This window comes from Microbacterium sp., assembly GCF_040394595.1.
In the GTDB taxonomy this organism is placed as follows: Bacteria; Actinomycetota; Actinomycetes; order Actinomycetales; family Microbacteriaceae; genus Microbacterium.
Genome location: NZ_JBEBSA010000009.1, coordinates 1 through 56753, shown reverse-complemented (window position 1 = coordinate 56753; position 56753 = coordinate 1). Strand labels below are relative to the sequence as shown.

General features: G+C 70.8%; 50 protein-coding genes and 1 tRNA gene (1 of these 51 running past the window's edge). 27 read left to right on the top strand and 24 right to left on the bottom strand.

Annotated elements, in window-relative coordinates:
- The 4 genes from ABWO84_RS10640 to ABWO84_RS10625 all read right to left on the bottom strand — a co-directional run.
- Positions 1-6, bottom strand: partial view of an ABC transporter substrate-binding protein gene (locus tag ABWO84_RS10640; RefSeq protein ID WP_353114541.1) — the beginning only. It extends 1587 nt beyond the left edge of the window; only the first 6 of its 1593 coding nucleotides appear in the window; it begins with the start codon at positions 4-6; its stop codon lies beyond the left edge, outside the window.
- 239 nt (positions 7-245) lie between these two features.
- Positions 246-1517 (bottom strand): MFS transporter, encoded by a 1272-nt coding sequence (locus tag ABWO84_RS10635; RefSeq protein WP_353114540.1) that lies wholly within the window; start codon positions 1515-1517, stop codon positions 246-248.
- Positions 1518-1576: 59 nt separating this feature from the next.
- Complete coding sequence (locus ABWO84_RS10630) at positions 1577-2575, bottom strand: alpha/beta hydrolase fold domain-containing protein (RefSeq protein WP_353114539.1); 999 nt, start codon at positions 2573-2575, stop codon at positions 1577-1579.
- Positions 2572-3588, bottom strand: a complete 1017-nt coding sequence (locus ABWO84_RS10625; RefSeq protein ID WP_353114537.1) for an alpha/beta hydrolase — start codon at positions 3586-3588, stop codon at positions 2572-2574. The genes ABWO84_RS10630 and ABWO84_RS10625 overlap by 4 nt, the downstream gene beginning before the upstream one ends.
- Positions 3589-3663: 75 nt before the next feature.
- Here ABWO84_RS10625 and ABWO84_RS10620 point away from each other — a divergent pair, with 75 nt between their 5' ends.
- On the top strand, positions 3664-4668 hold the full coding sequence (locus ABWO84_RS10620) for a LacI family DNA-binding transcriptional regulator (RefSeq protein ID WP_353114535.1): 1005 nt from the start codon (positions 3664-3666) through the stop codon (positions 4666-4668).
- Positions 4669-4729: 61 nt separating this feature from the next.
- Here ABWO84_RS10620 and ABWO84_RS10615 read toward each other — a convergent pair whose 3' ends face one another.
- The 6 genes from ABWO84_RS10615 to ABWO84_RS10590 form a co-directional block, all read right to left on the bottom strand.
- The gene (locus ABWO84_RS10615) at positions 4730-6325 is read right to left on the bottom strand and encodes an ABC transporter substrate-binding protein (RefSeq protein WP_353114534.1); all 1596 of its coding nucleotides are present in this window, start codon (positions 6323-6325) and stop codon (positions 4730-4732) included.
- Positions 6326-6347: 22 nt separating this feature from the next.
- Positions 6348-7244: a serine hydrolase gene (locus ABWO84_RS10610; protein ID WP_353114533.1), complete on the bottom strand. Its 897-nt coding sequence runs from the start codon at positions 7242-7244 to the stop codon at positions 6348-6350.
- The gene (locus ABWO84_RS10605) at positions 7241-8629 is read right to left on the bottom strand and encodes a serine hydrolase domain-containing protein (protein ID WP_353114532.1); all 1389 of its coding nucleotides are present in this window, start codon (positions 8627-8629) and stop codon (positions 7241-7243) included. The genes ABWO84_RS10610 and ABWO84_RS10605 overlap by 4 nt, the downstream gene beginning before the upstream one ends.
- Positions 8630-8782: 153 nt before the next feature.
- On the bottom strand, positions 8783-10102 hold the full coding sequence (locus tag ABWO84_RS10600; RefSeq protein ID WP_353114531.1) for a serine hydrolase domain-containing protein: 1320 nt from the start codon (positions 10100-10102) through the stop codon (positions 8783-8785).
- A 34-nt stretch (positions 10103-10136) separates the two neighbouring features.
- On the bottom strand, positions 10137-11414 hold the full coding sequence (locus ABWO84_RS10595; protein ID WP_353114530.1) for an MFS transporter: 1278 nt from the start codon (positions 11412-11414) through the stop codon (positions 10137-10139).
- Between the two features lie 63 nt (positions 11415-11477).
- Complete coding sequence (locus ABWO84_RS10590; RefSeq protein ID WP_353114529.1) at positions 11478-14810, bottom strand: serine hydrolase; 3333 nt, start codon at positions 14808-14810, stop codon at positions 11478-11480.
- Positions 14811-15045: 235 nt separating this feature from the next.
- On the opposite strand from ABWO84_RS10590, the gene ABWO84_RS10585 reads away from it, so the two are divergent.
- The 5 genes from ABWO84_RS10585 to ABWO84_RS10565 all read left to right on the top strand — a co-directional run bounded on the left by ABWO84_RS10585 (position 15046) and on the right by ABWO84_RS10565 (position 22133).
- On the top strand, positions 15046-16059 hold the full coding sequence (locus ABWO84_RS10585) for a LacI family DNA-binding transcriptional regulator (protein ID WP_353114527.1): 1014 nt from the start codon (positions 15046-15048) through the stop codon (positions 16057-16059).
- A 191-nt stretch (positions 16060-16250) separates the two neighbouring features.
- Complete coding sequence (mmsA, locus tag ABWO84_RS10580) at positions 16251-17771, top strand: multiple monosaccharide ABC transporter ATP-binding protein (RefSeq protein WP_353114585.1); 1521 nt, start codon at positions 16251-16253, stop codon at positions 17769-17771.
- Positions 17768-19075, top strand: coding sequence for a multiple monosaccharide ABC transporter permease (gene mmsB / locus ABWO84_RS10575; RefSeq protein ID WP_353114526.1), 1308 nt, complete (start codon positions 17768-17770; stop codon positions 19073-19075). Before mmsA ends, mmsB begins: the two co-directional genes overlap by 4 nt.
- 40 nt (positions 19076-19115) lie before the next feature.
- Positions 19116-20243, top strand: coding sequence for a substrate-binding domain-containing protein (locus ABWO84_RS10570; protein WP_353114525.1), 1128 nt, complete (start codon positions 19116-19118; stop codon positions 20241-20243).
- Positions 20244-20324: 81 nt separating this feature from the next.
- The gene (locus ABWO84_RS10565; protein ID WP_353114523.1) at positions 20325-22133 is read left to right on the top strand and encodes an ABC-F family ATP-binding cassette domain-containing protein; all 1809 of its coding nucleotides are present in this window, start codon (positions 20325-20327) and stop codon (positions 22131-22133) included.
- 82 nt (positions 22134-22215) lie between these two features.
- On the opposite strand, the gene ABWO84_RS10560 is transcribed toward ABWO84_RS10565, so the two are convergent.
- Complete coding sequence (locus ABWO84_RS10560; RefSeq protein ID WP_353114521.1) at positions 22216-23223, bottom strand: LacI family DNA-binding transcriptional regulator; 1008 nt, start codon at positions 23221-23223, stop codon at positions 22216-22218.
- A 109-nt stretch (positions 23224-23332) separates the two neighbouring features.
- Here ABWO84_RS10560 and ABWO84_RS10555 point away from each other — a divergent pair, with 109 nt between their 5' ends.
- The 6 genes from ABWO84_RS10555 (at position 23333) to ABWO84_RS10530 (ending at position 31274) form a co-directional block, all read left to right on the top strand.
- Positions 23333-25129, top strand: coding sequence for a glycoside hydrolase family 13 protein (locus ABWO84_RS10555; protein ID WP_353114520.1), 1797 nt, complete (start codon positions 23333-23335; stop codon positions 25127-25129).
- Positions 25126-26451 carry an alpha/beta hydrolase-fold protein gene (locus tag ABWO84_RS10550; protein ID WP_353114519.1) on the top strand — a complete coding sequence of 442 codons (1326 nt, stop codon included), beginning with the start codon at positions 25126-25128 and terminating at the stop codon, positions 26449-26451. Before ABWO84_RS10555 ends, ABWO84_RS10550 begins: the two co-directional genes overlap by 4 nt.
- Before the next feature lie 100 nt (positions 26452-26551).
- Positions 26552-27823, top strand: a complete 1272-nt coding sequence (locus tag ABWO84_RS10545; protein WP_353114517.1) for a sugar ABC transporter substrate-binding protein — start codon at positions 26552-26554, stop codon at positions 27821-27823.
- 10 nt (positions 27824-27833) lie between these two features.
- Positions 27834-29399, top strand: a complete 1566-nt coding sequence (locus ABWO84_RS10540; protein WP_353114516.1) for an ABC transporter permease subunit — start codon at positions 27834-27836, stop codon at positions 29397-29399.
- The gene (locus ABWO84_RS10535) at positions 29396-30271 is read left to right on the top strand and encodes a sugar ABC transporter permease (RefSeq protein ID WP_353114515.1); all 876 of its coding nucleotides are present in this window, start codon (positions 29396-29398) and stop codon (positions 30269-30271) included. The genes ABWO84_RS10540 and ABWO84_RS10535 overlap by 4 nt, the downstream gene beginning before the upstream one ends.
- Positions 30272-30491: 220 nt before the next feature.
- Complete coding sequence (locus ABWO84_RS10530; RefSeq protein WP_353114514.1) at positions 30492-31274, top strand: hypothetical protein; 783 nt, start codon at positions 30492-30494, stop codon at positions 31272-31274.
- An 87-nt stretch (positions 31275-31361) separates the two neighbouring features.
- Here the strand turns inward: ABWO84_RS10530 and ABWO84_RS10525 are convergent, their stop codons facing one another.
- Entirely contained in the window at positions 31362-32006 is a 645-nt protein-coding gene (locus ABWO84_RS10525; protein WP_353114513.1) for a hypothetical protein, read from the bottom strand.
- A 212-nt stretch (positions 32007-32218) separates the two neighbouring features.
- On the opposite strand from ABWO84_RS10525, the gene ABWO84_RS10520 reads away from it, so the two are divergent.
- The 5 genes from ABWO84_RS10520 to ABWO84_RS10500 all read left to right on the top strand — a co-directional run bounded on the left by ABWO84_RS10520 (position 32219) and on the right by ABWO84_RS10500 (position 36566).
- Positions 32219-32821, top strand: coding sequence for a TetR/AcrR family transcriptional regulator (locus ABWO84_RS10520; protein ID WP_353114512.1), 603 nt, complete (start codon positions 32219-32221; stop codon positions 32819-32821).
- Positions 32822-32944: 123 nt separating this feature from the next.
- Complete coding sequence (locus ABWO84_RS10515) at positions 32945-33577, top strand: TetR family transcriptional regulator (protein WP_353114511.1); 633 nt, start codon at positions 32945-32947, stop codon at positions 33575-33577.
- Between the two features lie 273 nt (positions 33578-33850).
- Positions 33851-34768, top strand: a complete 918-nt coding sequence (locus ABWO84_RS10510) for a MetQ/NlpA family ABC transporter substrate-binding protein (protein ID WP_353114510.1) — start codon at positions 33851-33853, stop codon at positions 34766-34768.
- A gap of 92 nt (positions 34769-34860) precedes the next feature.
- A complete protein-coding gene (locus tag ABWO84_RS10505; RefSeq protein WP_353114508.1) occupies positions 34861-35907 on the top strand; it encodes a methionine ABC transporter ATP-binding protein in 1047 nt (348 codons plus the stop codon).
- On the top strand, positions 35907-36566 hold the full coding sequence (locus ABWO84_RS10500) for a methionine ABC transporter permease (protein ID WP_353114507.1): 660 nt from the start codon (positions 35907-35909) through the stop codon (positions 36564-36566). The genes ABWO84_RS10505 and ABWO84_RS10500 overlap by 1 nt, the downstream gene beginning before the upstream one ends.
- Here the strand turns inward: ABWO84_RS10500 and ABWO84_RS10495 are convergent.
- Both ABWO84_RS10495 and ABWO84_RS10490 read right to left on the bottom strand, forming a co-directional pair.
- On the bottom strand, positions 36553-37497 hold the full coding sequence (locus tag ABWO84_RS10495) for a pseudouridine synthase (protein WP_353114506.1): 945 nt from the start codon (positions 37495-37497) through the stop codon (positions 36553-36555). The genes ABWO84_RS10500 and ABWO84_RS10495 overlap by 14 nt on opposite strands.
- A 5-nt stretch (positions 37498-37502) precedes the next feature.
- Positions 37503-38012, bottom strand: coding sequence for a MarR family winged helix-turn-helix transcriptional regulator (locus tag ABWO84_RS10490; RefSeq protein ID WP_353114505.1), 510 nt, complete (start codon positions 38010-38012; stop codon positions 37503-37505).
- A gap of 67 nt (positions 38013-38079) precedes the next feature.
- Here ABWO84_RS10490 and ABWO84_RS10485 point away from each other — a divergent pair.
- From ABWO84_RS10485 to ABWO84_RS10460, 6 genes are all read left to right on the top strand, one after another.
- Positions 38080-38151: transfer RNA gene (locus ABWO84_RS10485), tRNA-Gln, on the top strand.
- Between the two features lies 1 nt (position 38152).
- A complete protein-coding gene (glmU, locus tag ABWO84_RS10480) occupies positions 38153-39583 on the top strand; it encodes a bifunctional UDP-N-acetylglucosamine diphosphorylase/glucosamine-1-phosphate N-acetyltransferase GlmU (protein ID WP_353114504.1) in 1431 nt (476 codons plus the stop codon).
- A 9-nt stretch (positions 39584-39592) separates the two neighbouring features.
- A complete protein-coding gene (locus ABWO84_RS10475) occupies positions 39593-40630 on the top strand; it encodes a ribose-phosphate diphosphokinase (RefSeq protein WP_353114503.1) in 1038 nt (345 codons plus the stop codon).
- 62 nt (positions 40631-40692) lie between these two features.
- Entirely contained in the window at positions 40693-41130 is a 438-nt protein-coding gene (locus tag ABWO84_RS10470; RefSeq protein WP_353114501.1) for an FMN-binding protein, read from the top strand.
- Positions 41127-41981 carry an FAD:protein FMN transferase gene (locus tag ABWO84_RS10465; protein WP_353114500.1) on the top strand — a complete coding sequence of 285 codons (855 nt, stop codon included), beginning with the start codon at positions 41127-41129 and terminating at the stop codon, positions 41979-41981. Before ABWO84_RS10470 ends, ABWO84_RS10465 begins: the two co-directional genes overlap by 4 nt.
- A gap of 56 nt (positions 41982-42037) precedes the next feature.
- Complete coding sequence (locus ABWO84_RS10460) at positions 42038-43588, top strand: FAD-dependent oxidoreductase (protein ID WP_353114499.1); 1551 nt, start codon at positions 42038-42040, stop codon at positions 43586-43588.
- A 32-nt stretch (positions 43589-43620) separates the two neighbouring features.
- On the opposite strand, the gene ABWO84_RS10455 is transcribed toward ABWO84_RS10460, so the two are convergent.
- Entirely contained in the window at positions 43621-45069 is a 1449-nt protein-coding gene (locus tag ABWO84_RS10455) for a sensor histidine kinase (RefSeq protein WP_502915410.1), read from the bottom strand.
- An 80-nt stretch (positions 45070-45149) separates the two neighbouring features.
- A complete protein-coding gene (locus ABWO84_RS10450; RefSeq protein WP_353114496.1) occupies positions 45150-45878 on the bottom strand; it encodes a response regulator transcription factor in 729 nt (242 codons plus the stop codon).
- Positions 45879-45998: 120 nt separating this feature from the next.
- Between ABWO84_RS10450 and ABWO84_RS10445 the strand changes: the two genes are divergently transcribed.
- Positions 45999-47243 carry an FAD-binding oxidoreductase gene (locus tag ABWO84_RS10445; protein ID WP_353114495.1) on the top strand — a complete coding sequence of 415 codons (1245 nt, stop codon included), beginning with the start codon at positions 45999-46001 and terminating at the stop codon, positions 47241-47243.
- Between the two features lie 71 nt (positions 47244-47314).
- Here ABWO84_RS10445 and gnd read toward each other — a convergent pair whose 3' ends face one another.
- Entirely contained in the window at positions 47315-48763 is a 1449-nt protein-coding gene (gnd, locus tag ABWO84_RS10440) for an NADP-dependent phosphogluconate dehydrogenase (protein ID WP_353114494.1), read from the bottom strand.
- 121 nt (positions 48764-48884) lie between these two features.
- Here gnd and ABWO84_RS10435 point away from each other — a divergent pair, with 121 nt between their 5' ends.
- A complete protein-coding gene (locus tag ABWO84_RS10435) occupies positions 48885-49397 on the top strand; it encodes a gluconokinase (RefSeq protein WP_353114493.1) in 513 nt (170 codons plus the stop codon).
- On the opposite strand, the gene ABWO84_RS10430 is transcribed toward ABWO84_RS10435, so the two are convergent.
- Positions 49382-49507, bottom strand: coding sequence for a hypothetical protein (locus tag ABWO84_RS10430; protein ID WP_353114491.1), 126 nt, complete (start codon positions 49505-49507; stop codon positions 49382-49384). The two genes, ABWO84_RS10435 and ABWO84_RS10430, sit on opposite strands and share 16 nt — an antisense overlap.
- Positions 49508-49734: 227 nt before the next feature.
- Between ABWO84_RS10430 and ABWO84_RS10425 the strand changes: the two genes are divergently transcribed.
- A complete protein-coding gene (locus ABWO84_RS10425) occupies positions 49735-50343 on the top strand; it encodes a 50S ribosomal protein L25/general stress protein Ctc (RefSeq protein WP_353114489.1) in 609 nt (202 codons plus the stop codon).
- An 87-nt stretch (positions 50344-50430) separates the two neighbouring features.
- The gene (gene pth, locus ABWO84_RS10420; RefSeq protein ID WP_353114488.1) at positions 50431-51012 is read left to right on the top strand and encodes an aminoacyl-tRNA hydrolase; all 582 of its coding nucleotides are present in this window, start codon (positions 50431-50433) and stop codon (positions 51010-51012) included.
- A 33-nt stretch (positions 51013-51045) separates the two neighbouring features.
- Here the strand turns inward: pth and ABWO84_RS10415 are convergent, their stop codons facing one another.
- From ABWO84_RS10415 to ABWO84_RS10390, 6 genes are all read right to left on the bottom strand, one after another.
- Positions 51046-51945 (bottom strand): hypothetical protein, encoded by a 900-nt coding sequence (locus tag ABWO84_RS10415; RefSeq protein WP_353114487.1) that lies wholly within the window; start codon positions 51943-51945, stop codon positions 51046-51048.
- Positions 51946-52007: 62 nt separating this feature from the next.
- Complete coding sequence (gene trpS / locus ABWO84_RS10410; protein WP_353114485.1) at positions 52008-53012, bottom strand: tryptophan--tRNA ligase; 1005 nt, start codon at positions 53010-53012, stop codon at positions 52008-52010.
- Between the two features lie 36 nt (positions 53013-53048).
- Entirely contained in the window at positions 53049-53888 is an 840-nt protein-coding gene (locus ABWO84_RS10405) for an exodeoxyribonuclease III (RefSeq protein ID WP_353114484.1), read from the bottom strand.
- A 9-nt stretch (positions 53889-53897) separates the two neighbouring features.
- Positions 53898-55046 carry a YihY/virulence factor BrkB family protein gene (locus ABWO84_RS10400; protein WP_353114483.1) on the bottom strand — a complete coding sequence of 383 codons (1149 nt, stop codon included), beginning with the start codon at positions 55044-55046 and terminating at the stop codon, positions 53898-53900.
- A gap of 46 nt (positions 55047-55092) precedes the next feature.
- On the bottom strand, positions 55093-55872 hold the full coding sequence (locus ABWO84_RS10395) for a succinate dehydrogenase iron-sulfur subunit (protein WP_353114481.1): 780 nt from the start codon (positions 55870-55872) through the stop codon (positions 55093-55095).
- On the bottom strand, positions 55872-56753 hold an 882-nt coding region (locus ABWO84_RS10390), incomplete at its 5' end, for an FAD-binding protein (protein WP_353114479.1). The genes ABWO84_RS10395 and ABWO84_RS10390, both read right to left, overlap by 1 nt.

Genomic DNA, 56753 nt, shown 5'->3' with positions numbered 1-56753 from the left:
GCGCATCTGCGGGCTCCTTCGTGAGGATCGGTGTCGGGCCGGTCACGGCGTCGGGTGAGGCGCCGGGCCGTCCGACCGGTCGGGGTTCTCCTCTTCGAGTGCGGACGCGGTCGGTGTGACCGAGCGTAGGCGCGACCGGCGGACGGGCATTCGTGGCACAGGTCAAGAGTTCCCCGGTGATTCGTCCCCGCAGACGAAAGCGGCGCCCGCACCTCGGAGGATGCGGGCGCCGCTGACGGAAGCCGCTACTTCACGGAGCGGATGGGGAGCACCGCGAGCCCTCCGATCACCCCGAACGCGATCGCCGCGATGAGGAGGGCCGTGTAGTTCTGCCCGCCGCCGATCGCGAGCAGCGGGATGGCGAGGATCGGCACGAGCAGCTGCGGCACCTGGTACGAGAGCGCCACGATGCCGAGGTCCTTCCCCGCATCGCGGAAGTGCGGCAGCACCTCGGTCATCAGGGCGATGTCGACCGACACGTAGGCGCCCTGGGCGGCGCCGACGAGGGCGAGGGCGACGAGGAAGACGGGGATGCTCGGCGCGAACATCGCGATGGTGAGCCCGACGACCGAGAAGGCGCAGGAGATCCACACGATGGTCTTGCGGCGCCCGGTGCGGTCGGAGATCCAGCCGAAGAGGATGTTGGTGATCAGCCCCCCGATCGTGAAGACCAGGAGGGACGTGGCCTGTACCCCCGATGCGACCTCCTTCGGCACTCCGAGGCGGTCGATGATGAAGAACAGCAGATACGTCGCGACCGAGAAGATCGACATCGTGACGAACATCCGGCACAGGAAGGCCCAGAAGAAGTCCGGATGCCGGCGCGGGCTCAGCCAGTAGGTGCTGAGCACGTCGGCCCAGTTCCAGGGCTCGCGGGGCTCGGTGCGGACGATGTCGCGGAGGCCGAAGAACAGCAGCACGGTGAGCACGGCGCCGAGGCCGCCGGGGATGACGAACCACATCCAGCGGGAGTCGTTCGGCAGTGCGGCGACGATCTGCGCGCCGACGATCAGGGCGACGCTGGCCGACGCGCTCGCGATGCCGGAGACGCGGGCGCGGATGCGCGCCGGGATCTGATCGGCCAGCAGGGCGTGCACCGCGGCGTTCGCGGCGCCGAACCCGGTCTGCACGATCACCCAGCCGAGCACGATCGGCCAGAGGGAGTCGGCGAGGGCCAGTACGGCGACGCCGACGAGCCCGGTCGCCGCTCCCCAGAGGATCCAGGGGCGGCGGATGCCGAGGCGCGACCGCGTACGGTCGCTGAGCCGTCCGAACAGCGGGGTGGTGATGATGACGACGATGCCGCCGATCGCCGTCGCGACCGAGAGGTCGACGGTCTTCGACGCGTCGTCGAGGAAGGCGAACGCCTTCGGCATGGCCGCGCCGCCGATCGTGCTCAGCGCGAGGTTGAGGCCGAACCAGCTCAGCACGAAGAGGACGAGGAATCCCCGGGGCTGGGGGGAGCCGGGGACCTCATCGGATCGCGCGGCGGAGGTGAGCGCAGGAGTGCGGGACATCGTCGTCCTTCGTTGGTCGGGTGCGGAGGGAAGGGACAGGAGGGAGTGGGCCGCCGGCCTCAGGCCGGGAGCTCCGGGGCATCGGCCGGCGCCGTGCCCGCATAGGCCCGGGCGAGCCCGTCGGCGAAGACGTCGCGCCAGTCGCGGGCGCCCTGCCAGCGTGCCGTCAGGCCCGGCGAGCCGTGTACGTGTCCGGGCAGGACGTGCAGCTCGACGGGGACGTCCGCCTCTCGCAGCGCCTGCGCATATGCGACGGCGCCGTCGCGGAGGGGGTCGAACTCGGCGGCGAGGATGAGCGCGGGGGCGAGTCCCCGATGCACCGGGGCGTCCAGCGGTGAGGAGTCCTCGAGCGGCGCACCGGCCCGATAGAGCTCGACGAGGGCGTCCGCGCCTTCGAGCCCCGAGGCGCGGCGGTAGCGGTCGATCGACGCGCCGACGGGACGCAGCGCGGCGGGGAGCACCTCGAGCGCCTGGTGGTGGAGCGGCCGCCCGGCATCCCGCTCCCGCAGGGCCGCGGTGGCCGCCACGGTGGCGCCGGCGGAGTTGCCCCCGATGCCGAGCCGCGCCACGTCGACCCCGAGCTCGTCCGAACGGGTGCGGAGGTCGGCGAGCGCCGCGGTGGCGTCCTCGACCGGCGCCGGGAACGGGTGCTCCGGAGTGAGGCGGTACTCCAGCGACACGATCTGCACCCCCGACCGCAGTGCGCGGTCGGCGCCGGTCCGGTCGTTCAGCGTCTCGTCGATCGTCCCGCCGATCCAGCCGCCGCCGTGCAGCCAGAGCATGGTGGGCAGCGGACCGGTCGCGTCGGAACGGCGGAAGCGCCGCGCGCGGAGCGGGCCGTCGCCGCCCTCGACCTGCAGGTCGTCGATCCGCACGCCGAGCGGCACGGGGTCGGTGAACTCGATGGCGAGCTCGTCGCTCAGCAGCCGGGCGGCTCTGCGGTGCCGGGGCCACTCGTCCGACGCGAGGTCAGGGAGGCCCGCGGAGATCTCCGCCCCGCGCCGCAGCCAGTCGCGCACGGGCGGCGCGATCGGCGGCATCTCCTCTGCGGCGCTCATGCCGGGTACTCGACGGGGTCGCCGTGCAGGGTGCGCAGCTGGGCGATGATCGCGCGGTGCGCGGCATCCGCCGCCGCGACGAAACCGGTCGCGCCCAGGGAGCCGTGGGTCTGGCCGATGAACCGCACGGCGGTCACCGGCACGCCGGCGGCGGAGAGGGCGCGGGCGTAGGCCTCACCGTCGCCCCGCAGCGGATCCAGCTCTGCGGTGCAGATCCAGGCCGGAGGCAGGCCCGCGTGCGAGGCGGCGAGCAGCGGCGAGACGACCGGTTTCCTGGCCGTGCGTGCGCGGCGTCCGACGTACTGCTTCACCAGCTGCCGTCCCACCTTGCGCAGGATCACATCGGGCACGCCCTTCGCGATGCCCGACATGTCGGCGTGGCCCATCGTGAGGTCGAGGGCGGGGTTCTCCAGCAGCTGCAGCCGGATCGGTCTCCGTCCGCGGTCGCGGTTCAGGATCGTCACGGCGGCGGCGAGGTTCCCGCCGGACGAGGCGCCGCCGATCGCGAGGCGCCGCCGCGACCCGCCGAGCTCCTCGGCGTGCGCATGGGCCCACTCCAGCGCCGACCAGCACTGCTCGGGCTGCGTGGGGAAGCGCTGCTCGGGGGCGTGGGAGTAGTCGGCCGCGACGATGATGATCCCGGCATCCCTCGCGCGCTCGCGGAAGCGGGCGTCCCATGAGACCCAGTCGATGCCGGCGATCGTGAAGCCGCCGCCGTAGAAGTAGACCAGCACCGGCAGCTCGGCTCCCCGGGCGGCCCGCTCGCTCTCGGGCCAGTAGACCCGCACCCGCACGTCGGGGTGCCCCTCCACGGCGACCACGTGGTCCTCTGTCGCCGTGTCGATGGGGGCGACGCCCAGGGCCGCGCTCACCCGCGTGTCGTTCTCCTGAGCCACCCGGCGACGTCCGGCGGGGTCGCCGGGTTCGGGGGAGAGCAGGGGCGCGATGCGCTTCTCATGGGCGGCGACGGCGGCGTCGAGCGTCGGATGGCGGAATGAGCGGCGGTGCGGCATCGGGACCTCCTGAAGGACTTCGCCCCAGTCTGTACAATCGAAGAACTTCGATGAAGCGTCGATCCGGAGGGGCAGATGCGCTCGAGACCCGGCAGGGTGACCATCTACGACGTCGCCGAGCGCGCCGAGGTGAGCATCTCGACCGTCTCGCTCGTGGTGAACGCCCCGCACCGCGTGAAGGCGGAGACGCGTGAGCGGGTGATCGCCGCGGCGACCGCCCTCGGCTACCGGATGACGTCCGGGCGGAGGATCGGGGCGGCGCGCATCGCGGTCGCCGCGCCGTTCACCGCCTACCCCTCCTATCTGCGACGGCTCGCCGGCATGCTGCGCCGCGCTCGCGACGCCGCCGTCGACGTGATCCCCTACGACCTCGACTCCGCGGCGGCCGCCGATGAGCCTCTGCTGGAGACCTTCCCCGCCCGCACCGACGTGGCCGGGCTGGTCGTGATGGGCGTCCCCCTCGGCGGTGCCGCCCGTCGCGCCAGCAGGGCGGCGCGCATTCCCGTCGTCTACGTCGACGTCGTCCCCTCCGGCGCGGACATCGGCGGTCCGGCGGTGCTCGTCGACGACCGCGACGGCGGCGTGCAGATCGGACGGCACCTCGCCGGGCTGGGGCACCGACGGGTGCTGTTCGTACACGAGGCGCAGCGGTCGGGGGCGTACGTCTCCGCGGGGATGCTGCGGGTCGAGGGGCTCACGGAGCATCTCGAGCTGGCGAGCTTCCCCGTGCCGTCCACCGGACGCGTCGACGCGCGGGTGCTGCGGGCCGCCGAGGACGCGGGAGCCACGGCGGTGGTCGCCAACCACGACCAGTTCGCGGCGGCCGTGATGGCGGCGCAGCGCGCTCGGGCGGATGCGCCGCGTCTCGCGGTGGTGGGCTACGACGACGGCGAGGTCGCCCGAGCGCTCGACCTCACCACCGTGCGGCAGCCGTTCGAGGAGAGCGGGAGGGTCGCGCTCGAGCGGGTGCTCGGTCTCGTCGCCGACCCCGCGCAGCCGCATGACACCGTGCGGCTCGCGCCCGCGCTCGTGGTGCGGGGGTCGTCGATCCCCGCGGACGCGGCCCCGCCTGCCCGGTGAGGAAGAGGGGCCGCCGCGCGTCCGCGCAGGCGACCCCTCCGGCATCCCGCTGCTCAGCGGGTCATTCGTACATCCGGATCGAGAACGGATCGATCCCGTCGCCGGACGCGACGGTCGCGTTCTTCGAGAAGAACACGCGGGGCTCATCCGCGAACGGGATCACCGAGAAGGAGTCGAAGAGCGCCTGCTCGGCGAGGCCCCAGTCGTCGCACCCCTCGGTTCCCGGCTTGGTGGCGGCCCGGGCGACGGCCTCGTCGTAGGCCGGCACCGAGACCGAGGCGAAGTTCGATCCGTTGGGCGAGGCGGGCCCGGAGTAGAACGGCACGAGCTGGCTCGGCAGGGCCACGTTCAGCGGCACGAGGGAGACGTCCCAGTCGCCGCTGGCGAACAGCGTCTCGCTGATCTGCGGGCCGTCGGCATCGCGCACCTCGACGGCGACGCCGAGCTTCTTCCACGCGGCCTGCACGTACTCGCTCGCGCCGCGGCCGCTCTCGCCGAGCATGCTCGAGCTGAGCAGCTTCAACTGCAGCGGCGTGCCGTCCTTGGAGCGGACGCCGTCGGAGCCGGCTTTCCAGCCGGCCTCGTCGAGCGCCGTCGCGGCGGCCGAGGCATCGAGGGCCGGCAGGTGCCCGGACACCACGTCCGCCCGGCACGGCGCCGGGGCGACCGTCACCATGCTCTGGGGCTGCGTTCCGGCTCCGCCGGAGATGATCTTGCGCAGCTCCTCGAGGTTGAGGGCGCGGGAGAGCGCCTCGCGCACCTTCTCGTCGGCGGTCGCCTTGCCGGCCTTCTGGTTGTAGACGATCTGACCGAGCGATGCGGGGACGGCCGCTTCGTGCAGTCCGGCGCTGCGGAGGCGCGCCTTGTCGGGGCCGAGCACCTGCGCACCGGTCACCTCGCCCGAGAGCACGAGGTTCGCCGCCGTGGTCTCGTTCGGCACCACGCGGAACACGGCCTTGTCGGGGAGGCCCTTCTGCTTCGGGTCCCAGTCGCCCGCGCCCCAGGTGAAGTCCTTGCGGCGGGTGAGCGTGTACTGGCTGTTCGGCACGTTCTCGGTCAGCGTGAACATCCCTGTGGCGCCCTTGCCCGCGGCGCGCGCCTTCGGGTCGTCGAGCACGGTGCTGCACACGATCGAGAGGCCGCCGACGTTCAGCAGCAGGAAGGCGTCCGGTCGCCCGCTCGTCACCGACACGGTGCGGGAGGCGTCGTCGCCGGTGGCCTTCGTCGCCGGCTGCACGTTCAGGCCGAGCATCGGGGAGGCGGTCGCCGGGTCGGCGATCCGGTTGATGTTGTCCGCCACGTCCGTCGCGGTGATGGGCGTGCCGTCCTCGCAGGTCGCTCCGGCGCGCAGGGTGAAGGAGGCCTTCGTCGCATCCGCCTCCCATTTCTCGGCGAGACCGGCGATCACTGTGCCGTCGTTCTGCACCTCGATGAGGCGGGAGTAGAGGAACCGGTCGATGTTGCGCGCCACGGACATCGCAGTGATGAACGGATCGAGGGTGCCGGGATCGGCGGGGATGACGGCGGTGAACGTCTTGCCGTCGACGAGGGTGCCGGTGGCGCCCGGGGTCGGCCCGGCGGCGTTGCCGGTGCAGGCGGTGAGGGTGAGCGCCGCGACGCCGGCCAGGGCGACGAGGGGCAGGGCGGGAGAGCGCATGATGCCTCCAGGGGCGGGTGTCTCAGAGGGTGAGTGAGCGGAGGTGCTCGACGGCGAGGCGACCGGCGGTACCGATCGAGGAGTCGACCGCGACCTGGCGGTCGGCGACGGAGTGGGCGCGCGTGAAGACGGCGACCGCGTACCGGCGTCCGTCCGGATAGGTCACCGCGCCGGCCTCATTGCGCCAGGTGAGCACAGTCCCGGTCTTCGCGGCGACGGCCACTCCGGCGGGGAAGCCGGAGCTCAGGCGGTGCGGCCAGATCTGCTGCGCCATGATCTCTCTGGCCTGCGCGCTCGCGTCGGGAGGGGCGGCCGCGTCGGTCCAGAGCGCGTTCAGCAGCGTGGACACCTCTCTCGGCGTGGAGTGCGAGGTGCGGAGCGGGTCGACCATCCGCAGGGTGAGCAGCGTCTCGGCGGGGGTGCTCGTGAACAGCTCGGCGAGGTCGGCGTCCTGACCGCCCCCGAGGTCGGCGAGCACCGTCGCGAACAGGTCCTCGCAGCATCCGATCAGAGCGGTGCCGGACAGCGCGAGGTCGGAGATCACCCGATCGACGCGTGCGGCGCCGAGGCGGTGGAACAGCACGTCCGTCGCGGCGTTGTCGCTCATCGTCATCATGTTCTGCGCGATGTCGCGCCAGCTCGCCTCGACGTCGTCGGCGAATCCCGCGAAGCCGACGCCGCCGATCCGGTAGCGCGCGGTGACGACCGCGCGTTCCCGCGGGTCGATCTCGCCCGCGGCCACCGCGCGCACGAAGGCGGTCAGCACGAAGATCTTGAAGACGGAAGCCAGCACGATCGGCTCGTCGCCGCCCAGGTCGACGACCGGGCCGTCGTCGACGCCGATCTCCCTCGCGAACAGGTAGCCGTCGGCTCCGGCGTCCCGGAAGACCTGCGCGATGCGCTCCTCGACGGCGCTCATGCCCCGGTCCGGCGGTCGGCCCGGCCGGTGTGCAGGTACAGGGCGCGCCCCTGTCCGTCATCGCCGACGAACGCGTGCACCATGTGCACGCCGTTCGAGGGCTCCTTCGGCAGCAGACGGTCCTCCCGCCAGCCGACGAGCTCGACCGGGTCGGGCGCGGGGCCGAGCGTCGCGAAGACGCCCTTCATCACGCGGTCCAGCCAGATCCGGCCCTCGTCGTCCACGCGGACGGTGCTGTCCGAGACCGACGACGAGTAGGTGCCGAGCACCCGGTCGAGGTCGACCGGGGGAGCGTCGGCGGACGGGACCGGGAGCGCGGGAGCGGTCACCCCGGCGAGATCGTGCAGCAGGCGGGTGAAGAGCTCCGCATACAGGCCGATCGTCCCACCGCCGTTCGTGAGCAGTGCCACCGCGACGCCCGCCTCGGGCACGACCCTCAGGAAGGCGTTCTGCCCGACCGTGCCGCCGTCGTGGCCGATCACCGCTCCGCCGTCCCAGTCGAAGAGCTCCCAGCCGAGACCCCAGCTGTCGCCCATCAGCGCCGGGATCGGCACGTCCACGTGGGGCGTCCGCATCGCCGCGGCGCTCTCTGCGGAGAGCAGCCGTGTCCCGTCGGGAGCCGTGCCGCCGGAGATGTGCAGCTGGGCGAAGCCGAGCAGGTCGCGGGCCGTCATCGCGAGCATCGATCCGGCCGGGGCGTTGGAGCGCGCGAGGTTCCAGATCGGCGCGGGCACGACGCCCTGCCCCTCGGGCGACGGGATGTGGCCGAGCGCGGCGCGGAACAGGATGGCCTCCGCGGCGTTGGTCGCGACGTGCGTCAGCCCGAGGGGAGCGACCAGGTGGTCGCGCAGTGCGGCCTCCCAGGTCTTCCCGCGCAGCACTTCGACGAGGCGCCCGAGGGTGACGTACCCGGCGTTGTTGTACGAGAAGCGCTCCCCGGGGGCGAAGAGCTGGGGCACGTCGGAGAGCACGGCGAGGTATTTCCCCACCGCGTCGTCGCCGAGACCGGTGTCGGTGAAGATGTCGCCCTCGAAGCCTGCGACATGGCTGAGCAGCTGGCGTGCGGTGATCGCGGCGGCCGCGTCGTCATCGGCCAGCACGAAGTCGGGGAGGTAGGTGCGAACCGGCACGTCCAGATCGAGCAGGCCCTCGTCGACGAGCTGCATCACCAGGGTGGCGGTCCACACCTTCGTGATCGAGCCGATCTGGAAGACCGAGTCGTCGTCGGCCTCGACGCCGGTGCCGAGGTTTAGGACGCCGGCCGACGCCGTGACCACCTCGCCTCCGGAGAGGACGCCGACGGAGGCGGCGGGGATGCCGAACTCGGCGATGAGCAGGGGGAGGTTCTCCTGCAGCCAGGTGCGGGTTTCGGACAGCGGGGACATGGCGTGCTCCTCTTCGTCGAGTGCGTGCCGCCGGGTGGGCGGTGATGTCGTACTGCGGTGCCCTGAGCGTATTCAGCGCGGCGGGCGCGGGGCTGGTGCGGTCGGATGAGAGCGGGGACCTTTTTCGTCCTCCCGCACCAGCGGGTGAGGGGATCAGATGCGCGGCGCGGCGCGCATGCCGAGGTGCAGGAACTCCCGGTCGCCGTCGAGACGGAGGAAACGCCCGACCGGCCTGCCCGCGGAACGGAGCACACGGTCCTCGCCGAGCCTCGCCCGGATGATCGGGAACCCGGGCATCCCGGCCTCGACCAGCTCGGGGCTCAGCTCGGCGGAGATGACGAGTTCCGCGCCCTCGCGCGCCACGTGGTATTTCCACTGGTTCAGGTCGTAGCTGCCCAGCACGTCATCGGCATCGGCGGCGTCCGGCACCGGCGAGGCCTCTTCGGGTGCGATCCCGCGCAGGTGCTCCAGAGCCCAGGTCAGCACGCGTGTACCGAGTTCCTTGCCTCCCACGCTGTTGGTCAGCGTGGTCACCGCGAGGTCCTGGTCGGGAGCCAGGGCGAACGCGCTGAGCTGGAGGTTGCCGATGTTCCCGCCGTGCTCGACGATCCGCGCCGCGCCCTGCCGGCGCAGCAGCCAGGGGAGGCCGACCGCGTCGAGGGGAGGCGAGGCGGGGAGCTGGGGGCTCTGCATGAGAAGCCGTGTCTCGTCGGAGAGGGGCGCGGCACCCGCGCTCTCCCCGCGCAGCTGGAAGCGGGCGTAGCGCAGCTGGTCGCGCACGGAGGAGCCGATGCCGCCCTCCGGCGCGATCTGCCGTGTGAGCCCCCAGATCGGGGCGACCCGGGGTCCGTCGTCGGCGACGACATGGCCCACGACGTGCGGCCGGTTGAGGATCTCCCACGGCAGGTAGAGCGAGTCCGACATGCCCAGGGGCGCGAACACCATCTCGGCGATGGCCTTCTCGAAGGGCTTCCCGGTCACCGCCGCGACGATCATGCCGACGAGGCGCAGGCCCGAGTTGCTGTACGAAGCGATCGCTCCGGGGGCGAACACCTGCGGCAGGTCCGCGTAGCCGGCGATGCTCCGGGTCAGCGCGTCGTCGTCCCAGGACTCCTCGTCGTCGGCGTCCCCGACGAAGCCTCCGGAATGGGTGAGCAGATGCCGCACCCGCAGCGCCGCGAGCGCATCGGGGTCGCTGAGTCGCAGGTCGGGGAGCAGATCTCGCACCGGGGTGTCCAGCGTGAACGTCCCGTCCTGCACCAGCCTCATCGCGGCGGTCGCGGTGACGGTCTTCGAGGTCGACCCGATCTGGAACAGGGTGTCGCCGGTGACGGCGGCGCCGGTGGCGACCGAGGCGACGCCGGTCGTGAGCACGTGCTCGGTCGCGCCGTCCACGATGCCGACGGCGGCTCCGGGCACGGACAGCTCACGCGCCCACTCGTCCAGTCGTTCCTGCAGGGCGTCGATGGTCATCGGGTTCTCCTTGTCTTTCGTCTCCGGGACTCGTTCACTTCACGGACCTGACCGGCAGCACGGCGAGGGCGCCGAGCACGCCGCAGACGATCGCGGCGGCGAACAGCGCGGTGTAGTTTCGTCCGCCGCCGATCGAGAGGATCGGCACGGCCAGCGCCGGCACGAGGAACTGCGGCACCTGGTATGAGAGCGCGACGATGCCGAGGTCCTTCCCGGCGTCGTCGTAGTGCGGCAGCACTTCGGTGAGCAGCGCCATGTCGACCGACACGAAGGCGCCCTGCGCCGCGCCGACGAGCGCGAGCGCGACGAGGAAGACCGGGATGCCCGTGGCGAACATCCCGATCACCAGGCCGCCGGCCGAGATCGCGCAGGACGCCCAGATGATCGTCTTCCGCCGGCCGGTGCGGTCGGAGATCCAGGCGAAGAGCACGGTGGTCGTGAGCGCGCCGATCGTGAAGATCGCCATCCCGGTGGCCTGCACCCCGGTCGCCGTCTCCTTCGAGACCCCGAGGCGGTCGATGATGAAGAACAGCAGGTAGGCCGAGACGAAGAACGTCGACATCGACACCAGCAGACGGCAGGTCCACGCCCAGAAGAAGTCGGGTGCGGTCCGGGGGTCGATCCAGTAGGTGCCGAGGACGTCGCGCCAGCTCCAGGGCTCGCGCCGGTCGATGCGCACGATGTCGTTCATGCGGAAGTAGAGCAGCCCGGTGAACACCGCGCCGACGGCGCCGGGCACCACGAACCAGGTCCACTGTGATCCGTTCGGCAGCGCGGTGACGATCAGCGAGCCGAGGATGATCGCGATGCTCGTCGCCGCGCTCGCGATACCGGCCACTCTGGCCCGGATGCGCGTGGGGATCTGATCGGCGAGCAGGGCGTGCACGGCGGCGTTGGCGGAGCCGAGTCCGCACTGGAGCACGACCCACCCGGCCACCATGGACCAGAGGGAGCCGGCGAGCCCCAGCATCACCGCGCCGATGAACCCCACGACGGAACCCCAGAGGATCCACGGACGCCGGATGCCGAGGCGCGAGCGCGTGCGGTCGCTGAGGCGCCCCGCGAGCGGGGTGACCACCATCACGAGCACGCCGCCGACCGCGGTCACGATCGAGAGGTTGACCTCCTTGGTCGCATCGTCCAGGAAGGCGAAGGCCTTGGGGATCGAGACCGCGCCGATCGTGCCGACGGCGAGGTTGAGGCCGAACCAGCTGAGCACGTAGAGCGTGAGGAATCCCCGGGGCTGCGGCGAGCCCGGGACGTCGTCCGCCGGGACGGGCGGCGCGGACGCGGAGGGGGCGGGGGCGGACATCGTCGTCCTTTCGGGTAGCGGTCGGGCCGCTCCCCGGCCTTCGGGCGGCCGGAGAGGAGGCGGTCAGTCGACCTGGGGTGCGGCGCGGACGCCGAAGTGCAGGTAGGGCTCGCCCGTCTCGAGCGCGTAGAAGACGACAGGGATCCAGGCCTGTGTCCCCTCGGGGCGCGCGACGAACTCGTTCTCCCGCACCGGGACGAGCGCGAGCTCCTGCACCGGATCGGCCTGCAGGGCGGCGAGCGGACCCGTGGTCGTGAGACGTGCGCGGAGCCCTTCCTCTCCGGCGAGCACCTCGGTGCGGACACCGGCCCGCTCGTAGGTGCCCAGGAACCGGGAGAAGTCGGCCTCGTAGGGCTCGTCCGGGGGCGTGAGACCCGCAGAGGGACGCACATCGGCGAGCGCCGAGAAGATCTCCGCGAACAGCTCGTCGTAGAGGTCGCGGGTGTTTCCGCCGTTGGCGAGCAGCGTGACCGCAAGGCCTTCCTCCGGGAGGATGCGCAGGAAGGCCGCCTGTCCGATGGTGTTGCCGTCGTGGCCGATGAGCTTCCTGCCGTCCCAGTCGAAGAGGATCCATCCCACGCCCCAGGCGTTCCCGACCGAGTAGGGGTTGGGCACGTCGACCTGGTGCTCCTGCATCCGTGCGACGCTCTCCTCGGAGAGCACCCGGGTGCCGTCCGCCGCCAGACCGCCCATGAGGTGCATCCGCGCGAAGGCCAGCACATCGGCCGTCGAGGAGCTGACGAGCCCTGCCGGGCCCATCGAGCGCGGCAGCATCCATGCCGGCGCGAGCACGGGGCCGTCGTCGTCGGCGCCGATGTGCCCGGTGGCGGCGCGGAAGGTGATCGTCTCCTCCGGGAGCGTCGTCGAGTGGGTGAGGCCGAGCGGCGTGTACAGCAGATCGCGCATCGCCTGGTCCCAGGTGGTGCCGGTGAGCTTCTCGATCACGCGGCCGGCGAGCACGAAGCCCGCATTGCAGTACGACATCGTCGCGCCGAGCGGATGGTTCTGCGTCACGCCGTCGAGCAGGGCGACATACTTCTCGAGACAGTCGTCGCCTCGCCCCGTGTCGGTGAACACGTCACCGTCGATGCCGCTGGTGTGGCTCAGCAGGTGCCGCATCGTGACGGTGCGGGTGACCTCCTCGTCGGAGGAGCGGAACTCCGGCACGTAGGTCACGACGGGCTCATCGAGGTCGAGCAGCCCGTCGTCGACGAGTTTCATGATCACGCTCGTCGTCCACACCTTCGTCATCGACCCGATCTGGAACACGGAGTCGTCGGTGGTCGCCACGCCCGTGCGGGCGTTGAGGATCCCGTGGTGGGCGTAGGCCGGCTCCTCGCCGAGGCGGAGGATGCCGAGGGTCGCGCCCGGCACCTTGTGCGCGGCGGCGAGGATGCGGAGGCGCCGCTGCCAGTGGGCGGCGTCGATCCGCGCCCGCCCGGTCGTCCCTGCGGCGGGCGCGTACTGCGCCACCCAGTCCATCAGCCGCTGCGAGAAGTCCGCCCGGTGGGAGGGCTTGCCGGACAGCGGGAACAGGTGCGAGCCGCCCGGGTAGAGCACGAGCCGGGTCGGCACGTCGCGCTCCCGCAGCGCGGTGAACCACTGCTCGGCCTGCCCCACCGGGCAGCGGTCGTCCGCGGCGCCGTGCAGGATGAGCGTCGGGGTGACCACCCGATCGACCCGGGTGATCGGCGACTGCTCGGCGAGGAGATCCTTGTCGCGCCAGGGGAGGCCGCCGGCCTCCTTCAGCGCGAGGTGGTGACCGAAGTCGGAGGTGCCGCCGACGCTGGACAGGTCGCTCACCACGCCGCCGGCGACGGCCACGGCGAACCGGTCGTCGCGGGACGTCAGGTAGCACGTCATGTAGCCGCCGTAGCTGTAGCCGGTCAGGCCGAGGCGTGCCGGATCGGCGAGGCCCTCGGCCACCAGCTGGTCGACGGGCTCGAGGAGGTCTTTCGCGTCGCGCACCCCCCATCCGCCGGACACCGCGCGGAAGAAGGCGTCGCCGTAGCCGTCGCTGCCGCGGGGGTTGATGGTGAGGATCGACCAGCCCCGGCGGGTGAGCAGCTGATGATACGGGTGGTGCACGTCGACGATGCCGTTCCACGCGTTGTGCGGGCCGCCGTGGACGTCGAGCAGCAGCGGCTGCGGGCCCTCGGCGTCGGGATCGCGACGCAGCCACCCGGTCACGACGGTGCCGTCGGAGATCGTGAAGCGGCGCTCCTCGGCCACCACGAGGTCGAGGCCGGTGGCGCCGTAGGAGGTGAGCACGCGCCGTTCGCCGGTCGAGAGGTCGACGAGGGCGAGGTCGGCGAAGGACGTCGGCGTGGTGACGACGACCGCCGCCGTGCCGCCCGAGACGGAGAGCCCGCTGACGTCCGCGGCGCCGTCGACGACGGGGCGGACGTCCGAGCCGTCCTGTGCCGCGCTGCGGACGTGCGAATAGCCGTTGTCGCGCAGGCAGAAGACGATACGGCCCTCCGCGTCCTGCTGCGGGAGCCCACCGGGATAGCCGGGGCCGCCGAGCATCACGTTCCGGTCGACGGAGGCGACGAGGTCGACCGGGGCCCCGCCCTCGGCGGGGAACAGCAGCAGCCCGGCGTTGCCCACCTCGGTGTCGGTGCGGCCCGCGGCGATGATCGAGGTGCCGTCGGCGGTCCAACCCGCGACGGTCGCCTGCATGTCGGCGTCGCCGATGCGCACCGGCGCGCTGTTCGGATCGGTCGAGGAGACGGTGAACACCTGGATCCGCATGGTGAGGTCGGCGTCGTCGTCGGGCGACGACGAGAAGGCCAGGCGCGTGCCGTCGGGCGACCAGAAGGGATCGGTGGCGTGGGCGCGCCCGCGCGTGAGGACGGTCACGGCGCCGGTTGCGGCGTCCACCACGTGCAGCTGCTGGACGAGCGTGCCGATGCTGCCTACACCGTCGGCCTTGTAGCCGAGGCGGTCGGTCGCCGCAGGGGCGCCGCGACGGGCGAGCACCATCGCCGGATCCTCTCCCGGCACGGCCGCGCTGTCGGCGGGGGCGGTGAACGCGATGCGGGAGCCGTCGGGGCTCCAGCGCGGGGCTCCGGCGCCCAGGGGCAGCGCGGTGAGCTGTCGTCCCTCGCCGCCCGCCGCCGGGAGCAGCCAGATCTGCGCGGGGCCGTCCGCGGCGCGCAGGAACGCGATCCGGCTCCCGTCCGGGCTCCAGGCCGGCGCGGAGTCCGCGGAGCCGCGGGTCAGCTGCGCGGGGGCGCCCTCGTCGACGATCTGCCACAGCGTGCGCACATCCTCGTCGGCCGCGCGGTCGACGGTCTTCAGCGCGTAGACGATGCGGGTGCCGTCGGGGGAGAGGGCCGGCTGCTCCGGCGTCGGGATCGTGAGCAGGTCATCGAGGGTCGGACGGCCGGGCATGGGGGCTCCAATCGGGAGAGTTCCTTCACTGTGACCCCGCTGGCGACCGCGGGCGTTGTGTGCGGCTCCGAAACACGAGGCGCATTTTGGGAGCGGCGGACAGAAGCCATCATGGCGATCGCGGCCGCGGGAGGGAACGCCGCGCTGCCGTCGCCGTGGCCCGCGGATGCGCCGAGCGCAGGCCGGGGTCATAATGGGGTTGTCGATGTGACCGTGCACACGCAGGAGGCCGAGGATGTCCAACGCCTCCGAGCGCGCACGGATGCCGAGCATCCGCGACGTCGCGCGCCTGGCGGGCGTCTCGCATCAGACCGTGTCCCGCGTGCTCAACGATCATCCCAGCATCCGTCCGGAGACCAAGGCGCGCGTGCTGGACGCGATCTCGGTGCTGGACTATCGGCCGAACCTCGCGGCGCGCGCCCTCGTCACCAGTCGGTCGAACACCCTCGGCATCCTGTCCGCGACGATCGGCGAGTTCGGGCCGACCTCCTCGATCGCGTCGATCGAGGACGCCGCGCGCGCCGAGGGGTATTCGGTCTCGACGCTCAACCTCGCCTCCACGGCGCCGGACACCATCGGCGCGGCCGTGCGACAGCTCGTGCGCGAGCACGTCGACGGCATCGTGGTGCTCGCCCCGCAGGTGCGGGTCTTCCACGTGCTGCGGGGGATGGCCGTCTCCGTGCCCTTCGTGACCCTGCAGACCGCCTCGGGGTCCGACGGCGTCAGCCTGTCGGCCGACCAGGTGGCAGGGGCCCGGCTCATCACCGAGCACCTCATCGCGCTCGGGCACACCGACATCCTCCATCTCGCCGGGCCGCAGGACTGGATCGAGGCGGAGTCGCGGATGCGCGGATACCTCGACGCGCTGCTCGACGCCGACCTGCCGACACTCCCGCCGATCCGCGGGGACTGGACGGCGGACTTCGGATACTTCGCGGGGCAGGAGCTCGCCCGCCGGCGCGACTTCACCGCCGTCTTCGCCGCCAACGACGTCATGGCGATCGGTCTCATGCACGGCTTCCGCGATGCCGGACTCGGCGTGCCGCAGGACGTCAGCGTCGTCGGCTTCGACGACGTCCCGGTGGCCGCGCACGTCGCCCCGCCGCTGACCACGGTGCATCAGGACTTCCCCGAGCTCGGTCGTCGCGCGGTGCAGATCCTGCTCGCGCAGATCCGCGGCGAGGGCGCTCCGGAGCTCGGCGCGCTCGCTCCCGAGCTGCGCGTGCGCTCGTCGTCCGCGGCGCGCTGAGCCGCGCCCCTCCTCCCGCCGTTCATCACGGTGAGGTCACGACCGCGCCCGTGACTTGACAGCCTCCGGTGCCGGGTGCACCATGAGACAAGCCAATGTGAACGGTCACATCCGCGTGACCGGCCCTGTCGCGAGGAAGATCCGTGAGCACCACAGCAACGTTGCCGGCCGTGTCGGGACCCATCCTGGAGATGCGCAGCATCACCAAGGAGTTCCCCGGCGTGAAGGCTCTCTCCGACGTCTCCATCACCGTGCGCGCGGGCGAGGTCCACGCGATCTGCGGCGAGAACGGCGCCGGGAAGTCCACGCTGATGAAGGTCCTGTCCGGGGTCTACCCCTTCGGGAGCTACAGCGGTGACATCCTCCTGTACGGCGAGGAGCAGCGCTTCAAGGACATCGCCGCCAGCGAGCACGCCGGCATCGCGATCATCCACCAGGAGCTCGCGCTCATCCCCGAGCTCTCGGTCACCGAGAACATCTTCCTGGGCAACGAGATCCGCCGTGGGGGGCGGATCGACTGGCAGGCGCAGAAGATGCGCGCGATCGAGCTGCTCGCCCGCGTCGGGCTGAAGGAGGACCCCGATGTCGCGATCAAGACGCTCGGCGTCGGCAAGCAGCAGCTCATCGAGATCGCCAAGGCGCTGAACAAGGACGTCAAGCTGCTCATCCTCGACGAGCCGACCGCGGCGCTGAACGAGAACGACTCGCAGCACCTGCTCGACCTCATCCTCGGCCTCAAGGCGAAGGGGATCACGTCGATCATCATCAGCCACAAGCTCAACGAGATCGAGCAGATCGCCGACGAGATCACGATCATCCGCGACGGGCGCACGATCGAGACCCTCGACGTCGGCCGAGGCGAGATCAACGAGGACCGCATCATCCGCGGCATGGTCGGCCGCTCGCTGGAGAGCCGCTACCCCGACCGCACCCCGGAGGTCGGCGAGGTGTTCTTCGAGGTCCGCGACTGGTGGGTGCAGCATCCGAGCGTGCCGGAGCGCATGGTCGTGAAGGGCTCGAGCATCGAGGTGCGCCGGGGTGAGGTCGTCGGCATCGCCGGGCTCATGGGCGCCGGGCGCACCGAGTTCGCGATGAGCGTGTTCGGGCGCTCCTACGGGCTGTTCCAGTCGGGCACGATCGTCAAGGACGGCGAGACGATCGCGCTGCCGGACGTCGCCAGCGCGATCCGCCACGGCCTCGCCTACGTGAGCGAGGACCGCAAGGTGCTGGGGCTCAACCTGCTCGACACGATCAAGCGCTCGATCGTCTCGGCCAAGCTCTCGAAGATCGCCCCGCACGGCGTCGTCGACGACCGGCAGGAGTTCGCGATCGCGGAGCAGTACCGCAAGACGCTGCGCATCAAGACTCCCTCGGTCGAGGAGGGCGTCGGCAAGCTCTCGGGCGGCAACCAGCAGAAGGTCGTCCTCGCCAAGTGGATGTTCACCGACCCCGACCTTCTCATCCTCGACGAACCCACCCGCGGCATCGACGTCGGCGCGAAGTACGAGATCTACTCGATCATCGGCCAGCTCGCGGCCCAGGGGAAGGGCGTCATCGTCATCTCCAGCGAGCTGCCCGAGCTGCTCGGCATCACCGACCGCATCTACACCGTCTTCGAGGGACGCGTCACCGATTGCATCCCCACCCCCGAGGCCACCCCGGAGGCGCTCATGCGCAGCATGACCTCCATGACCCAGAAGGCACAGGCATGAGCACCCAGATCGCACCCGAGAAATCCGGCTTCCGGCTCGGAGACCTCAGGAAGATGTTCGGCGGGGGACAGTCCACCCTGCGGCAGTTCAGCATCCTCGGCAGCCTCATCGTCATCCTCCTCGTCTTCGAGATCTGGACGCAGGGGCTGACGCTTTCCTCCGGCAACCTGATCAACGTCGTCAACCAGTACTCCTACATCCTGATCCTGGCGATCGGGATGGTGATGGTCATCATCATGGGGCACATCGACCTCTCGGTCGGGTCGGTCGCGGCGTTCACGGGCATCATCGTCGCGAAGTCGATGGCCGACTGGCACCTGCCCTGGCCGCTCGCGATCGTGCTCGGCCTGCTCGTCGGCGTCGTCGTCGGCGCCTGGCAGGGCTTCTGGGTCGCCTACATGGGGGTCCCGGCGTTCATCGTCACCCTCGCGGGCATGCTCTTCTTCCGCGGGGCCAACCAGTTCGTCGGCGACTCGCAGTCGGTCCCCGTCCCGGACGGGTTCATCTACATCGGCGCCGGGTACCTCCCCGAGCTGCCGATCGACCTTCCCTTCAACGTGCTGACGATGGTGCTCGCCGTGCTCGGGGCCGCGTGGATCGTGTTCTGGGAGATCCGCACGCGCCGGGTGCAGCTCAAGATGGGCTCCGACCGTGCACCTCTCTGGGTGAGCGTGGTCAAGGTCGTGATCGTCGCGGGGATCGTCCTCGTCGCGGGCTGGCTGTTCGCCACCGGCCGCACCGGCACCAGCTACCCGTTCTCGGGCCTGATCCTGCTCGCGCTCGTCATCCTCTACAGCTTCATCACCCGGAACACCGTGTTCGGGCGTCACATCTACGCGGTGGGCGGCAACCGGCAGGCCGCTCGCCTGTCCGGCGTCAAGGACCGCTGGGTCGACTTCTTCGTGATGATGAACATGTCGGTGCTCGCCGCCCTCGCGGGGATGATCTACGTGGCCCGCGCCACCGCCTCCGGTCCGCAGGACGGCAACGGCTGGGAGCTCGACGCGATCGCCTCGGTGTTCATCGGCGGCGCGGCCGTCTCCGGCGGCATCGGCACCGTGATCGGGTCGATCATCGGTGGCCTCGTGATGGCCTTCCTCAACAACGGCCTCGCGCTGCTGGGCTTCGGCGCCGACGTCGTCTCGATGATCAAGGGCCTCGTGCTGCTCGTCGCCGTCGGCATCGACGTGTGGAACAAGCAGCAGGGCCGGCCCTCGCTCATCGGATTCCTCACCCGACGGTTCTCGCGGCGCGAGCCCGAGCCGTTCCCGACCTCCGACGTCACCTCGACGCGGAACAAGTAGGCGACCGCCGCGGTCACCTGACACCAGAGAAAGAGATCACATGAAGAAGATGCTTCTGACGGCGACAGCGATCGTCGTCGCGGGCGCGTTCGTGCTGACCGGCTGCTCGTCCGACCGTAACGGCGGCGCCGGGGGCAACGGCGGGGAGAAGAGCGGGGAGCCGAAGGCCGGCTTCGCAGCGGATGCCCGCATCGGCGTGGCGCTGCCCGACAAGACCAGCGAGAACTGGGTGCTGGCCGGCCAGCTGTTCACCGATGGGCTGACCAAGGCCGGCTTCAAGCCGGACGTGCAGTACGCGCCCGCGAGCAACACCGTCGCCGAGCAGCAGAACCAGATCCAGGCGATGGTCACCGGCGGCGCCAAGGTCATCATCATCGGCGCGAAGGACGGCAAGCAGCTCTCGACCCAGGTCGAGGCCGCGAAGCAGGCCGGCGCCTACGTGATCGCGTACGACCGCCTCATCGAGAACACCACCGCGGTGGACTACTACGTCGCGTTCGATAACTTCAAGGTCGGCCAGCTGCAGGGCCAGGCTCTGCTCGACGGCCTCGCCAAGAACGCCGGCCACGCGGCGCCGTACAACATCGAGCTGTTCTCCGGCTCGCCCGACGACGCCAACTCTAAGGTCTTCTTCGACGGCGCGATGGACGTCCTCCAGCCGAAGATCGACGACGGCACGCTCAAGGTGCTCTCCGGCCAGACCGAGATCTCGCAGACCGCGACCGACGGGTGGAAGGCCGAGAACGCCCAGCGCCGGATGGACTCGATCCTCACGTCGACCTACGGCTCGGCGAACCTCGACGGGGTGCTGTCCCCGAACGACACCCTCGCCCGCGCGATCATCACGTCGGTGCAGCAGGCGGGCAAGAAGGTCCCGGTCGTCACCGGTCAGGACTCCGAGGTCGAGTCGGTGAAGTCGATCATGCAGGGGGTCCAGTACTCCACGATCAACAAGGACACCGCGCTGCTCGTGGAGCAGGCGATCAAGATGGTCGGCGAGCTGCAGAAGGGCGAGAAGGCCGACGTCAACGACGAGAAGCAGTACAACAACGGCAAGAAGGTCGTTCCGGCGTACCTGCTCGATCCGGTGATCGTCACGAAGGAGAACGCCGCGGAGGCGTACAAGAACGTGCCGAGCCTGCTGAAGATCGTCGAATCGTTCCAGTGAGCCCCGCCGTCGCACGGCGCTGATCACGCGGGCCGCCCCGGATTCTCCGGGGCGGCCCGCTCGCGTAGCCTGGAAGGCGACATGGCACATCTCCTCGGGGCCGAAGGCCTGCATCTCGAGTACCCCACCCGCGTCGTCTTCGACTCCCTCACGCTCGGCGTGGAGGAGGGGGACCGCATCGGCATCGTGGGCCGGAACGGCGACGGCAAGTCCAGCCTGCTGGGCATGCTGGCCGGCCGCCGCGAGCCCGACGCGGGCCGTGTGACGATGCGCGGAGGCACGCGCATCGGCGTGCTCGACCAGGCCGACACGCTCGATGACGACCTCACCGTCGGACAGGCCGTGGTGGGCGACGCCCCGGAGCACGAGTGGGCGGGCGATCCCCGCACCCGCGACGTCATCGCCGGGCTGGTCGCCGATCTGGGGTGGGACACGCCGGTCTCGTCGCTCAGCGGAGGGCAGCGCCGCCGCGTCGCGCTCGCCCGGCTCCTCGCCGGTGACTGGGACGTGCTCTTCCTCGACGAGCCCACCAACCACCTCGACGTCGAGGCGATCACCTGGCTCGCCGGGCATCTGAAGACGCGCTGGGCGAAGAGCGCCGGGGCGCTTCTCGTGGTCACCCACGACCGGTGGTTCCTCGACGAGGTGTGCAACGTCACCTGGGAGGTGCACGACCGCATCGTCGAGCCGTTCGAGGGCGGATACGCGGCGTACATCCTGCAGCGCGTCGAGCGCGACCGGATGGCGGCCGCCACCGAGGCGAAGCGCCAGAACCTCGCGCGCAAGGAGCTCGCCTGGCTGCGGCGCGGAGCCCCCGCGCGCACCAGCAAGCCGAAGTTCCGCATCGACGCCGCGAACGCCCTCATCGCCGACGTGCCGCCGATCCGCGACTCGGTCTCGCTGCAGTCGCTGGCCGTCTCACGGCTCGGCAAGGACGTGGTCGACCTGCTCGACGTCGGCGTCTCCTACGGCGAGAGGGAGATCCTGCGCGACATCGAGTGGCGCGTCGCGCCGGGGGAGCGCACGGGCATCCTCGGCGTGAACGGCGCGGGGAAGTCCACGCTGCTGGGACTCGTCTCCGGGGCGGTCGACCCGACCACCGGCCGCGTCAAGCACGGCAAGACCGTGAAGGTGCGCACGCTCACGCAGCGCCTCGACGAGCTCGAGGAGGTGTGGAACGAACCGGTGCGCACCGTGATCGGCAGGCTGCGCACGTCCTACACGATCGGGGCCGGGTCGAAGGCGCAGGACCTCACGCCCGGGCAGCTGCTCGAACGGATGGGCTTCACCTCGGCGCAGCTCTCCACCCCGGTGCGCGACCTGTCCGGAGGGCAGCAGCGCCGCCTGCAGCTGCTGCTGGTGCTGCTCGACCAGCCGAACGTGCTGATCCTCGACGAGCCGACCAACGACATGGACACGGACATGCTCGCCGCGATCGAGGACCTTCTCGACTCCTGGCCGGGGACGCTGCTCGTCGTCTCGCACGACCGGTATTTCCTGGAGCGCGTCACCGACCAGCAGTACGCGATCCTCCCGGGTCCCGACGGAGCCGGCCGCCTGCGGCACCTGCCCGGCGGCGTGGACGAGTATCTGCGGCTCCGTGCCGCCTCCCCGACCGCCGAGCGAGCGCAGCGGGACGAGGCCCCCGCGCAGTCCGTCCCCGCCCTCTCGGGCGCCGATCTCCGTGCCGCGGAGAAGGAGCTCGCCGCCCTCGAGCGCAAGATGCAGAAGCTCGCCGACGAGATCGATCGCGCACGGCACGCGCTCGCCGAGCACGACCAGTCCGACTACGAGGGGCTCGGCGAGCGGATGAAGAAGATCTCGGCGCAGCAGGCCGAGGTGGAGGAGCTCGAGCTGCGCTGGTTCGAGCTCACTGAGCAGCTCGGCTGAGCCTTCCCGGGGTCGTCGAGCGAGGAGCGCAGCGACGAGACGAACGCAGGGCTCGCCCGTCGCGCCGCGGCCCGTGTGATTCTCAGCGTTCGGGTCCCAGAGCGCCGGTGGAGCGTCGGACCACGAGGCTCGGGCGGAAGAGGTGGTCCACCGCGGGCGTCTCGTAGCCGTTCAGCTGCTCGACGAGCGCGCGGGCCGCGGCGTCCGCCATCTCGTCGATCGGCTGCCGGAGGGTGGTCAGGGACGGCCCGCTGTGGGCAGCCAGGAATGAGTCGTCGTATCCCACCACCGACATGTCCCCGGGGACGTCCCGGCCCTCGTCCCGCGCCGCGGCGATCGCCCCCAGCGCCATGAGATCGCTGCCCGCGACGATCGCGGTGGCACCGGCGGCGAGCAGTCGTCGCGCGGCGGAGTGGCCGCCGGAGATCGTGAAGTCGGTCTCGGCGTAGAGCCTTTCGTCGACGCCGCCCACGTAGCGGTGCATGGCGGCGAGGTACCCGCGGAGACGGTTCTGCGAGGGGAGGAGATACCGCTGACCGCCGGCGAGGCCGATGCGGCTGTGTCCGAGGTCGTGGAGGTGGGCGACCGCCATGGCCGTGCCGGTGGCCTCGTCGCACGAGACCGTGGGGACGGGGAGATCGGGGACGCGTCCGCCGACGAGCACCATGGGCACGCGCTCGCGGTGCAGGTCGCGGTAGAAGCCGTGGTCGGCGGACGGGTTGGCGTGGCGTCCGGAGACGAGCACGAGCCCGCGCACGCCCTGGGCCAGCAGTGCGCCGAGGTAGTCGAGCTCCGTGGGGCCGTGCTTGGTCGAGCTGCCGATCACCGCGATGATCCCGTGCGCCGCGAGCTTGGACTCGACGGCACCGGCGAGCACCGCGAACGCGGGATTCTCCAGCTCCGGGACGATGATGCCGACGAGAGCCCCGCCGGTGGCCGAGCGATTGATGACGCCCATCTCGCGTACGGCGCGCAGCACGCGCTCGCGGGTGTCCGCGGCGACGCCCGGTCTCCCGTTCAGCACCCGGCTGACAGTGGCCGGGCTCAAGTCGATCCGGCGGGCGATCTCGCGCACCGAGGGAGGGGTCATCATCTCTCCTTCTGAAACATGTTGCAGAACGTTGCAGGGCCTGCTTCCCGATCCTAGACTCGGCTCGACGAGTTCGCCAGAACCCAGAAGATCTCGAAGGAACCTCCGGATGAAACAGCCTGCAACACCGCGTTTCGCGCCCGCGCACCACGACGGCTCTCCGCTCTACGTGTCGACGTCGGCGCCGTCGATCGGCGACGGCGTGGAGCTGCGCGTCCGCGTGTCACGCGAACTGGAGGTCGTCGCCGTCCACGCCCGGTCCACCCCCGACGGAGAGCCCCGATTCGACCTCGCGACGCCGGAGACGGCCGAGGCGGTGGCGGACGAGATCTGGTGGCGCGTGCGTGTCCCCGTCGTCAACCCGGAGCTGAGCTACCGATTCGTGCTGCAGACGCCCGGCGGCGCCCTCTGGCTGACGGCGGCGGGGCTGTCCCGCACGGAGGTCACCGACGACACCGACTTCCTCATCAGCACCGCGCCGCCCGCCCCCTCCTGGTCCGACGGGGCCGTCGTCTACGAGATCTTCCTGGACAGGTTCGCCCGCTCCGAGGCCTGGGAACGCCCGGCCCTCCCCGAGTGGGCCGACGAGGCGTCCTGGACGGACCGGGTGCCCTGGGGGACGGAGCGCGCGCTGCAGCAGGTGTACGGCGGAGATCTGCACGGCGTCGTCGAGCGCCTGGACCATCTCGTCGCGCTCGGCGTCGACGTGATCTACCTCACGCCCTTCTTCCCGAGCCGCTCGAACCATCGCTACGACTCCACCACCTTCTCCACGGTCGATCCGCTCCTCGGAGGCGATGACGGGCTGCGGCGCCTGACCGACGCGGCGCACGCCCGAGGGATGCGGGTGATCGGCGACATCACCCTCAATCACTCGGGCGACGGCCACGAGTGGTTCCGCCGCGCCCTCGCCGATCCCGGGAGCGCCGAGCGGGACTTCTACTTCATCGACCCGGACGACGAGTCCTACGCGTCGTTCTGCGGAGTGCCCACGCTTCCGACCTTCGACCACAGGTCCAGCGAGCTGCGGGCGCGGCTCTACGACGGAGAGGAGTCGGTGATCCGCCGTGGTGTGCGCGACTGGGGGCTGGACGGCTGGCGCGTCGACGTGGCGCAGTCGGCCGGCCGACACGGGACGGTGGAGCTGAACGATCTCGTCGCGCGGCGCACCCGCGGGTCGCTCGACCCCGGGCATCTGCTCCTCGCCGAGAACCAGTTCGACGCCTCGCGGGCGCTCCGCGGCGAGGGCTGGCACGGCACGATGTCGTACGCGGGCTTCTCCCGGCCGGTGTGGTCCTGGCTCGCCCGTGAGCGCTCGCACGAGTTCTGGGGTACCCCGGGCCCGATCCCGCAGTACACCGCCGCCGACGTGCGCGCCGTGATGACGATGTACTCCTCCCGGATTCCGTGGCGGTCCTATTCCCACAACCTCACGCTCATCGACTCCCACGACACGGCGCGGTTCCGCAGCATCGCGGGTGCGGACCGTCAGCTCCTCGCCGCAGCGCTGATGTTCGCCCTCCCCGGGATCCCGATGGTGTTCGCGGGGGACGAGGTCGGCGTCGAAGGCGTGCACCTCGAGGACGGCCGCCGCCCCTTCCCCTGGGACCCGGAGGAGTGGGATCCGGACGCGTGGTCCGTGTACCGCGAGCTGATCGCTCTCCGCCGCGGGCACGAGGCGCTGCGGACCGGCGGCCTGCGCTGGCTGCACGCCTCGGACGACGTGCTGATCTTCGAGCGCGCCTCGGAAACGGGGAGCGTGCTCGTCCTCGTCGCCCGCGACGCCCATGAACCGCTCACGTCGCCGGTCGACGGGGCGAGCCTGATCGACGGGGACGACCTCGTCGCGGGCGCTCCGATCCCGGGGGAGGGCGCGCGGTTCGGCATCTGGGAGGTGTCCCGATGAGCGTGGAGATCCTCACCGCCGTGCGCTCCGCCGCGCTGGGCAATGCCAGGGACGTCTTCGTCTATCTCCCGCCCTCCTACGAACCTGCGGCGGGCCCCTATCCGGTCGTCGTCGCCCATGACGGGCAGCACCTCTTCGCCGCCCGCGGCCTCACGCCCAGCTGGCGGCTCGACGAGACCCTGGACCGGCTGATCGGGGAGGGACGGATCCCTCCGCTCGTCGTCGTGGCGCCGGCCAACGCCGGCACGGACCGGGGAGCGGAGTACTCGCACATCCTGCCGTACCCGCGGGATCCGCGGACGAGGCCGCGGGGAGAGCTCTACGAGTCGTTCCTCGTCGGCGAGCTGCTGCCGCTCGCTCGCTCCCGGTACGCGATCACCGACGATCCGGGGCTGACCGCGGTGATGGGCTCCTCGATGGGCGGGCTCGTCAGCTACCATCTGGCCTTCCGTCGCCCCGACGTCTTCGGGCTCGCGGCGATCCTGTCCCCGTTCCTCGCCGCGGTCGACCCGGTGACGTTCGACGAGACGCCGGTGCACGCGACGTTCGCCCACCGCGGTCCCTCGCGGATCTGGCTCGACATCGGCGGCCGGGAGGGGCTCATCATGGTCCGCCCGGTTCGGGAGCTCGCCGAAGCGCTGATCGCGATCGGCTACGCGCCCGACGCCGAGCTGCGCTACCGACATGACCCGGAGGCCATCCATCACGAGGACGCCTGGGCGGAACGGGTCGAGAGCGCCCTGCTGCACCTGTTCGGAGCGGGAGGAGCGTCGGAGCTCCTCGCGGCCCCGACCGGCGCCTTCGCGGTCGGGGAGGTCATCGACGCCGCACCGCTCGCCCGGCGATCCGACGGCTGCGTCTACTCGGCGCTCGCCGCGGAGGTCGAGGGGCGCCCGGGGGAGAGGTTCGAGTCCGCCGGGCACGCCCTGCTGCGTGCGCGGAGCAGTGGGCCGGCGACGGTCGTCGCCTCCCTCGACGGCACGGTCGTTCGCGGCGAGGTCGATGTCGTCGCCGCCGGCTCGGAGGCCGTGCTCGACGTCACGATCCTCGTTCCCGAGGACGACGGCGACGACCCGGCGGAGGCGGTCTACTTCTCTGGGCTCATCGCCGAGCGGCGGGCTCCCGGGGTGTACCGCGGCGTCTGGCGGCTGCCGCGAGGCGTCGGGCTCAACGGCACGGTCAGCCGGGGATGGCGCATCGACGGTCTCGACGGCGAGGGCCGGCTCGTCCGCTCGCCGCTGCGGGTGGACCGCGATCAGACCGTCGAGGTGCGCATCGCCTCGTGGACGGTGCCGGGCGGCGATGATCCGCACCATTCCTGAACACGACAAGACCCCTGAACACGACAAGACCACCGACGGGCCCGCCCCGTCCGGGGCGGCCGCCCGAATCGGCTCCCCGGGAACCATGGAGGAGAATGCAATGACGCAGCAGAGAGGGCGGCGCGTGGCGCTCGCCGCGACCGTGACGCTGGCCGCGGCGCTGACACTGGCCGCATGCTCGGGGACGCCGTCCTCGCCCGCGACCCCGGGCGCATCGGGCCCTGCGGGAACGGGGGACCGGGCGGATCTGGTCATCTGGACCAACAACGCCGTCGCGCCGGTGCTCGACAAGGCCGCGCAGGAGTTCGCGAAGCGGAACGGGATCACGGTCTCGGTCCAGGGGGTCAGCAACCTGCCCGGCGACTTCATCACCGCCGACGATGCGGGCTTCGGTCCGGATGTGGTCGTCGGACCCAACGACTGGGTGGGCAATCTCGTGCAGAACGGCTCGATCTCACCGATCGTGCTCACGGCCGATCAGAGGGCGTCGTTCGAGCCGGTCGCCCTCGACGCCGTCGGATACGGCGGCCAGACCTACGGCGTCCCGTACGCGTTCGAGTCCGCGGTGCTCTTCCGCAACACGTCGATGGCGCCGAAGGCTCCGTCGACGTTCGAGGACCTCGTGGCGACCGGCGAGGACGTGGTCGCATCCGGTGCGGCGGAGAGGGTGCTCAGCCTCCAGGTGGGGCAGCAGGGCGACGCCTATTCGATGCAGGCGCTGTACTCCTCGGCCGGCGGCTACCTGTTCGGCACGAACGAGGACGGATCGTCGAACGCCGACGATCTCGGCGTCGGCGGCGCCGGATCCGTCGCGTTCGCGCAGAAGCTCCATCAGTACGGGGAGAAGGGGAACGGGGTGTTCACCCGCTCCGTCACGGTCGACAACGCCATCGGCCTGTTCGCGGAGGGCAAGGCCCCCTATCTGATCTCCGGTCCGTGGGCGCTTCCGACGATCCGTACGGCGGGGGTGTCCTACGCGATCGACCCGATCCCCGGTTTCGCCGACGGCGGGCCTGCGCGTCCGTTCGTGGGCGTTCAGGCCTTCTACGTGGCCGCGCACGGTGCCAGCAACGCGTTCGCGCAGGAGTTCGTCACGGGCTTCGCAACGACCGACGAGGTGCAGCGTGCGCTGTACGGCGTCGATCCGCGGCCGCCGGCCTCCCGAGCGGTCCTCGCCGAGGTCTCCGCGAAGGACTCCGACACCGCCCGGATCGCGGCGGCGGCCGCCGCGGGGATCCCCCTGCCGGGCGTCCCTCGGATGGCGAGCGTCTGGGAGCCCCTGGGGCGGGCCGAGGCCGCGGTGATCGCGGGGGAGGACCCGGCGACCACGATGAAGAAGGCGGGCGAGGCGATTGCGTCGAAGGGCAAGTGATCCGGCCGGGGTGGCCGGCCCACGCCTCACGCTCGGGACGACCACCTCGGTACCGGTCCTCCTGCTGAAGGTGCTCGTCCTCGGCCTCGTCGCCGGGGGAGCGCTCTGGGTCACGCCGCTTCTCGTGGCGTCGGGAGACTGGCTGATGCTGGTCGGTGCCTGGCTCATCGCCGTCGCCGTGTTCGCCGTCTACGCCGGCCGGCGCCCGCTCGCCGGCAAGTACCTGCTGCCCGGCGTGCTGCTCCTCGTCGTCTTCGTCGTGGTGCCGATCGGCTTCAACCTGCAGATATCGACGACCAATTTCGGCGACGGCGCACGGGGCACCAAGGCCCAGGCGATCGAGGGCATCATCGCCGGCTCGTTCCGGCAGTCCGCCGATGCGCCTGTCTACGCGATGTCGGTCGCGGCGCCGTCCGGCGCGGCCTCCTCCGCAGACCCTGTCCTGCTCCTGCTCGAGCCGGCCACGGGCGCCGCGTTCCGGGGAGACGGCGACGGCCTCACGCCGCTCGTCGATGCCACGGTGGAGGAGGGGCGAATCGTCGCCGTGCCGGGATACGACGTGCTGTCGCCGAAGGAGGTCAACGCCCTCGGCGAGCGGCTGCGGAACGTCCTGGTGCCGACCCCGGACGGAGGAATCCGTCCGCAGGGGATCCGGAGCGCCGTGGAAGGGCGCACCGCGCTCGTCTACGAGGCATCGGCGGACGAGATCCGCGACACCGAGACCGGCCGCATCTACCACACCGAGCGGATCGGTGACCGGTCGTACTTCGTCGACGCGCACGGGAAGCGTGCATTCGACCAGAGCTGGCAGGAGCCGGTCGGCCTGGGCAACTATCTCCGCCTGCTCGGCGACCCGGTGCTGCGCGACTCCTTCAGCGGCGCGCTGCTCTGGTCGGTCGGGTTCGCCGTCGGCTCTGTCGCCCTGTCGTTCGTGATCGGTCTGTTCCTCGCATCGGCGCTGAACGAGCCGCTGCTCCGCGGGCGGCGTCTCTATCGCGCCGCGCTCATCATCCCCTATGCGATCCCGACGTTCATCACCTTCCTGGTGTGGTCGACGTTCTACAACCGCGACTTCGGCCTCATCAACCAGCTCCTCGGCGGCGTCAGGATCGATTGGCTCGGCGATCCGGTCCTCGCGCGGGCCGCCGTGCTCCTCGCGAACGTCTGGGCGAGCTTCCCCTACATGTTCCTGATCTGCACCGGTGCCCTCCAGTCGCTGCCCCGGGAGCTCGACGAGGCCGCGGCCCTGGACGGAGCCGGGCCCGCGCGCACCTTCCTCAGCGTCCGCTTCCCGATGCTGCTCGTGGCGGTCGCGCCGCTGCTGGTCGCCGCATTCGCCTTCAACTTCAACAACTTCAACGCCGTGCAGCTGCTGACCGGGGGCGGGCCTTTCCCGCCGGGCAGCGAGATCGGTCAGACCGACATCCTGATCAGTGCCGTCTACCGCATCGCCTTCGGCGACTCCGGGGCGCGCTTCGGCCTCGCCGCTGCGGGATCGACGGTGCTGTTCGTCATCACCGCCGTGCTCGCCGCCGTGCAGTTCCGGGCCACCCGGCGATGGGAGGAGATCCGATGAGCATCCGACGCGAGGACCGCCCGACGGGGGCACGGTGGTGGCGCCGTGTCGGCTGGCGGCACGGCGTGGGGATCCTCGCGGCCGCGTTCGCCCTCTTCCCCGTGCTGTACATCGTCTCGGCGTCGCTGAACCCGCTGGGCACGGTCGCCGCGACCTCGCTGATCCCGACGAGGATCAGCCTCGACAACTTCTTCCGCCTCCTCGGCGGGGAGAAGGGGCCCTTCGCCGTCTGGCTCGCGAACTCGCTGCTGATCGCAGCGGCGGTGTCCTTCGGGCAGGTGCTGTGCAGCGCCCTGGCGGCCTATGCGTTCTCGCGTTTCCGCTTCCGGGGACGTCGCGGCGGGCTCCTCGCCCTGCTCTTCGCGCAGATGTTCCCGCAGTTCCTGGCGGCGGTCGCGCTGTTCCTCATGGTCGCCCGGTTCGGCGAGGTGCTCCCGGCGGTCGGCCTGAACACGCTCCTCGGCTACGGTCTCGTGCTGATGGGCGGCGCCCTGGGCCAGGTCTGGATCCTCAAGGGCTTCTTCGACTCGGTCCCGCGAGAACTCGATGAGGCGGCGATGCTCGACGGGGCCAGCCACTGGCAGGCGTTCACCCGGGTGATCCTGCCGCTGGTGAGTCCGGCGCTGGCGGTGGCCGCGCTGCTGTGCTTCATCGGGGTGATCGGCGACTTCATGCTGGCCAGCATCTTCCTCACCGATGACGCGGTGAAGACCGTCGCCGTCGGGCTCTACGGAATCATCCTCGGTGACAAGTCGACCAACCTCGGCATCTTCTCCGCCGGCTGCGTGCTGCTGACCGTCCCGGTGGTCGTGCTCTTCCTCTGGCTGCAGCGCTTCATCGTGGGAGGTCTGACCGCCGGCACCGGCAAGTAGCACCCCGCCCCGGTCGTTGAGCGAGCGCAGTGAGACGAACGCACCGTCGTCCGCGGGGATGCGTCACCGTCGTGCTCGGCTGAGCCCGCGACCGGCGTCCCAAGGGGAGACCGCTTTGTCTGCGATCGGACTGCCCGCCCCGGAACGCGCGTGTTTCGCTGGTAGGAATATTCCCGAACGCGAGTCTGGGAACGCGTCCGGAATCAGGGGAATGAGTGGGATGAACGGTCCTTCGCGACCCTCGGCGTCGGGGGAGGATCCGACCACCCGACGGGCACGGAGTCAGGCCGACATCGTGGCGCGCTGGGCGGCCATCGGCTGGGAGGCGGCTCCGGGCGGGACCCTCGGCGGGGTGGTCGAGACGGCCTCCGGACGCGGCTGGTCGGTCGCGCGCCTGTCCGCAGGCGGACAGCACCTCGTCGGGCAGGATCTCGGCGCGGACCGGTGCCGTGCGCTCGTGGCGATGCAGGGCGGCCTCGAGGCGGCCCTCGACTCAGGCGGCCACCGTCTCGCAACCGGCAGCATCCTGATCGTCAACGGCGACGTGCCGATCGAGCTCCGCAGCTCCGAGGGGGCGGCCTGGTTCGAGTGGCAGCTGTTCTCGCCGCCGTCGGGGCTGGTGCGCTCGGGCACGATCCGGGCGGTGCCGCTGCGCGTCGCCGACGGGATGCTGCGGATGATCGCCTCGATGACGGCCTCGCTGCTCGTGGTGACGCCCGAGGACAACGGGCGCCGGGAGATCTTCCTGCACCGCGCGCTCTCCCAGGTGATGGTGGCGGCGATCGGCGACGACCTCTTCTCGGAGAATCCCGAGGAGACGCTCTTCCGCCATGCGCTCTCCGTCGTCGCGGCGAACGCGGACGATCCGTCCTTCGACGTCTCGCGGCTGTGCGAGATCCTCCAGGTCTCGCGGAGCCGCCTCTTCGCGGTCTTCTCCGCCCACGGCACCTCGCCGGCGAAGGAGATCCGCCGGCGGCGCTCGCCGCAGCCGCCGCCCGTGTGAGCGGACGTGAAGAGGCGCCCCCGCGAATCGCGGAGACGCCTCCCTTCCCCCAATCGGACGCAGCCCCCCGCTGCGCCCCTCGGCTCCTTAGAGCGCGATGTCCATGTCGAAGGTCACGTTGCCCAGGTACGGCTTCCCTCCGCGCACCTCGCCGGAGCTGCTGTCGTAGGACAGCGGGTAGGTGAAGGTCTTCACGCAGACCTTGCCGTCCCAGCGGAACTGCAGCGTCACCGTCATCGCGGTCGGCACCATGGGTGGGGTGCCGTGGAAGTGGTCGTAGTCCCCGTCGACGAGCTCGACGTCGGTGAACTGCATGTTCCCCGAGATCAGGCTGTCCGAGATGAAGCCGTAGCTCGCCCCGCCGCCCGTGATGATCTGGCCGACGTACGTCTTGGGCGCGGTGCTGTTCAGGCCCCGGCTCATGGTGAGCGTCGCACCGAGGGTGTCCATGTAATAGGACAGGTCCTGGTGCTGGCACGCGGTGGAGTTGACCCCCATGCCGTGCATGATCGTCGCGGTGCCCTTGCCTCCGTTGAGGTCGTTGCCCATGCTGACGGTCACGCCGGCCGGCCCGTACGGCACCGGCTTGAAGCAGTCGCAGTCGGTGACGGACGCCACGGACGTCGGCAGCGCGACCGCTGCGGCGACGACCGGGACCGACCAGGCCGCACCCTTGAGGACGGTGCGCCGGCGGACGTCCCCGGCTCCGCGGTTGTCTTCGGTGTTGCTCATTCTCTCCCCTTTGTCTCCCCTAGAGGGTCGCCGTCGAAGGCGGCCCCTCTCAGTTAGGCAGATACCGGACGGTGGACCGGAAACTCTGCGGGAATCGTGGACTATTTGGCGATCCGGATGGACGGAGGGACGGGCTCCGGGGCGACGATCCGCGCGCGGAATCGCCGCGGGGGGAGCGGACTCCATACGATGATCAGGGGACGGGGGAGACGATGAAGACGTCGGCGGGCAGACCGCGCAAACAGGCGATCGATGATGCGCTACGGGGTGCCTTCGGGGAGCTCTTCGCCGAAGGCGGCGCCACGGGCATCACGATGCAGGATCTCATCGGCCGCGCCGGCACGAGCAGAGACGCGTTCTACCGGAGGTTCCACTCCGTCGGCCATTTCCTCGTGCATCTGATGACGAGCCGCTACGCGGTCGACCCGACCGAGGACACCGGCACGCTGCGCGGCGACCTGCTCGTCATCCTCCGCGACCAGGTCGCGATGTACACCGACGGCGTCTCCCGTGCGCTGCTCCCGCTGCTGCTCGACGCCTGCGCCCGGGACGAGGTGGTCGCGGGACTCCTCCGGGACCGCTTCCTCCACCCGCAGCGAGAGTCCACGACGCGCGTGATCGAACGAGCCGTCGCGCGTGGCGAGATCCGTCCGGTCGGCGACCTCTCCTATGTGCTCGACCTCGTCTACGGGCCTCTGCTGCTGCGCGCGGCGCTCCCCGGAGACGCGACGATCGACGACGACCTCGCAGAGCTCATCGCGGGCACGGTGCTCCGCGAGCTCGGGGCCGGCGACGAGGGGGAACGCGGGTCCTGAGCCGGGGCCGCTCTCCTCAGCGGCCCGTGTCGCGTGCGGGAGGCGATGCCGCCCGTCGTCGCCGAGCCTCCCGCGTGGAGGAGGGCGCCGCGGCCCGGGGACGAATGCCCCTATGGTGGACGGGTGACCACCCCTTCCGGACCCGATCAGACGCGCCTGCGCCTGCTCACCGCCGCTGCGGAGGAGATGCTGCAGCGCGGATACGCCGCCGCCTCGCTCTCGGCGATCGCCGGACGTCTCGGGCTCACAAAGGGCGCCTTCGGGCATCATTTCCCCACCAAGCAGAGCATCGTGGTCGCCCTGCTGGAGCGGGCGGACGAAGTCGTCGACGACGTCGGAGCACAGGCGTCGGCACTCTTCCCGGAGAGTCCGCTGCGCGCGTGCGTGGCGTTCTTCGCCGGGCTCGGCGCACGCGGTTCCGCCGATCCGGTCGCGGCGGTGGCGATGGCGCTGCACCAGGACCTGGCTGTGCCGGCCTCGGCCATCATGCCGACCAGGGCGCGGATGCGGGCGGTGATCGAGGCGCTGCTGCGACAGGCGGCGGACCGCGAGAGCCTGTTCCTGCGCATGGCTCCCGACGATGCGGCGCTGTTCCTGCTCACGCTCACCTCGGGGGAGCTCTCCGGGGCACGGTTCATCGAGGGGTACGGTCCGGAGCTCGCGATGCAGTTCCTCGCCGCGGGCCTCTCCGGCATCGGCGTGGAGGACGCGCAGGGCGTCGTCACCGACGGGGTCCGCGCGATCTGGGGCGCCTGAGTCCGCCGGATGCGATCGGCGGCATCTTGATATACGCTCGTCTCGGAAGGTAGACGTTCGTCTAAGCAGTCTGGGGGTCTGCAGGACGCGACGTGGATCCCCTTCCGCGTGCTGGGGGCGCGTGCGGGCCCGCGAACGGTGAGACGACCACCGTCCGCGGGCCCGAATCCTGTCCGCCGCCCACACTGTGACGCCGTGTGTCGCGTCGATTCGGATGGCATCCGGTTCCGCGCATAGCGTGTCCGAGTCCCCCACGAGAGGAAGAGACGCACCATGTCCCGTCGCACCACCGTCCTGGCCGCCGCCGCGATCGCGGCCACCACCCTGCTCGCCGCGTTGACCGGCTGCGCCTCCGCGAAGCCCGGGGCGTCGGACGCCCCCGGATCCTCCTCGGGGGACAAGGTCGTCAAGGTCGGCGTCGTCGGCAAGGGCGACCCGCAGTGGCCGGCCTTCGTCGCCGCCGCGAAGAAGGAGGGCATCGACGTCCAGCTCGTCGACTTCGGCTCCTACGAGCAGCCGAACCCCGCGCTCGCCGAGGGGGAGCTCGACATCAACCAGTTCCAGCACATCGTCTACCTCGCGGGCTACAACGTCGCATCGGGCAAGGACCTCCAGCCGATCGGCGCCACGGCCATCTACCCTCTGGGCCTGTACTCCAAGAAGTACAAGGACGTGAAGGACATCCCCAAGGGTGAGACCGTCCTGGTGCCGGACGACCCGAGCAACCAGGCGCGCGCCCTGCTGGTGCTGCAGTCCGCCGGCCTCATCGACCTCAAGAGCGGCGGGACGATCTTCAGCGACATCGCCGACATCGACACCGGGAAGTCCAAGGTGCAGGTCAAGGCGCTCAAGGCCGCGATCATCCCGACCTCCCTGCCGGACGCCGCCGCGGCGATCATCAACAACGACTTCGTGAAGGACGCCGGCCTGTCGTTCGACGACGCGATCGCGCAGGACGACCCGAAGGACCCGAACGCCCTTCCCTATGTCAACATCTTCGCCGCACGCGCCGAGGACAAGGACAACCCGACCTACCTCAAGCTCGTCGAGATCTTCCAGACCGACGCGAAGGTGCAGGCCGGGCTGCAGAAGGCCTCCGGCGACACCGCGGTGCCGCTGACGACCTCGGCCGCCGACCTCGAGGCGGCACTGAAGAAGGTCGAGAAGGACACCAAGGCCCACAAGGGCTGAGTCCCGTGCGAGAATCGGGCGGCGCCGAAGAGGCCCGCCCGATTCCCGCGTCCGGGCACGATGTGCCCGCTGAAGCATCCGGAGGTGCATCCATGGCGATCGTGAGTCTCGCCGGCGTCACGAAGACGTATCCGCCCACGACCAGGGGCGGCGCGGTCGTGACCGCGGTCGACGACGTGACCCTCGACATCGAGCGCGGCGACGTGTTCGGCATCATCGGCTACTCGGGAGCGGGCAAGTCGACGCTCGTGCGACTGATCAACGCGCTCGAGCCCGCCAGCGCCGGCAGCATCACGGTCGACGGGACGGACATCACCCGTCTCTCCGAGCGCGCGCTGCGATCCCTCCGCACCGGGATCGGGATGATCTTCCAGCAGTTCAACCTGTTCTCCTCGAAGACGGTCAAGGCCAACATCGCCTATCCGATGCGCCTCGCCGGCTGGTCGAGGGCGGACATCGACGCACGGGTCGAGGAGCTGCTGTCCTTCGTGGGCCTCGCCGACAAGGCCAAGGCGTACCCCGAGCAGCTCTCCGGCGGCCAGAAGCAGCGCGTCGGCATCGCCAGGGCGCTCGCCACGCGGCCCGCGATCCTGCTCGCCGACGAGGCGACCAGCGCGCTCGATCCGCAGACCACGCACGAGGTGCTCGCGCTGCTCAAGAGGGTCAACGAGGAGCAGGGGGTGACGATCGTCGTCATCACGCACGAGATGGACGTGATCCAGACCATCGCGACCAAGGTGGCGGTGATGGAGCACGGCCGCGTCATCGAGCAGGGCGACGTGTTCGACGTCTTCTCCCGCCCGCAGAACCCCGCGTCTCAGCGCTTCGTCGGAACCGTGGTGAAGGGGGTTCCCAGCCCGGCCGAGACGGCGGCGCTGCGGGAGCGCCACGACGGACGGCTGGTCACCTTCTCCTTCCGCGACGGGGTGTCGTCGCAGGCGCAGGTCTTCGTCGATCTCGCCGAGGCGGGACTGGACTTCGAGCTCGTCTACGGCGGCATCAACGACATCCGCGGCCGTGCCTTCGGACACCTCACCCTCGCGCTGCGCGGCGAAGACGCCGCGATCGATCGTGCGCTCGACCGCATCCGCGTGCAGGTCGAGGTCACCGAGATCACCGCTGAAGGGGAGGTGCACTGATGGATCGCCTCAACGAGCTCTGGCCCGACTTCTGGGCGGCCGCCGTCGAGACGCTGTACATGACGTCGTTCGCGCTCGTGCTCGGCGGCGTGCTCGGCCTCGTGATCGGCGTGCTCCTCTACGTCTCGCGCCCGGGCGGCCTCCTGCCCAGCCGAGTGGTGTCGGTCGTCGTCAACCTCGTGGTGAACTTCTTCCGGCCCATCCCGTTCGTGATCTTCATGGCCGTCGCCCAGCCGCTCGCACGTGTCGTCGTGGGGATCGGCATCGGCACGACCGCAGGCGCCTTCATGATCGGCCTCGCCGCGGCGTTCGCGATCGGGCGCATCGTCGAGCAGCATCTGGTGTCGGTCCCGCCCGGAGTGATCGAGGCCGCGCGGGCGATGGGGGCGAGCCCCTGGCGCATCCTCTTCACCGTCGCGATCCCCGAGTCGCTCGGCGGGCTGATCCTCGGCTACACGTTCGTGGTCGTCGCGATCATCGACATGACGGCGATGGCGGGCCTGATCGGCGGCGGCGGCCTCGGCGCCTTCGCCCAGATCTACGGCTTCCAGCAGTTCGAGCCGGTGGTGATGTGGGCGGCGATCGTGCTGATCGTGGTCTTCGTCCACATCGTGCAGCTGCTCGGCGCGCGCCTGGCCCGGGTGGTCATGCGCCGCTGAGGGGCGCCTCCTGCAGCCGCCGCCGCGTGCGGAACTCGCGCTCCTCGCCGCTGAGCGGATCGACGAAGCGCAGTTCCCGCGCGAGCAGCTGCAGGGGCTTCGCGAAGTCGTCCGGCGCTTCGGGCAACAGCACGGGGTAGAAGCCGTCGTGCAGGATGCCCGCGCCGAGCGCGGCGAGGTGCACACGCAGCTGATGCATGCGGCCCGTGTGCGGGCGCAGCAGCGTGTGCAGCACGCGGTCGTCCGCGGAGATCAGCTCGACGAGGGTCTCGGAGTTCGGCTCCCGCGTCCCGTCGACGTGCACGCACACGTGCGCACGGAGCTTCTCGATGTGGTTGCGATAGACGACCGGGAACGGTCCGCCGCCGAGCGCCGGGCGGGCCGGGTCCCAGCCCTCCGGCAGCGCGGAGACCGCCTCGTACACCTTCTCGACCCGGCGGTTCTCGAAGAGCAGCTGATAGGCGCCGCGGGTCTCCGGACGCACCGAGAACATCAGCAGGCCGGCCGTCGCGCGGTCGAGCCGGTGGATCGGGGTGAGCTCGGGGATGCCGAGCAGATTGCGCAGCCGCACCAGCGCGGAGTTCTGCAAGTACTTGCCGCCCGGGGTCGTCGGGAGGAAGTGCGGTTTGTCGGCGACGACGAGGTCGCGGTCGCGGTGCAGCACCTCGATCTCGAACGGGATGTCCCGCTCGACCGGCGGCTCCCGGTAGTACCAGACGAACTCGTGCACCCCCAGGGGCGTCTCCCTGGTGAGGGGGGAGCCGTCGCGCGCCACGATCTCGTCCCGGTCGAAGCGGCGCAGCAACCGCTCGGGGTCGAGGTGGAAGAAGCGCTCGGCCATGTACGCGGCGACCGTCGGCCACCGGCCCTCGGACGGCAGGTGCAGGCGGGTCGCGCCGACGCCGTCGCGCACCGGGAGCGGAGAGGGCATGCCCATCAGGCGTCGAAGCTCAGGCTGAGCTTGCGCAGCAGGGCGGCGAGCCGCTCGCGGTCGCCGCGGGGAAGCGCCGACAGCAGCGTCGCCTCGGCGTCGACCAGGCGGGTGATGGCGGCGTCGACGCGCACCTTCCCGTCGTCGGTCAGCGTGACGAGCACGCTGCGGCCGTCGGTCGGGTCCGCCTCGCGGCGCACGAAGCGGCGCCCCACGAGCCGGTCGATGCGATTGGTCATCGTGCCGCTGGAGACCAGGGTCTGCTGCAGCAGCTGCTTGGGGGAGAGCTGGAACGGTGCGCCCGCGCGCCGGAGCGCCGACAGCACGTCCCACTCCCAGGGCTCGAGATCGCTGCGGCGGAAGACGTCACGGCGCGCGCGGTCGAGGTGACGCGAGAGCCGGTCGACCCGGGAGAGCACCTCGAGGGGGGAGAAGTCCAGATCGGGGCGCTGCGCGCCCCAGGCGGCGACGATCCGATCGACCTCGTCCCCGGGTACCCGCTCGCCAGTGCTCACCCGTCCATTATCCCCGTGGCAGACTTGTCACGCGGTCCGGGGCCTTCGGCGCCCGTGGTGGCCGCGGTCCGCCGTGGTGTAATGGCAGCACGACAGCCTTTGGAGCTGTGAGGTTCAGGTTCGAGTCCTGGCGGCGGAGCATGACGCAGAACAGTCTGGCCATCATCGTCCTCGCGGCAGGACAGGGCACCCGCATGAAGTCGCGGCGCCCGAAGGTGCTGCACGAGATCGGCGGCCGCTCGCTCGTCGGGCACGTGCTCGCGACGGCCGCCCACCTCGGCGCCGAGCACGTCGAGGTCGTCGTCCGGCACGAGCGCGACCAGGTGGTCGACGCGCTGTCGACGCAGTACCCCGACGTCGTGATCGTCGATCAGGACGAGATCCCGGGCACAGGACGGGCCGTGCAGGTCGCGCTCGACGCGCTGCCGGAGGGCTTCGACGGCGATGTGCTCGTGCTCTCCGGGGACGTGCCCCTGCTCGAGGTCGAGACGCTCCGCGCCCTGGTCGACGGCCATCGCGCGGCCGCCGCGTCGGCCACGCTGCTGAGCGCCCTCCTCGACGACCCGACGGGCTACGGCCGCATCATCCGCAACGCCGACGGCGTGGTGGAGCGGATCGTCGAGCAGAAGGACGCGGACGAGGCCGAGGCCGCCGTGCACGAGATCAACGCGGGCATCTACGTCTTCCGCGCCGCCTCCCTGCGCACGCAGCTCGGCCGCATCACGCAGGACAACGCGCAGGGCGAGCTCTACATCACCGACGTGATCGGCCTGCTGCGCGGAGACGCCGAGACGGTGGCGGCCGAGCTGGCCGACGACGTGGCCTCCACGTTCGGCATCAACGACCGCGTGCAGCTCGCCGAGGCGGGCCGCGTGCTGAACCAGCGCATCGTGCGCCGGTGGCAGCGCGAGGGCGTGACCGTGGTCGATCCCCTCACGACCTGGATCGACGACGACGCCGTGCTCGCGCCCGACGTCACGATCCTGCCGAACACGCACATCCTCCGCGCCACCACGATCGCGCCGGGCGCGACGGTCGGGCCGGACACCACCCTGGTCGACTGCGAGGTGGGCGAGGACGCGGTGGTGAAGCGCACCGATGCGACGCTCGCCGTGATCGGAGCCGGGGCCACGGTGGGCCCGTTCTCCTTCCTGCGTCCCGGCACCGTGCTCGGTGCGAACGGCAAGATCGGCGCCTACGTCGAGACCAAGAACGCCGAGATCGGCGAGGGGAGCAAGGTGCCGCACCTCTCCTACGTCGGCGACGCGACGATCGGCCGCGGGGTCAACCTCGGGGCGAGCACGATCACCGCGAACTACGACGACGTCGACAAGCACCGCACCGAGATCGGCGACGAGGTGCACACCGGGTCGCACACGGTGCTCGTCGCGCCCGTTAGGCTGGGTGCTGGAGCGAAGACCGGCGCCGGCGCCGTCGTCCGGAAGGACGTCCCGGCGGGTGCACTGGCCATGAGCGTGGCCCCTCAGCGCAATGTCGAGGGGTGGGTCGAGAAGAACAGGGCAGGCACGGGCGCGGCGGATGCTGCCGCCCGGTCGCGAACGGCGGAATAGGCGGGACCGATGGGTCGCAGCAAGAAGAAGACGGTGGAGCTCGACAGGGACAACGGCGTCGCGCCGGGCCTGATCGCGAAGACCAAGAAGCGGCTCGTCGTCGCCGGAGGACGCTCGCATCCCGAGCTGACCCGGCAGGTCGCCGAGGCGCTCGGCACCGAGATCGCCCCCGTCGAGCACCGCACCTTCGCCTCGGGCGAGATCTACGCCCGCTTCGAGGTGTCGATCCGCGGATGCGACCTCTTCATCGTGCAGTCCTTCGGGGAGCCGGTCAACGAGTGGCTCATGGAGACGCTCATCATGCTCGACGCCGCCAAGCGCGCGTCGGCGAAGCGCATCACCGTCGTCGCGCCGTACTACCCGTACTCCCGTCAGGACAAGAAGGGCCGCGGACGCGAGCCGATCAGCGCCCGCCTGGTCGCCGACATGCTGAAGGTCGCCGGCGCCGACCGCGTGATGAGCGTCGACCTGCACGCCGCCCAGATCCAGGGCTTCTTCGACGGTCCCGTCGACCACCTGTTCGCCAAGCCGGTGCTGCTCGACCACTTCGAGCGCGAGCTGACCGCGGAAGACCGCGAGACCCTCACGATCGTCTCGCCGGACATGGGGCGCGTGCGCGTGGCCGACACGTGGTCGGACAGCCTGGGCGCGCCGCTGGCGATCATCCACAAGCGCCGCGACCCCAAGGTCGCCAACCAGGTCACGGTGCACGAGATCGTCGGCACGGTCGACGGGCGCACCTGTCTCCTGGTCGACGACATGATCGACACCGGCGGCACGATCGTGAAGGCCGCGCAGGCCCTCAAGGCGAACGGCGCCCGCAAGGTGATCGTCGCCGCGACCCACGCGATCTTCAGCGATCCCGCATCCGAGCGCCTGCAGGACTCCGCGATCGACGAGGTCGTCGTCACCGACACGATCCCGCTGACCGAGTCGCGCCGTTTCCCGGGTCTCCGGATCCTGCCGATCGCGCCGCTGCTGGCGACGGCGATCAAGCAGGTCTTCGAGGACGGCTCCGTCACGAGCATGTTCAACGGCGAGGCCTGATCCTCACGGTCTCCACGGCATCCGCAGGGGGAACTCATAGGCCCTCATCGGATGCTGGAGTCATGACCTCGCGCACCGCACGATCCGCCACCGCCCTCGTCGGCGTCGCCGGCGCCCTGCTGCTCGCGGGCTGCTCCGGCGCCGCGACGGCCGAGTCCACCCCGGGCGGGACTGCGCCCTCGGGGTCGGGAACGGGGTCCGCCGGCTACAAGGACGGCACGTACACCGCAGAGGGCTCGTACCAGACACCGGAGACGGTCGAGAAGATCTCGGTGACCCTCACCCTGAAGGACGGCTCCGTGACCGACGTCGAGGTCACGGGCGATCCGCAGGCCCGTGAGACGGAGCGGTACCAGGGGCAGTTCATCGACGGCATCGCCGCGGTGGTCGACGGGAAGCGGATCGACGAGCTGAAGGTCGACCGCGTCGCGGGCTCCTCTCTCACGAGCGGGGGCTTCAACCGTGCTCTCGAGCTCATCAAGGAGCAGGCGGCGGCGTGAGCCTCTGGCGCTTCGACGCGATCGGCACCGTCTGGGAGATCGAGACGGAGGCGCCGGTCGACGACGAACGCCGCGCGGAGGTGCGCTCCGTGATCGACGCCTTCGACCGGGGCTGGTCGAGGTTCCGCGAGGACTCCGCGGTGTCGGCGATCTCCGGGGGAGGAGGGATTCCGGCCCCGGTGGACGCCGTGGCGATGCTCGATCTCTACCGGGAGCTGTCCGACGCGACCGCCGGCGCGGTGAACCCCCTCGCCGGGGACGCGCTGGTCGCGCTCGGATACGACGCCGGGTACTCGCTCGTGCCCGGTGAGCCGCGCCCCGCGCCCGCCGACTGGACCCGCGTGCTCCACTGGTCGTCGGAGACGCTGACGCTCGCGGAGCCGGCGGTCATCGACGTCGGCGCCCTCGGCAAGGGCCGTCTGGTCGATCGGGTCCTGAGCGTCCTCGCGGGAGTGCGGGGGCGGATCGTCGTCGATGCCGGGGGAGACCTCGCGACACGCGGTGGCGAGCTGCGGGTCGCGCTGGAGCATCCCTACGATCCTGCGCTCGCCGTCGGGGTCGCCGTCATCCGCGATCGAGCGCTGTGCGCCTCGGGCATCGGACGCCGCGCCTGGGGCGACGGGCTCCATCATGTGATCGACGCGCGTACCGGGCTGCCCGTCCGCCGGTGGGCGGCCACGTGGGCGATCGCCGTCGACGCACTGCACGCGGATGCGGCCGCCACCGCCGTGTTCTTCGATGGCGGCGAGCGGTTCGCGGCCCGCCACGATGCCGGATGGGTGCGCATGTCGACCGACGGGCGGATCGAGAGCTCGCCCGGGTTCCCCGGAGAGCTGTTCCTGGCGGCGTGACCTCCTCCCGGTGCCGGAAACGCCGCCGCACGGCGAAGATGCGGAAGAGTAGTGGTGTGATCCGATCCCTCACGGCGACCCGCCAGCGGGTGCTGGCCGTCCTCGCCACGATCTCGATGTACCGCCTGGTTCTCTTCGCCCTCGTCGCGCTCGGCGGCATCGCCCTCGTGCTGTCGCTCCTGGGGCAGGTGGGGCCGGGGCCGCTCGAGCTGCTGGTCTCGTTCGCGGTGCTCGCGATCGCGATCTGCGCGGTCGATGCCGCGGCGCAGCGCATCCTCCGGCTGCCGTGGCGCATCGAGTCCTCGCTGGTCTCGTCGCTGATCCTGCTGTTCGTTCTGCAGCCCTCGCTCGAACCGGCCGGCCTCGGCGGCCTCGCGCTCGCCGGAGCGCTCGCCAGCCTCTCCAAGTACCTCATCGCCTGGCGGGGCCGGCACATCCTCAATCCGGCCGCACTCGGAGCCGCACTGGTGTCGATCCTCGGACTCGGCACCACGGCGTCGTGGTGGGTCGGCACGCCCGCGATGGCGATCCCCGTCGCCCTCCTCGGCCTCGCCGTCGTCTGGCGCACCGAGAAGGTGCGCATCGTGCTGGTCTTCGCCGTGATCGCGATCGCCGTGTCGGTCGGACGGCAGGCGGTTCAGCTCGGCGCGGCGGGGCTCGGCTTCTCGCCGGGCGACGCGCTCTCGCTCGCGGTGCTGCAGTCGCCGATCCTGTTCCTCGGGGCGTTCATGCTGTCCGAGCCCCTCACCCTCCCTCCGCGCCGCTGGCAGCAGGTCTGGGTCGCGGCGCTGGTCGGCGTGCTGGTCGGGTGGCCCATCCCGGTCGCCGGCCTGTTCACGCTCGGGCAGGAGCGGGCGCTGCTCATCGGCAACCTGCTCGCGTTCGCCTTCGCGCTGCGCGGGTCGGTTCGCCTGGTCCTCGAACAGCGCCGGTTCGCGACGCCGATGGTGCAGGAGCTCACGTTCCGCACCAAGAGCCGCCTGCGCTTCGTCGCCGGCCAGTACCTCGAGCTCGATGTGCCGCACGCCCATCCGGACGCCCGCGGGACCCGGCGCGAGTTCAGCATCCTCTCCGCGCCCGCCGACCTGCCGACGCTGCGCATCGCGTACAAGGACGGGGACCAGAAGCATCCCTCCAGCTACAAGCGCGCTCTCGCCGCGGCGCAGCCGGGCGCCGTGCTCGCGGTGACCGGCACCTGGGGCGATTTCGTGCTGCCGCGTGGCGACGGACCGGTCCTCATGGTCGCCGCGGGGATCGGGGTGACGCCCTTCGTGTCGCAGCTGCGTCAGCTGCGGGCGACGGGGGCCGAGCGCGATGTCGTGCTCGTCTACGTGGCCGCGGAGGCCGCAGAGCTGGCGTTCCGCGAGGAGCTGGAGCAGACCGGCGCCCGGGTGCTCGCCTTCACGCGCGACGAGCCGGCGGCGCTGCCCGCGAGCTGGACGTGGGGGCGGGGCGCCCGGCTCGACGCGGACGGGCTGCACCGGCTCGTGCCGGACCTCGCCGCCCGGCACGCCTTCATCTCCGGACCGCCGCGTCTCATCGCCGATCTCGCGCCCGCGCTCCAGCAGGCGCGCAGTCTCACCACCGACGCCTTCGCCGGCTACTGACACCGGCGCGTCCCGCCCCGGAGAGCGACGCCTCAGGCGTCGGAGGGCGCAGGAGCCGAGAGGGGCAGGCGCACGACGAAGCTCGTGTCGCCGGGCGTGCTCTCGACCGCGATCGTGCCGCCGTGGCCCTCCACGATCGCCTTCACGATCGCGAGGCCGAGACCGGTGCCGCCGGTCTGCCGCGCGCGCGAGGCGTCACCGCGTGCGAATCGCGCGAACATCTCGGTCTGCAGCTGAGGATCGATCCCGGGGCCGTCGTCGTGCACGCGCAGTTCGGCGTGGCCGCCGGCGGCGGTCACGCTGAGTGTCACGGTGGTGCCCGCGGGGGTGTGCGTGCGGGCGTTCGCCAACAGGTTCGCGACGACCTGGTGCAGTCGCCCCGCGTCGCCGTCGACCATCACCGGGTCGGAGGGGACGTCGAGCTCCCAGCGGTGCTCCGTGGCCGTGGGGCGTGCATCCGTCAGCTCCTCCACGGCGAGCTGCGTGAGGTCGACCGGAGAGTGCACGAGCTCACGCCCCTCGTCGAGGCGGGCCAGCAGCAGCAGATCCTCCACCAGCCGCGTCATGCGCAGCGACTGCGCCTGGATGCGCTCCAGAGCTGCCTCGGTGCTCTCCACCGTGCCCGCGGCCGCGGAGGGCTGCCGGAGGGCGCGGAGGGACAGCTCCGAATAGCCGCGGATCGACGCGAGCGGCGTGCGCAGCTCGTGGCTCGCGTCGGCGACGAACCGCCGCATCCGCTCCTCGTTCCGCTGCCGGGCGGCCAGGGAGGTGTCCACGTGGTCGAGCAGGGTGTTGAGGGCCACGCCCACGCGCCCGAACTCGGTGCCGGGATCGGCCTCCTCCTCGGGCACGCGCTCCGTGATCGAGACCTCTCCGCGGTCGAGGGGCTGCCCGGCGACACGGGTCGCCGTCGCAACCACGCTGCGCAGCGGGCGCAGGCCGACGCTGATGGTCAGGGCCGTGGTCAGGGCCAGGAGGATGAGCCCGCCGACCGTCGCGAGGGCGATCACCGTGAACAGGTGCGTCATCGTGAGCTGGATGTTGTCGCGGGGGAGGCCGGTGATGACGATCGCGCCGGAGCGCGTCTGCTGCGCGATCAGCCGCCAGGAGACCCCCGCCGTCTCGGTGGTGACCGGCACGTTCAGCTCCTGCACCGCGTAGGTCGCGGCGGCGAGCTGCAGCGAGGTGAGGTCGCGCAGCTTGCCGTCGGTGCCGACGATCGCCCCGGAGGGTTGGCCGCCGTGCCCGGCGACGGTGTAGAGGATGCCCGTGCTCGGCACGGAGCGCTGATCGAGGACGGTCCCGGGCGTGACCGCCACGGGATTCGACTGGATCGCCTGCTCCGTCCATGCCTCGGTCTTCGACGACAGCGAGCGCAGCTCGGTGTCGAGCTGGCTCTCCAGCGTCAGTCCGAGCGTGGCGCTCGTGATGATCGCGACGATGACCAGGATCAGCGACACGAAGCCGATCACCGCGGCCATCAGCCGTGCCTGCAGGCTCAGAGGCCTGCGCTTCGCCGCACTCACGTCAACCCGCGATCCTCATCACCACGCCGCAGGCGTCACTGCGGTGCCTTGATCATGTACCCCACGCCGCGGACGGTGTGCAGCAGCGGGGCGCGCCCCGCGTCGATCTTCTTGCGCAGGTAGGAGATGTACAGCTCGACGACCGACGACTTCCCGCCGAAGTCGTAGCTCCACACCCGGTCGAGGATCTGCGCCTTCGACAGCACGCGACGGTCGTTGCGCATGAGGTAGCGGAGCAGCTCGAACTCGGTCGCGGTCAGCTCGATCTCGTCGTCCCCGCGGAACACCTCGTGGCTGTCCTCGTTGAGCGAGAGGTCGGCCACGCGGAGGATCGCCTGCTCGTCGTCGGAGCGCACCTGTCCCGCCCGGCGGATGACGGCGCGCAGCCGCGCGATCACCTCCTCCAGGCTGAAGGGCTTGGTGACGTAGTCGTCGCCGCCGGCGGTCAGCCCGGAGATGCGATCCTCCACGGCGTCCTTCGCGGTGAGGAAGACGACCGGCACGAGGTTCCCCGACTCGCGGAGGCGTCGCAGCACGCTCATCCCGTCGAGGTCGGGCATCATCACGTCGAGCACGAGGGCGTCGGGCTCGAACTCCCGGGCGGTCTGCAGCGCCTCGAGCCCGCTCGCCGCGGTGCGCACCTCCCAGCCCTCCATGCGCAGGGCCATCGCGAGCAGGTCGGTCAGCATCGGCTCGTCATCGACGGCGAGGATGCGCAGCGGAGAGCCGTCGGGCCGGCGGAGCTCCGGGTGGTCGTTCGTCATGACCTCATTGTGGATCCGCTGACACCGAGAATCCAAGGAGGAGGCTATGAGCGGTCTGTGAGGATCGTCGGCGATCTCGGAGGGCGCGCCGATGTCGGAGGGTCGCAGTAGTGTCGCGCCATGAGCGAGCAGCAGATCGTCATCACCGCACAGTCGACGGCGGACGTCGTCCAGGCCGTCTCCCGCGCGGAGCAGGAGGGGAAGGGCATCACCGTCGTATCGGGCGGGCATGGGCTGTGGTCGCACCAGCCGGATGAGGGGGTGCGCCTCGAGCTCACCGGACTCGCCGAGGTCTCCGTCGGCGAGCGGCTCCCCGACGGCACCACGAGGGTGAGCATCGGGGGCGGGGCGACCTGGGGCGGCGTGGCACGGGCCCTCGCCGATCACGGTCTCGCGATCAGCTCGGGGGACACCTCGTCGGTGGGCGTGGGCGGGCTGACCCTCGGCGGCGGGGTCGGCTGGATGGTGCGTGCGTGGGGGCTCGCGGCGGATCAGCTCATCGGGGCGCAGGTTGTCACGGCCTCCGGAGAGGTGGTCGAGACGTCAGCCGATCGGCACCCCGATCTGTTCTGGGGACTGCGCGGCGGCGGGGGCAACTTCGGCGTCGTCACCCGCTTCGACTTCTCCGCGCACCCGCTCCCGCGGATCGGCTACGCGGAGTACGTGGTCGACGGCGACGCTGCGGCGGCGCTGCGGGCTGCCCGCGAGGCGATGGCGGTCGCACCGCGCGAGGTCACCGCGACCTACATGGACGTCCCGCCGATGGATCCCAGCGCCCCGGCCGGCGCCCGGCTGTCGGCGGTGTGGGCGGGGGATGACGTCGACGCGCTGCGTAGCGCGCTCGCCGCAGTGGAAGCCCAGGAGGGGGTCTCCGCGGAGTTCTCCGTGCCGGCGTACCGGGAGATCCTGCTCGAGATGCCGGCGCCGGAGGGGGAGGGGCCCGTCCCCGGTTTCATCGGCGGCAACGGGCTCTTCGCCGAGCTCGATGACGCGCTGATCGAGCGTCTCGTCGCCTTCCGTGCGAGCTATCCGGCGTCGGTGCTGTTCCTCCGCTCCCTCGGCGGGGCCTTCGGCGAGGTGGCGCAGGAGGACACCGCGTTCCCGGCGCGGCATGCGACGTGGTTCGTCATGGCCGGCGGGTTCGACATCCCCGGCCTCCTCGATGACGAGACCCGCACCGCGATCGCCGCCGACTGGAAAGCGATCGAGGAGCAGCGGATCGCCGAGTACGGCAACTTCACCAGCACGGAGTCGCCGGAGTCCGTGCCGGGCATGTTCACCGCGGAGGCGTATGCGCGGCTGCGCGATCTCAAGCGCACCTGGGACCCTGCGGGGCTCTTCCGCCGCAACCACACGATCGTCTGAGCCGGAGCCTCGGAGAAGACGATGAGGGCCGGACGCCCTGCGGCATCCGGCCCTCATCGATCAGGTCGGGATCAGTGCGTGTCCTCGGCCTCGATCTCGGTGCGGTCGCCCGACCACTGCGTGTGGAAGGTGCCCTGCTTGTCGACGCGCTTGTAGGTGTGGGCGCCGAAGAAGTCGCGCTGCCCCTGCACGAGGGCGGCGGGGAGACGGTCAGCGCGGATGCCGTCGTAGTACGACAGCGACGACGAGAACGCCGGGGCGGGGATGCCCGCGGTCGCCGCCGCGATCACGACGCGGCGCCACGAGGCCTGGCCGCGGCCGAGCGCCTCGGCGAAGTACGGCGCGGTCATCAGCACCGGCAGGTCGGGGGTCGCGGAGTAGGCGTCCGCGATGCGGTTCAGGAACTGCGCGCGGATGATGCAGCCGCCGCGCCAGATCTTCGAGATCGCGCCGAGGTCGATGTTCCAGTCGTACTCGGCGGCGCCGGCGCGGATCTCGTCGAAGCCCTGCGAGTAGGCGACGATCTTCGAGGCGTAGAGCGCGAGGCGCACGTCCTCGATGAACGCGGCCTCGTCCTCAACCACGAAGTCCTCGTCCGGGCCGGGGAGCGACGAGGCGACCTCGCGCTGCTCCGGGTGCGAGGACAGCGAACGCGCGAAGGTGGCTTCGGCGATGCCGGACACCGGCACGCCCAGCGACAGCGCGGTCTGCACCGTCCAGGCGCCGGTGCCCTTCGCGCCGGCCTGGTCGAGGATGACGTCGACCAGGGGCTTCCCGGTCTCCGCATCGACCTGGCGGAGCACCTCGGCGGTGATCTCGATGAGGTACGACTCGAGCTCTCCGCGGTTCCACTCCGCGAAGATCTCGGCGATCTCGGCGGGGGACTTGCCGGTGCCGCGACGGATCAGGTCATAGGCCTCGGCGATCAACTGCATGTCGGCGTATTCGATGCCGTTGTGGACCATCTTGACGAAGTGCCCGGCCCCGTCGTGGCCGACGTGGGTCACGCAGGGCTCGCCCTCGGCGACCGCGGCGATCGACTTGAGGATGGGGCCGAGGGTGACCCACGACTCGTCCGAACCGCCGGGCATGATCGAAGGGCCGGTCAGGGCGCCCTCTTCGCCGCCCGAGATGCCCGCGCCGACGAAGTTGATACCCGTCTCGCGGACCGCCTTCTCGCGCCGGATGGTGTCGGGGAAGTAGGCGTTGCCGCCGTCGACGATGATGTCGCCGGGCTCGAAGACCCGCACGAGCTCATCGATCACGGCGTCGGTGGGGCCGCCGGCCTTGACCATGATGATCGCCGTGCGGGGCTTCTGCAGGCTGGCGGCGAACTCTTCGTAGGAGAACGCGGGGATGAACCCGGCCTCCGGGTGAGCGGCGACGAGCTCGTCGGTCTTCGCGCGCGAGCGGTTCAGCACCGCGACCGTGTTGCCCTCGCGGCTGGCGAGGTTGCGGGCGAGATTCGAGCCCATGACGGCGAGTCCGACGACTCCGATGTTTGCTGCGGCTTCGGGCACAGTGCGCTCCTCGATAGGAATGGGTGCTCTCAGGCTATCGCTGTCGCCGTGCCGGAGCCGATGTGTGTCGCGTCGAGGAGCGCCGGGCGCCGGGCATCGGGCCGGGCGATATCGTGGGGGCATGCGCGTGGTCGTGATGGGCCCCAGCGGCTCAGGCAAGTCGACGATCGGTTCTGCCCTCGCCGCCCGGCTCGGCGTCCCCTTCATCGATGCGGATGATCTGCATCCGGCGTCGAACGTCGCGAAGATGTCGGCGGGGATCCCGCTGGACGACGACGATCGGATGCCCTGGCTGCGCCTGGTGGGAGAGGCGCTGCACGCCGAGGCATCTGCGGTGATCGCCTGCTCCGCTCTCAAGCGCGCATACCGGGACGTCATCCGGGCCGAGGAGCCCGAGGCGCTGTTCGTCGAGCTCGCGATCGACAGAGCCGTCCTCGAGAGCCGGATGCGTGCCAGGGCGGATCACTTCATGCCGGCGTCCCTGCTGGACTCCCAGCTCGGCGCGCTGCAGCCACTGCAGGCGGATGAGCGCGGCGTGGTCGTCGATGGAGCCGCCGGCGGGGTCGACGACGTGGTGACGGCGATCGTCGCGGCGCTGTCGCCCGCGACGGAGGCGGATCAGTCCTTGCGGTAGCCCGAGCGGCCCATCGCGAACAGCGCGCCGAAGCTGAAGATCGTCGCGCCGACGGCCATCAGGCCGATCAGCCAGAGGATCGCGTGGGAGAGGAAGGCGCCGTCGAACATGCGGGTCGCTCCGGTTTCTGCTGCGGGGAAGCGGACGTGTGTTTCCCAGCCTATCGGTCTTCGGGTACCATGGAGGGGTTCCTCGGCGAGGGATGCTCGCGCATGCGCGTCATCCGTTATCGACGCGGCGATGCAGGCCAGTGGCTTCTGCTTCTCCGTGTGCGCGTCGAGAAGCCGAACAGAAGACCACCGTGCGGCGCATCGCTGCACGCCCGAAGGAGAACCCCATGTCTGAAGACAACAAGGTCCAGGCCGAGCTTCGCAAGAGCTTCGGCAAGGGCTTCGCCCGCCGCCTCCGCGCCGAGGGCAAGATCCCCGCTGTCATCTACGGCCACGGCACCGACCCGGTGCACGTCGCGCTGCCCGGCCACCAGGTCGGCCTGATCGTCCGCCGCGCGAACGCGCTGCTCGACCTCGACATCGAGGGCGCCGCGCAGCTCGCGCTGGTCAAGGACATCCAGAAGGACCCGGTGCGCCAGATCATCGAGCACATCGACCTCCTGGTCGTGAAGAAGGGCGAGAAGGTCTCCGTCGAGGTGCCGATCGTCGTCACCGGCGAGTCGTTCTCGGGCACGATCGTGACCGTCGACGTCGCGAACATCAAGCTCGAGGTCGAGGCGACCCACATCCCGCAGAACGTCGAGGTCAGCGTCGAGGGCCTGCAGGAGGGCGCGCACATCACCGCCGCCGACGTGACGCTCCCCAAGGGCGCGACGCTGCTCGACGACCCGGAGCTGCTGCTCGTCGCCGTCTCCGTGCCGGCTGCCGAGACCGCCGATGAGGAGACTGCCGCCGACGAGGCCGCTCCTGCCGCCGAGGAGGCCGCCGCGGAGTGATCCGCCGGATGTTCATGACGGAGGGGGCGCGAGCAGATCGCGTCCCCTCCGTCGTATCCTGACCGCATCGACCGAAGAGGACGACCAATGGCATCCACCTGGCTGGTGATCGGACTGGGCAATCCCGGGCCGCGCTACGAGGCGACCCGTCACAACATCGGTCAGATGGTGGTCGACGAGCTCGCCTCCCGCCGGGGTGAGCGCTTCCGGGAGCACAAGGGTGGCGCCCGGGTCGTCGAGACCTGGCTGCGCCCGGGGGGCGACAAGGTCGTGCTTGCGAAACCGAACACGTTCATGAACGTCTCCGGCACCCCCGCCGCGGCGCTCGCACGGTTCTACTCCGTCGACCCCGAGAGAGTGATCGTCGTGCACGACGAGCTCGACATCCCCTTCGACACGATCCGTCTGAAGGTCGGGGGAGGGCATGGCGGGCACAACGGCGTCCGCGATGTGGCCCGGGCGCTGACCACCGCCGAGTTCCCGCGCGTGCGCGCGGGCATCGGGCGTCCTCCGGGTCGCCAGGACCCGGCCGACTGGGTGCTCTCGCCCTTCAGCTCGGCCGAGCGTGAGACACTCCCGATCTTCGTGTCCGACGCCGCCGATGCCGTGGAGCAGCTGATCGACGAAGGGCTGCTCCCCGCTCAGCAGAAGCATCATGCCCCGCGCTGAGGCGGGGCATGATGCTCGTGCGGCGGCGGGCTCTCAGTAACCGCTGGTGGCTGCGCCGGCACCGACACCGCAGGCGATGAAGGTGAAGAAGAAGAACGCCACGGGGCCGACGACCGCGAGGATCATCCCGGCGAGACCCTGACCGCGGCCGCGGCGCTTCACGATCGCGATGATGCCGAGGACGATCGCGGCGATGCCGATCGCCGTTCCGGCCCAGAACGTCAGCTCCGCCATGAGCACGTCCATCCGGGCCGGAGCGAGGAGACCGAGGTCGGATGACATCCCGCTCGACGAGCTCAGGAAGAAGCCGGGCGCCTTGTTTCCGATCTGGAAGCCGAAGACCGCGCCCAGGATCGGGACGACCACCAGCGCGATCAGGCCGGCGACGAGCGAGATGACGCCGAGGAGCGGCGATCCCTTGACCGGGGCCTCCGGCGCGTATCCGCCGACAGCTGCGGGGTACCCGCCCACCGGGACGGGGTAGGCGCCCGGAGGGGCCTGATACGGAGGAGCGGCGGGCGCGCCGTATGCGGGCGCGCCATACGCCGGGGCGGTCGGTGCGCCGTAGGCCGGAGCCTCAGGGGTCGAGCCCGGTGCACCGTATGCCGGAACGTCCGCGGGGGCGCCGTAGCCTGTGGCCTCAGGGACCGAGTCCGGTGCACCGTAGGCGGGCGCGGCGGGAGGAGCGCCGTACGCGGGTGCATCCGGCGCCGACCCGGGGGCCGCGTAGGCGGGGACGCCGGACGCGGCGTAGCCGGAGGCGTCCGGGGCCGGAGCTCCGTATGCCGGGGCCTCACCCATCGGCGCTCCATACCCGGGCATCGCCTGATCGGCCTGAGGGACAGGCGGAGCAGCGGGGAAGGCCGCGGAATCGGGGGCGGGGACGGGCGGCACCGGGGGCACTGCCCCGTGCGGCTGGTTCGGATCGGTCACGCCCCCATCCTAGAGCGTGGCAGGCCTCTCGGGAGAGTGCCGTTCCGCGCGGAGACGTGCGTTCAGACCCGCCGCAGCAGGCCGACCTTGTCGTAGACGTCGGCGAGCGTGCGGTCGGCGACCTCGTCCGCGCGAGCGGCATTGGCGGCGAGGATCCGGTCCAGCTCGGCGGGGTCGGCGAGCAGTTCGAGAACGCGTTCGCGCACCGGGCCGAACTCGTTCACCACGACCTCGGCGAGGCCCTTCTTGAAGTCGCCGTACCCGCGGCCGGCGTACTCGTCCTCGATCGCGCCGATCTGCCGGCCCGTGAGCGCCGCATAGATGGTGAGGAGGTTGGAGACGCCCGGCTTGTTCTCGCGGTCGTAGCGGACCGATCCTTCGTTGTCGGTGACCGCGCGCATGATCTTCTTCGCCGACTTCGAGGGCTCGTCGAGGAGCCACAGCACGCCGGCGTCGCTCTCCGCCGATTTCGACATCTTCGACGTGGGGTTCTGCAGGTCGTAGATGCGGGCGGTGTCCTTCTGGATCACCGGCTTCGGCACCACGAACGCCTCCCCGAAGCGCGAGTTGAAGCGCTCGGCGAGGTCGCGTGTGAGTTCGACGTGCTGCTTCTGGTCATCGCCCACGGGCACGACGTCGGTCTGGTAGAGCAGGATGTCGGCGGCCATCAGCACCGGGTAGGTGAACAACCCGACCGAGGTCGCGTCGGCGCCGAAGCGGCTGGACTTGTCCTTGAACTGCGTCATCCGCCCGGCCTCTCCGAAGCCGGTGATGGTGCTGAGGATCCAGGCGAGCTCGGCGTGGGCGCGCACGTGCGACTGCACGTACAGCGTGGACTGCGAGGGCTCGATGCCCGCGGCGATGTACTGCGCCGCGGTGCGACGGGTCTTCTCGCGCAGCTCGGCAGGGTCCTGCGGCACGGTGATCGCGTGCAGGTCGACGACGGAGAAGAACGCGTCGTAGGAGGTCTGCAGATCTCGCCACTGCAGGAGCGCCCCGATGTAGTTGCCGGCCTGGAGGGAGTCGGCGGAGGGCTGCATTCCGGAGTAGAGGCGAGATTTCGTCACGGTGTCAATCCTATGGGGGCGTCGCCCCGCGCTGTCTCAGTACGTGTAGTCGACGAGCACGGGGGAATGGTCGCTCCAGCGCTCGGCATAGGTCGCGGCGCGGGCCACCCGGTAGTTGGTCGCCCGCTCGGCGAGGGCAGGGGTGGCCAGGTGGTAGTCGATGCGCCAGCCGGCGTCGTTGTCGAACGCCTGACCGCGCATGGTCCACCAGGTGTACGGGCCGTCGACCTCGCCATGGGCGGCGCGGCCGACGTCGACCCATCCGAGGCCGGGTCCGGTCGAGCCGTCGACGCCGGTGACCTGTTCACCCTCAGCGCCGAGGAAGCGGTCGAAGTAGCCGCGCTCCCGCGGGAGGAAGCCCGACTTGGTGCGGTTGCCGCGCCAGTTGCGGATGTCGAGCTCACGGTGGCCGACGTTCAGGTCGCCCGTGACGAGGGCCAGTGCGCCGTCGGCGGCGAGCTGGGGCATCCGCTCCTCCATCGCGTCGAGGAACTTCCACTTCTCGACCTGCTTCGGGGTATCGGCCTCGCCCGAGTGCACGTAGGCGCTCACGACCGTGAGCGGCACGCCGCCGAGCAGGAAGTCGGCCTCGAGCCAGCGGCCCGCGGAGTCGAAGTCGTCGGCGCCCAGGGCGGTGCGGGAGGCGACGGCCGGCTCGCGACTGACGACGGCCACGCCGGCGCGCCCCTTCGCGGTGGCGACGTCGTGCAGGATCGACCAGCCCGGGAAGGCGGCCTCGACGTGCTCGTCCTGCGCACGGACCTCCTGCAACGTGACGACGTCCACACCGGACTCGTCGAGCCAGGTGTGCATCCCGTTGCGCACCGCCGCGCGGATGCCGTTGACGTTGACCGAAGCGATACGCAGATGAGGCATGCCACCAGACTACTGAGGGGGTGGGACATCGCCCGCGGCGCTGCTCCGCGCCGCATCCCACCGCTCCTCGAGGCGCTCGAGCTCGGTCAGCGCGTCCTGCACCTCCTGCCGCGGACCCCGGGAGCGCCACCACGGGGCGTCGCTCCGGGCCTCGACGGCGAGCCGCAGGCGCTCGCGGGCGGCCTCCAGCTCGGTGTCGCGGCGACGGGCGAGGATCTCCTCGTCGGTGAGCGGGATCAGGCGCTCATGGTCGTCGTGCGCCGCCACCGCCACCCATGACGACGCGACCAGCACGATGATCCCCAGCAGCCGGAACCAGAGCAGGAGCCCCACGAACACCGCGAAGGTGGCGAGGAGCGGATTGGACGGCGTGAACGAGAGCAGGTATCCGACGCCGAACTGCAGCACGGTGATCGCCGCGCCGCCGATCATGGCCCCGGGCAGCACGCGCCGCATCGAGAGGGAGATGCCGATCAGGAACCGCATCAGCGCCCCGATCGCGACGGTGAAGACGACGAAGCCGACGAGCAGCGCGCCCAGGCCCACGCCGAACCTGTACCAGGGGGAGCGGTCGCTCCAGCCGAGCAGCTCGAAGATGAAGTTGAGCACCGTCGAGCTCGCCGTGGCGAGCACGGAGCCGATCGCGAGCAGTACCGCGAACGCGAGCGACGCGACGAAGTCGCGGGCCTTCAGCCGCAGGAACCCGCGGTCGTCCGGCGGGATGACGAAGATGTCCCGCACCGCCTTGCGGGCGAAGGTGATGAAGCCCACCGAGGTCCAGAGCGCCGTGAGGAGCGCGATCGCACCGGTGACCGCCAGCACTCCCGTGCTCGACTTGGCGATCTCGGCGACCTGGTCGACGGTGAAGAGCCCGGTGCTGCCGGAGGAGGTCTCGGTGATGAGCCCGGGCGCGTAGCTGTTGATGATGCCGATCAGCCCGGCGATGGCCTCGTCGCTGCCGCCCAGCCAGACGCCGACACCCGCGAACGTCACGTACAGCAGCGCGAACATGCTGAACAGCGCCTGGTAGCTCACCCCCGCGGCCAGCAGGAAGCCGTTGTGCTGCAGGAAATGCCGCCACACGCGCAGGGGGAACCAGCCGAGGGTCCGCTGAGCGATCTCCCGGGCGCGGTCGATGGGCCTCTCCTGGTCGGTCACCCGACCAGCGTATCCATCGGCGGCGGGACGCCGCATTCCCGGCGGCTCAGCGCGCGCCGAGCAGAGCCGCCTGCTTGACCTCGGCGATCGCCTTGGTGACCTCGATGCCGCGGGGGCAGGCCTCTGTGCAGTTGAAGGTCGTGCGGCAGCGCCACACGCCCTCCTTGTCGTTGAGGATGTCGAGGCGCGCCTGGGCGTTGTCGTCGCGCGAGTCGAAGATGAAGCGGTGCGCGTTGACGATCGCGGCGGGGCCGAAGTACTGTCCGTCGGTCCAGAACACCGGGCACGACGTGGTGCACGCCGCGCACAGGATGCACTTGGTGGTGTCGTCGAAGATCGCGCGGTCGGCGATCGTCTGCAGGCGCTCCTTGCCCTTCTCCGGCGTGGACTTCGCGACCAGGAACGGCTGCACCTCGCGATAGGCCGCGAAGAAGGGCTCCATGTCGACGATGAGGTCCTTCTCGAGCGGGAGGCCCTTGATCGCCTCGACGTAGATCGGCTTCGAGATGTCGAGGTCCTTGATCAGCGTCTTGCAGGCGAGGCGGTTGCGGCCGTTGATGCGCATCGCGTCGGAGCCGCAGATGCCGTGCGCGCAGGAGCGGCGGAAGCTCAGCGAGCCGTCGACCTCCCACTTGATCTTGTGCAGGGCGTCGAGCACGCGGTCGGTGGCGTACAGCTCGACGTCGTAGTCGACCCAGCGGGGTTCCTCGTCCACCTCGGGGTCGAAGCGGCGGATGTTGAACGTCACCAGGAAGGACTGCACGCCGGTGTCGTCGGCGGCCTGCAGGTCGGCGACGGCGTCCGGATCGACGAGAGCGCTGGACATCAGTACTTCCTCTCCATCGGCGGGTACTTCAACTCGCCGTCCTCGTTCTTGGTGAAAACGACCGGCTTCCAGTCGAGCTTGATGTGGTCGGTGGCGTCCGAGGAGTGCGGGTCGCCGACCAGGTAGGCCATGGTGTGCTGCATGAAGTTGACGTCGTCGCGCGTCGGATAGTCGTCGCGCATGTGGCCGCCGCGGCTCTCCTGACGGTTGCGGGCGGCGTAGACGACCACCTCGGCGATGTCGAGCAGGAACCCGAGCTCCACGGCTTCGAGGAGGTCGGTGTTGAAACGGTGACCCTTGTCGTCGACGTGCACGTTCTTGTAGCGCTCGCGCAGCTCCTCGATGACGCCCAGCACGTGGGTGAGCGACTCCTCGGTGCGGAACACCTGCGCACCGCGGTCCATCTCGTCCTGCAGCTTCTTGCGTAGTACGGCGATGCGCTCGGTGCCGGCGTTGTTGCGCAGGCCCTCGATCATGTCGCGCACGCCGTCGACCGCACCGTCCGGCAGGGGGACGAACTCGGCGGTCTTGACGTACTCGACCGCGTTGCGGCCGGCGCGCTTCCCGAAGACGTTGATGTCCAGCAGGGAGTTCGTGCCGAGGCGGTTGGAGCCGTGCACCGAGACGCAGGCGCACTCGCCCGCGGCGTACAGGCCGGGGACGATGGTGTCGTTGTCCTGGAGCACCTCGGCGTTGTTGTTCGTCGGGATGCCGCCCATCGCGTAGTGCGCGGTCGGCATCACGGGCACCGGCTCGACGACCGGGTCGACGCCCAGGTAGGTGCGGGCGAACTCGGTGATGTCCGGGAGCTTGGTCTCGAGCACCTCGGCGCCCAGGTGCGTGCAGTCCAGCAGCACGTAGTCCTTGTGGGGGCCGGCGCC

What these genes read in the sequence shown, in the direction of transcription:
- ABWO84_RS10635 (WP_353114540.1), bottom strand. Translation starts at nt 1,517, where the DNA reads ATGTCCCGCACTCCTGCGCTCACCTCCGCCGCGCGATCCGATGAGGTC.
- ABWO84_RS10630 (WP_353114539.1), bottom strand. Translation starts at nt 2,575, where the DNA reads ATGAGCGCCGCAGAGGAGATGCCGCCGATCGCGCCGCCCGTGCGCGAC.
- ABWO84_RS10625 (WP_353114537.1), bottom strand. Translation starts at nt 3,588, where the DNA reads ATGCCGCACCGCCGCTCATTCCGCCATCCGACGCTCGACGCCGCCGTC.
- ABWO84_RS10620 (WP_353114535.1), top strand. Translation starts at nt 3,664, where the DNA reads ATGCGCTCGAGACCCGGCAGGGTGACCATCTACGACGTCGCCGAGCGC.
- ABWO84_RS10615 (WP_353114534.1), bottom strand. Translation starts at nt 6,325, where the DNA reads ATGCGCTCTCCCGCCCTGCCCCTCGTCGCCCTGGCCGGCGTCGCGGCG.
- ABWO84_RS10610 (WP_353114533.1), bottom strand. Translation starts at nt 7,244, where the DNA reads ATGAGCGCCGTCGAGGAGCGCATCGCGCAGGTCTTCCGGGACGCCGGA.
- ABWO84_RS10605 (WP_353114532.1), bottom strand. Translation starts at nt 8,629, where the DNA reads ATGTCCCCGCTGTCCGAAACCCGCACCTGGCTGCAGGAGAACCTCCCC.
- ABWO84_RS10600 (WP_353114531.1), bottom strand. Translation starts at nt 10,102, where the DNA reads ATGACCATCGACGCCCTGCAGGAACGACTGGACGAGTGGGCGCGTGAG.
- ABWO84_RS10595 (WP_353114530.1), bottom strand. Translation starts at nt 11,414, where the DNA reads ATGTCCGCCCCCGCCCCCTCCGCGTCCGCGCCGCCCGTCCCGGCGGAC.
- ABWO84_RS10590 (WP_353114529.1), bottom strand. Translation starts at nt 14,810, where the DNA reads ATGCCCGGCCGTCCGACCCTCGATGACCTGCTCACGATCCCGACGCCG.
- ABWO84_RS10585 (WP_353114527.1), top strand. Translation starts at nt 15,046, where the DNA reads ATGTCCAACGCCTCCGAGCGCGCACGGATGCCGAGCATCCGCGACGTC.
- mmsA (WP_353114585.1), top strand. Translation starts at nt 16,251, where the DNA reads ATGCGCAGCATCACCAAGGAGTTCCCCGGCGTGAAGGCTCTCTCCGAC.
- mmsB (WP_353114526.1), top strand. Translation starts at nt 17,768, where the DNA reads ATGAGCACCCAGATCGCACCCGAGAAATCCGGCTTCCGGCTCGGAGAC.
- ABWO84_RS10570 (WP_353114525.1), top strand. Translation starts at nt 19,116, where the DNA reads ATGAAGAAGATGCTTCTGACGGCGACAGCGATCGTCGTCGCGGGCGCG.
- ABWO84_RS10565 (WP_353114523.1), top strand. Translation starts at nt 20,325, where the DNA reads ATGGCACATCTCCTCGGGGCCGAAGGCCTGCATCTCGAGTACCCCACC.
- ABWO84_RS10560 (WP_353114521.1), bottom strand. Translation starts at nt 23,223, where the DNA reads ATGACCCCTCCCTCGGTGCGCGAGATCGCCCGCCGGATCGACTTGAGC.
- ABWO84_RS10555 (WP_353114520.1), top strand. Translation starts at nt 23,333, where the DNA reads ATGAAACAGCCTGCAACACCGCGTTTCGCGCCCGCGCACCACGACGGC.
- ABWO84_RS10550 (WP_353114519.1), top strand. Translation starts at nt 25,126, where the DNA reads ATGAGCGTGGAGATCCTCACCGCCGTGCGCTCCGCCGCGCTGGGCAAT.
- ABWO84_RS10545 (WP_353114517.1), top strand. Translation starts at nt 26,552, where the DNA reads ATGACGCAGCAGAGAGGGCGGCGCGTGGCGCTCGCCGCGACCGTGACG.
- ABWO84_RS10535 (WP_353114515.1), top strand. Translation starts at nt 29,396, where the DNA reads ATGAGCATCCGACGCGAGGACCGCCCGACGGGGGCACGGTGGTGGCGC.
- ABWO84_RS10530 (WP_353114514.1), top strand. Translation starts at nt 30,492, where the DNA reads ATGAACGGTCCTTCGCGACCCTCGGCGTCGGGGGAGGATCCGACCACC.
- ABWO84_RS10525 (WP_353114513.1), bottom strand. Translation starts at nt 32,006, where the DNA reads ATGAGCAACACCGAAGACAACCGCGGAGCCGGGGACGTCCGCCGGCGC.
- ABWO84_RS10520 (WP_353114512.1), top strand. Translation starts at nt 32,219, where the DNA reads ATGAAGACGTCGGCGGGCAGACCGCGCAAACAGGCGATCGATGATGCG.
- ABWO84_RS10510 (WP_353114510.1), top strand. Translation starts at nt 33,851, where the DNA reads ATGTCCCGTCGCACCACCGTCCTGGCCGCCGCCGCGATCGCGGCCACC.
- ABWO84_RS10505 (WP_353114508.1), top strand. Translation starts at nt 34,861, where the DNA reads ATGGCGATCGTGAGTCTCGCCGGCGTCACGAAGACGTATCCGCCCACG.
- ABWO84_RS10500 (WP_353114507.1), top strand. Translation starts at nt 35,907, where the DNA reads ATGGATCGCCTCAACGAGCTCTGGCCCGACTTCTGGGCGGCCGCCGTC.
- ABWO84_RS10495 (WP_353114506.1), bottom strand. Translation starts at nt 37,497, where the DNA reads ATGCCCTCTCCGCTCCCGGTGCGCGACGGCGTCGGCGCGACCCGCCTG.
- glmU (WP_353114504.1), top strand. Translation starts at nt 38,153, where the DNA reads ATGACGCAGAACAGTCTGGCCATCATCGTCCTCGCGGCAGGACAGGGC.
- ABWO84_RS10475 (WP_353114503.1), top strand. Translation starts at nt 39,593, where the DNA reads ATGGGTCGCAGCAAGAAGAAGACGGTGGAGCTCGACAGGGACAACGGC.
- ABWO84_RS10470 (WP_353114501.1), top strand. Translation starts at nt 40,693, where the DNA reads ATGACCTCGCGCACCGCACGATCCGCCACCGCCCTCGTCGGCGTCGCC.
- ABWO84_RS10455 (WP_502915410.1), bottom strand. Translation starts at nt 45,069, where the DNA reads ATGGCCGCGGTGATCGGCTTCGTGTCGCTGATCCTGGTCATCGTCGCG.
- ABWO84_RS10450 (WP_353114496.1), bottom strand. Translation starts at nt 45,878, where the DNA reads ATGACGAACGACCACCCGGAGCTCCGCCGGCCCGACGGCTCTCCGCTG.
- ABWO84_RS10445 (WP_353114495.1), top strand. Translation starts at nt 45,999, where the DNA reads ATGAGCGAGCAGCAGATCGTCATCACCGCACAGTCGACGGCGGACGTC.
- ABWO84_RS10435 (WP_353114493.1), top strand. Translation starts at nt 48,885, where the DNA reads ATGCGCGTGGTCGTGATGGGCCCCAGCGGCTCAGGCAAGTCGACGATC.
- ABWO84_RS10430 (WP_353114491.1), bottom strand. Translation starts at nt 49,507, where the DNA reads ATGTTCGACGGCGCCTTCCTCTCCCACGCGATCCTCTGGCTGATCGGC.
- ABWO84_RS10425 (WP_353114489.1), top strand. Translation starts at nt 49,735, where the DNA reads ATGTCTGAAGACAACAAGGTCCAGGCCGAGCTTCGCAAGAGCTTCGGC.
- pth (WP_353114488.1), top strand. Translation starts at nt 50,431, where the DNA reads ATGGCATCCACCTGGCTGGTGATCGGACTGGGCAATCCCGGGCCGCGC.
- ABWO84_RS10405 (WP_353114484.1), bottom strand. Translation starts at nt 53,888, where the DNA reads ATGCCTCATCTGCGTATCGCTTCGGTCAACGTCAACGGCATCCGCGCG.
- ABWO84_RS10395 (WP_353114481.1), bottom strand. Translation starts at nt 55,872, where the DNA reads ATGTCCAGCGCTCTCGTCGATCCGGACGCCGTCGCCGACCTGCAGGCC.